This is a genomic window from Kitasatospora sp. NPDC004289, from assembly GCF_053602875.1.
The window spans coordinates 1-55,163 of the sequence record NZ_JBSGEL010000020.1 but is presented as its reverse complement, the minus strand read 5'-3'; the positions used below and the strand labels follow the sequence as shown (position 1 = coordinate 55,163).

The 55,163-nt window shown below is 73.2% G+C and carries 56 protein-coding genes and 1 tRNA gene (1 of these 57 running past the window's edge); 33 read left to right on the top strand and 24 right to left on the bottom strand.

Translation table 11 applies throughout. The features are described from left to right. Positions 1 to 7, top strand: partial view of a hypothetical protein gene (locus tag ACWEPF_RS15890; protein ID WP_452172981.1) — the 3' end only. The gene continues 317 nt to the left of window position 1, outside the view; 7 of the gene's 324 nt are visible here — the last part of the coding sequence; the start codon falls outside the window, past its left edge; it ends in the stop codon at positions 5 to 7. Between the two features lie 3 nt (positions 8 to 10). Here ACWEPF_RS15890 and ACWEPF_RS15885 read toward each other — a convergent pair whose 3' ends face one another. The 4 genes from ACWEPF_RS15885 to ACWEPF_RS15870 all read right to left on the bottom strand — a co-directional run bounded on the left by ACWEPF_RS15885 (position 11) and on the right by ACWEPF_RS15870 (position 1,827). After that, a complete protein-coding gene (locus ACWEPF_RS15885) occupies positions 11 to 697 on the bottom strand; it encodes a SpoIIE family protein phosphatase (protein WP_452172980.1) in 687 nt (228 codons plus the stop codon). 67 nt (positions 698 to 764) lie between these two features. After that, on the bottom strand, positions 765 to 1,067 hold the full coding sequence (locus ACWEPF_RS15880) for a hypothetical protein (protein WP_452172979.1): 303 nt from the start codon (positions 1,065 to 1,067) through the stop codon (positions 765 to 767). A 2-nt stretch (positions 1,068 to 1,069) separates the two neighbouring features. Next, positions 1,070 to 1,231 (bottom strand): hypothetical protein, encoded by a 162-nt coding sequence (locus tag ACWEPF_RS15875; protein ID WP_452172978.1) that lies wholly within the window; start codon positions 1,229 to 1,231, stop codon positions 1,070 to 1,072. A 71-nt stretch (positions 1,232 to 1,302) separates the two neighbouring features. After that, positions 1,303 to 1,827: a flavoprotein gene (locus tag ACWEPF_RS15870; RefSeq protein ID WP_452172977.1), complete on the bottom strand. Its 525-nt coding sequence runs from the start codon at positions 1,825 to 1,827 to the stop codon at positions 1,303 to 1,305. Between the two features lie 80 nt (positions 1,828 to 1,907). Between ACWEPF_RS15870 and ACWEPF_RS15865 the strand changes: the two genes are divergently transcribed. The 4 genes from ACWEPF_RS15865 to ACWEPF_RS15850 all read left to right on the top strand — a co-directional run bounded on the left by ACWEPF_RS15865 (position 1,908) and on the right by ACWEPF_RS15850 (position 4,332). Continuing rightward, positions 1,908 to 3,086 (top strand): helix-turn-helix domain-containing protein, encoded by a 1,179-nt coding sequence (locus ACWEPF_RS15865; protein ID WP_452172976.1) that lies wholly within the window; start codon positions 1,908 to 1,910, stop codon positions 3,084 to 3,086. A gap of 84 nt (positions 3,087 to 3,170) precedes the next feature. After that, the gene (locus ACWEPF_RS15860) at positions 3,171 to 3,794 is read left to right on the top strand and encodes a hypothetical protein (protein WP_452172975.1); all 624 of its coding nucleotides are present in this window, start codon (positions 3,171 to 3,173) and stop codon (positions 3,792 to 3,794) included. Next, on the top strand, positions 3,791 to 4,000 hold the full coding sequence (locus ACWEPF_RS15855) for a hypothetical protein (RefSeq protein ID WP_452172974.1): 210 nt from the start codon (positions 3,791 to 3,793) through the stop codon (positions 3,998 to 4,000). The genes ACWEPF_RS15860 and ACWEPF_RS15855 overlap by 4 nt, the downstream gene beginning before the upstream one ends. After that, on the top strand, positions 3,997 to 4,332 hold the full coding sequence (locus ACWEPF_RS15850) for a DUF7848 domain-containing protein (protein WP_452172973.1): 336 nt from the start codon (positions 3,997 to 3,999) through the stop codon (positions 4,330 to 4,332). The genes ACWEPF_RS15855 and ACWEPF_RS15850 overlap by 4 nt, the downstream gene beginning before the upstream one ends. A 175-nt stretch (positions 4,333 to 4,507) precedes the next feature. On the opposite strand, the gene ACWEPF_RS15845 is transcribed toward ACWEPF_RS15850, so the two are convergent. Next, entirely contained in the window at positions 4,508 to 4,759 is a 252-nt protein-coding gene (locus tag ACWEPF_RS15845) for a helix-turn-helix domain-containing protein (RefSeq protein WP_452172972.1), read from the bottom strand. A 122-nt stretch (positions 4,760 to 4,881) separates the two neighbouring features. Here ACWEPF_RS15845 and ACWEPF_RS15840 point away from each other — a divergent pair, with 122 nt between their 5' ends. Next, positions 4,882 to 5,097, top strand: coding sequence for a hypothetical protein (locus ACWEPF_RS15840; RefSeq protein ID WP_452172971.1), 216 nt, complete (start codon positions 4,882 to 4,884; stop codon positions 5,095 to 5,097). A gap of 6 nt (positions 5,098 to 5,103) precedes the next feature. Here ACWEPF_RS15840 and ACWEPF_RS15835 read toward each other — a convergent pair whose 3' ends face one another. Further along, the gene (locus ACWEPF_RS15835; RefSeq protein ID WP_452172970.1) at positions 5,104 to 6,072 is read right to left on the bottom strand and encodes a hypothetical protein; all 969 of its coding nucleotides are present in this window, start codon (positions 6,070 to 6,072) and stop codon (positions 5,104 to 5,106) included. A gap of 825 nt (positions 6,073 to 6,897) precedes the next feature. Continuing rightward, a tRNA-Val gene (locus ACWEPF_RS15830) sits at positions 6,898 to 6,969 on the bottom strand. 172 nt (positions 6,970 to 7,141) lie between these two features. Between ACWEPF_RS15830 and ACWEPF_RS15825 the strand changes: the two genes are divergently transcribed. From ACWEPF_RS15825 to ACWEPF_RS15800, 6 genes are all read left to right on the top strand, one after another. Then, positions 7,142 to 8,383, top strand: a complete 1,242-nt coding sequence (locus tag ACWEPF_RS15825) for a hypothetical protein (protein WP_452172969.1) — start codon at positions 7,142 to 7,144, stop codon at positions 8,381 to 8,383. A 63-nt stretch (positions 8,384 to 8,446) separates the two neighbouring features. Further along, entirely contained in the window at positions 8,447 to 8,920 is a 474-nt protein-coding gene (locus tag ACWEPF_RS15820; RefSeq protein WP_345287625.1) for a DUF4442 domain-containing protein, read from the top strand. Positions 8,921 to 9,050: 130 nt separating this feature from the next. Beyond that, the gene (locus ACWEPF_RS15815; protein WP_345287626.1) at positions 9,051 to 9,914 is read left to right on the top strand and encodes a PIG-L family deacetylase; all 864 of its coding nucleotides are present in this window, start codon (positions 9,051 to 9,053) and stop codon (positions 9,912 to 9,914) included. A gap of 200 nt (positions 9,915 to 10,114) precedes the next feature. Beyond that, entirely contained in the window at positions 10,115 to 10,282 is a 168-nt protein-coding gene (locus ACWEPF_RS15810; protein ID WP_345287628.1) for an SflA family class IV lanthipeptide, read from the top strand. Next, on the top strand, positions 10,264 to 12,861 hold the full coding sequence (lanL, locus tag ACWEPF_RS15805) for a class IV lanthionine synthetase LanL (RefSeq protein ID WP_452172968.1): 2,598 nt from the start codon (positions 10,264 to 10,266) through the stop codon (positions 12,859 to 12,861). The genes ACWEPF_RS15810 and lanL overlap by 19 nt, the downstream gene beginning before the upstream one ends. Before the next feature lie 84 nt (positions 12,862 to 12,945). Continuing rightward, complete coding sequence (locus ACWEPF_RS15800; RefSeq protein ID WP_452172967.1) at positions 12,946 to 13,164, top strand: FmdB family zinc ribbon protein; 219 nt, start codon at positions 12,946 to 12,948, stop codon at positions 13,162 to 13,164. 21 nt (positions 13,165 to 13,185) lie between these two features. Here the strand turns inward: ACWEPF_RS15800 and ACWEPF_RS15795 are convergent, their stop codons facing one another. From ACWEPF_RS15795 to ACWEPF_RS15785, 3 genes are read right to left on the bottom strand one after another with little or no spacing between them, the layout of a single operon-like run. Next, positions 13,186 to 14,028, bottom strand: a complete 843-nt coding sequence (locus ACWEPF_RS15795; RefSeq protein ID WP_452172966.1) for an HAD family hydrolase — start codon at positions 14,026 to 14,028, stop codon at positions 13,186 to 13,188. Positions 14,029 to 14,056: 28 nt separating this feature from the next. Further along, a complete protein-coding gene (locus ACWEPF_RS15790) occupies positions 14,057 to 16,558 on the bottom strand; it encodes a phosphoribosyltransferase (RefSeq protein ID WP_452172965.1) in 2,502 nt (833 codons plus the stop codon). A 38-nt stretch (positions 16,559 to 16,596) separates the two neighbouring features. Next, entirely contained in the window at positions 16,597 to 17,769 is a 1,173-nt protein-coding gene (locus ACWEPF_RS15785; protein ID WP_452172964.1) for an HpcH/HpaI aldolase/citrate lyase family protein, read from the bottom strand. Between the two features lie 332 nt (positions 17,770 to 18,101). Here ACWEPF_RS15785 and ACWEPF_RS15780 point away from each other — a divergent pair, with 332 nt between their 5' ends. Then, complete coding sequence (locus tag ACWEPF_RS15780) at positions 18,102 to 18,884, top strand: TerD family protein (protein WP_452172963.1); 783 nt, start codon at positions 18,102 to 18,104, stop codon at positions 18,882 to 18,884. 32 nt (positions 18,885 to 18,916) lie between these two features. On the opposite strand, the gene ACWEPF_RS15775 is transcribed toward ACWEPF_RS15780, so the two are convergent. Further along, on the bottom strand, positions 18,917 to 19,657 hold the full coding sequence (locus tag ACWEPF_RS15775; protein WP_345285081.1) for a TerD family protein: 741 nt from the start codon (positions 19,655 to 19,657) through the stop codon (positions 18,917 to 18,919). Between the two features lie 223 nt (positions 19,658 to 19,880). Here ACWEPF_RS15775 and ACWEPF_RS15770 point away from each other — a divergent pair, with 223 nt between their 5' ends. Further along, positions 19,881 to 20,960 (top strand): DUF2637 domain-containing protein, encoded by a 1,080-nt coding sequence (locus tag ACWEPF_RS15770; RefSeq protein ID WP_452172962.1) that lies wholly within the window; start codon positions 19,881 to 19,883, stop codon positions 20,958 to 20,960. Positions 20,961 to 21,032: 72 nt separating this feature from the next. Here ACWEPF_RS15770 and ACWEPF_RS15765 read toward each other — a convergent pair whose 3' ends face one another. The 5 genes from ACWEPF_RS15765 to ACWEPF_RS15745 form a co-directional block, all read right to left on the bottom strand. Continuing rightward, positions 21,033 to 22,115, bottom strand: coding sequence for a DUF475 domain-containing protein (locus tag ACWEPF_RS15765; RefSeq protein ID WP_452172961.1), 1,083 nt, complete (start codon positions 22,113 to 22,115; stop codon positions 21,033 to 21,035). 43 nt (positions 22,116 to 22,158) lie between these two features. Continuing rightward, a complete protein-coding gene (locus ACWEPF_RS15760; RefSeq protein WP_345285075.1) occupies positions 22,159 to 22,734 on the bottom strand; it encodes a TerD family protein in 576 nt (191 codons plus the stop codon). A 268-nt stretch (positions 22,735 to 23,002) separates the two neighbouring features. Then, a complete protein-coding gene (locus ACWEPF_RS15755; RefSeq protein ID WP_345285073.1) occupies positions 23,003 to 23,578 on the bottom strand; it encodes a TerD family protein in 576 nt (191 codons plus the stop codon). A 141-nt stretch (positions 23,579 to 23,719) separates the two neighbouring features. Next, complete coding sequence (locus ACWEPF_RS15750; protein ID WP_345285071.1) at positions 23,720 to 24,178, bottom strand: peroxiredoxin; 459 nt, start codon at positions 24,176 to 24,178, stop codon at positions 23,720 to 23,722. 236 nt (positions 24,179 to 24,414) lie between these two features. Next, positions 24,415 to 24,852 (bottom strand): DUF3052 domain-containing protein, encoded by a 438-nt coding sequence (locus tag ACWEPF_RS15745; protein WP_345285069.1) that lies wholly within the window; start codon positions 24,850 to 24,852, stop codon positions 24,415 to 24,417. A 528-nt stretch (positions 24,853 to 25,380) separates the two neighbouring features. Between ACWEPF_RS15745 and aceE the strand changes: the two genes are divergently transcribed. Further along, complete coding sequence (gene aceE / locus ACWEPF_RS15740; RefSeq protein ID WP_452172960.1) at positions 25,381 to 28,131, top strand: pyruvate dehydrogenase (acetyl-transferring), homodimeric type; 2,751 nt, start codon at positions 25,381 to 25,383, stop codon at positions 28,129 to 28,131. Between the two features lie 221 nt (positions 28,132 to 28,352). Beyond that, positions 28,353 to 29,825, top strand: a complete 1,473-nt coding sequence (locus ACWEPF_RS15735) for an outer membrane protein assembly factor BamB family protein (protein ID WP_452172959.1) — start codon at positions 28,353 to 28,355, stop codon at positions 29,823 to 29,825. A gap of 90 nt (positions 29,826 to 29,915) precedes the next feature. On the opposite strand, the gene ACWEPF_RS15730 is transcribed toward ACWEPF_RS15735, so the two are convergent. From ACWEPF_RS15730 to ACWEPF_RS15720, 3 genes are all read right to left on the bottom strand, one after another. Beyond that, the gene (locus tag ACWEPF_RS15730; RefSeq protein WP_452172958.1) at positions 29,916 to 30,440 is read right to left on the bottom strand and encodes a hypothetical protein; all 525 of its coding nucleotides are present in this window, start codon (positions 30,438 to 30,440) and stop codon (positions 29,916 to 29,918) included. A gap of 23 nt (positions 30,441 to 30,463) precedes the next feature. After that, positions 30,464 to 33,532 (bottom strand): hypothetical protein, encoded by a 3,069-nt coding sequence (locus tag ACWEPF_RS15725; RefSeq protein ID WP_452172957.1) that lies wholly within the window; start codon positions 33,530 to 33,532, stop codon positions 30,464 to 30,466. A 169-nt stretch (positions 33,533 to 33,701) separates the two neighbouring features. Then, positions 33,702 to 35,321: an MFS transporter gene (locus ACWEPF_RS15720; protein ID WP_452172956.1), complete on the bottom strand. Its 1,620-nt coding sequence runs from the start codon at positions 35,319 to 35,321 to the stop codon at positions 33,702 to 33,704. Between the two features lie 239 nt (positions 35,322 to 35,560). Here ACWEPF_RS15720 and ACWEPF_RS15715 point away from each other — a divergent pair, with 239 nt between their 5' ends. Further along, positions 35,561 to 36,229 (top strand): TetR/AcrR family transcriptional regulator, encoded by a 669-nt coding sequence (locus ACWEPF_RS15715; protein ID WP_449795432.1) that lies wholly within the window; start codon positions 35,561 to 35,563, stop codon positions 36,227 to 36,229. Positions 36,230 to 36,267: 38 nt separating this feature from the next. Here the strand turns inward: ACWEPF_RS15715 and ACWEPF_RS15710 are convergent, their stop codons facing one another. Then, the gene (locus tag ACWEPF_RS15710; protein WP_452172955.1) at positions 36,268 to 36,813 is read right to left on the bottom strand and encodes an Lrp/AsnC family transcriptional regulator; all 546 of its coding nucleotides are present in this window, start codon (positions 36,811 to 36,813) and stop codon (positions 36,268 to 36,270) included. 94 nt (positions 36,814 to 36,907) lie between these two features. Between ACWEPF_RS15710 and ACWEPF_RS15705 the strand changes: the two genes are divergently transcribed. Together ACWEPF_RS15705 and ACWEPF_RS15700 are read left to right on the top strand one after the other, a co-directional pair. Further along, a complete protein-coding gene (locus ACWEPF_RS15705) occupies positions 36,908 to 37,738 on the top strand; it encodes an LLM class flavin-dependent oxidoreductase (RefSeq protein ID WP_452172954.1) in 831 nt (276 codons plus the stop codon). Then, complete coding sequence (locus ACWEPF_RS15700) at positions 37,735 to 38,166, top strand: nucleoside deaminase (RefSeq protein WP_452172953.1); 432 nt, start codon at positions 37,735 to 37,737, stop codon at positions 38,164 to 38,166. The genes ACWEPF_RS15705 and ACWEPF_RS15700 overlap by 4 nt, the downstream gene beginning before the upstream one ends. Positions 38,167 to 38,173: 7 nt before the next feature. Here the strand turns inward: ACWEPF_RS15700 and ACWEPF_RS15695 are convergent, their stop codons facing one another. Continuing rightward, positions 38,174 to 38,467 (bottom strand): hypothetical protein, encoded by a 294-nt coding sequence (locus ACWEPF_RS15695; protein WP_452172952.1) that lies wholly within the window; start codon positions 38,465 to 38,467, stop codon positions 38,174 to 38,176. Continuing rightward, entirely contained in the window at positions 38,464 to 38,661 is a 198-nt protein-coding gene (locus tag ACWEPF_RS15690) for a hypothetical protein (protein WP_452172951.1), read from the bottom strand. The genes ACWEPF_RS15695 and ACWEPF_RS15690 overlap by 4 nt, the downstream gene beginning before the upstream one ends. Positions 38,662 to 38,753: 92 nt before the next feature. On the opposite strand from ACWEPF_RS15690, the gene ACWEPF_RS15685 reads away from it, so the two are divergent. The 8 genes from ACWEPF_RS15685 to ACWEPF_RS15650 all read left to right on the top strand — a co-directional run bounded on the left by ACWEPF_RS15685 (position 38,754) and on the right by ACWEPF_RS15650 (position 48,356). Then, positions 38,754 to 39,590 (top strand): helix-turn-helix domain-containing protein, encoded by an 837-nt coding sequence (locus ACWEPF_RS15685; protein WP_452172950.1) that lies wholly within the window; start codon positions 38,754 to 38,756, stop codon positions 39,588 to 39,590. Then, positions 39,580 to 39,780: a DUF397 domain-containing protein gene (locus ACWEPF_RS15680; protein WP_452172949.1), complete on the top strand. Its 201-nt coding sequence runs from the start codon at positions 39,580 to 39,582 to the stop codon at positions 39,778 to 39,780. Before ACWEPF_RS15685 ends, ACWEPF_RS15680 begins: the two co-directional genes overlap by 11 nt. 55 nt (positions 39,781 to 39,835) lie before the next feature. Beyond that, positions 39,836 to 40,252, top strand: a complete 417-nt coding sequence (locus tag ACWEPF_RS15675; RefSeq protein WP_452172948.1) for a CU044_2847 family protein — start codon at positions 39,836 to 39,838, stop codon at positions 40,250 to 40,252. Between the two features lie 69 nt (positions 40,253 to 40,321). Continuing rightward, complete coding sequence (locus tag ACWEPF_RS15670) at positions 40,322 to 42,457, top strand: VMAP-C domain-containing protein (protein WP_452173087.1); 2,136 nt, start codon at positions 40,322 to 40,324, stop codon at positions 42,455 to 42,457. Positions 42,458 to 42,555: 98 nt separating this feature from the next. Beyond that, a complete protein-coding gene (locus ACWEPF_RS15665; protein ID WP_452173086.1) occupies positions 42,556 to 43,488 on the top strand; it encodes an AAA family ATPase in 933 nt (310 codons plus the stop codon). 35 nt (positions 43,489 to 43,523) lie between these two features. Further along, positions 43,524 to 46,268 carry a TIR-like protein FxsC gene (locus tag ACWEPF_RS15660; protein WP_452172947.1) on the top strand — a complete coding sequence of 915 codons (2,745 nt, stop codon included), beginning with the start codon at positions 43,524 to 43,526 and terminating at the stop codon, positions 46,266 to 46,268. 91 nt (positions 46,269 to 46,359) lie between these two features. Further along, positions 46,360 to 47,655: a sensor histidine kinase gene (locus tag ACWEPF_RS15655; RefSeq protein ID WP_452172946.1), complete on the top strand. Its 1,296-nt coding sequence runs from the start codon at positions 46,360 to 46,362 to the stop codon at positions 47,653 to 47,655. After that, complete coding sequence (locus tag ACWEPF_RS15650; protein ID WP_452172945.1) at positions 47,652 to 48,356, top strand: response regulator; 705 nt, start codon at positions 47,652 to 47,654, stop codon at positions 48,354 to 48,356. The genes ACWEPF_RS15655 and ACWEPF_RS15650 overlap by 4 nt, the downstream gene beginning before the upstream one ends. On the opposite strand, the gene ACWEPF_RS15645 is transcribed toward ACWEPF_RS15650, so the two are convergent. Continuing rightward, on the bottom strand, positions 48,350 to 48,697 hold the full coding sequence (locus ACWEPF_RS15645) for a winged helix-turn-helix transcriptional regulator (protein ID WP_345288078.1): 348 nt from the start codon (positions 48,695 to 48,697) through the stop codon (positions 48,350 to 48,352). The two genes, ACWEPF_RS15650 and ACWEPF_RS15645, sit on opposite strands and share 7 nt — an antisense overlap. Before the next feature lie 98 nt (positions 48,698 to 48,795). Here ACWEPF_RS15645 and ACWEPF_RS15640 point away from each other — a divergent pair, with 98 nt between their 5' ends. The 6 genes from ACWEPF_RS15640 (at position 48,796) to ACWEPF_RS15615 (ending at position 54,300) form a co-directional block, all read left to right on the top strand. Further along, positions 48,796 to 49,437, top strand: coding sequence for an NAD(P)-dependent oxidoreductase (locus tag ACWEPF_RS15640; protein WP_452172944.1), 642 nt, complete (start codon positions 48,796 to 48,798; stop codon positions 49,435 to 49,437). Between the two features lie 202 nt (positions 49,438 to 49,639). Next, positions 49,640 to 50,803, top strand: a complete 1,164-nt coding sequence (locus ACWEPF_RS15635) for an alpha/beta hydrolase (RefSeq protein ID WP_452172943.1) — start codon at positions 49,640 to 49,642, stop codon at positions 50,801 to 50,803. A 37-nt stretch (positions 50,804 to 50,840) separates the two neighbouring features. After that, the gene (locus ACWEPF_RS15630; RefSeq protein ID WP_452172942.1) at positions 50,841 to 52,061 is read left to right on the top strand and encodes an acyltransferase family protein; all 1,221 of its coding nucleotides are present in this window, start codon (positions 50,841 to 50,843) and stop codon (positions 52,059 to 52,061) included. A gap of 58 nt (positions 52,062 to 52,119) precedes the next feature. Further along, positions 52,120 to 52,482: an MmcQ/YjbR family DNA-binding protein gene (locus ACWEPF_RS15625; RefSeq protein WP_345288084.1), complete on the top strand. Its 363-nt coding sequence runs from the start codon at positions 52,120 to 52,122 to the stop codon at positions 52,480 to 52,482. Positions 52,483 to 52,586: 104 nt separating this feature from the next. Further along, entirely contained in the window at positions 52,587 to 53,825 is a 1,239-nt protein-coding gene (locus tag ACWEPF_RS15620; RefSeq protein WP_452172941.1) for an alpha/beta hydrolase, read from the top strand. Between the two features lie 40 nt (positions 53,826 to 53,865). Beyond that, positions 53,866 to 54,300, top strand: coding sequence for an RICIN domain-containing protein (locus tag ACWEPF_RS15615; protein WP_452172940.1), 435 nt, complete (start codon positions 53,866 to 53,868; stop codon positions 54,298 to 54,300). Between the two features lie 32 nt (positions 54,301 to 54,332). On the opposite strand, the gene ACWEPF_RS15610 is transcribed toward ACWEPF_RS15615, so the two are convergent. After that, a partial coding sequence (locus ACWEPF_RS15610) for a DUF4232 domain-containing protein (RefSeq protein WP_452172939.1) occupies positions 54,333 to 55,163 on the bottom strand: 831 nt, incomplete at its 5' end.

Sequence of the window (55,163 nt, the reverse complement as noted above, 5' to 3'; positions counted from 1 at the left end):
CCCCTGACGGTCAGGACTGGAGCAGGAGCACCGTGGCGTCGTCCCGCGCTGGGCTGCCGCCTGGGCGGGCTCGCTGGACCTCGGCGAGGATGGCCTCCGCCGCCGGCGCCGCGCCGAGCGGAAGGTGGGTGGTCAGCGTCTTCTCCAGCTGCTCGGCCGTGAGCACGTCGTGCACGCCGTCGGACGTGATCAGCACAGTGCGCCCGGCCGGGATGGTGACGGTGGGGCAGGTCGCGGCGACGGCGTCGTGCAGGCCGACCCGGAGCCAGTGGTGGTGGCCGTCGGCGGCCGCGCAGGCGGGCCCGCCGGACTGGGCGAGCTGGACGCCGACGGTGTGGTCCGTGGTGACCTGCCGCAGGGCCTGCCCGTCCCAGGACCAGGCGCGGACGTCGCCGACCCAGGTGACCACGGTGTCCTCGCCCGGGGCGGTGACGGCCACGGCGAGCGCGCCCTCGACGTCGGCGGAGCGTGCGAGGTCGCGGGCGGTGAGGATGCCGGCGAGGCCGGTGGTCTCGGCCGTGAGGGCGGCGGTTGCCCAGGCGATGCGGTCGGCGGTGCGGGTGCAGTCGTGGGGGTGGCCGGTGAGGTCGAGGAGGGCGGCCGCGGTGGTGCCGTCGGGGTGGGTGAGGACTGCGGCGCCGTCGGCGTTGGCGGGGTGGGTGCCGGTGAGGGTGGCGGTGGCCGAGGTCAGCGTCATGCCCAACACCGTAGCGGCGGGCGCGCGTTGGCCACTCACGTTCTCCTCACGGTCCACCGCAGGAACGTCAGGACAGCTTGGACCGGGCCCCTGACGGACGCCCACGCCGACCAGTACGTGCGGGGCGGGACGGCCGGACATCGACCGCAGCGGCGCGCTCACGGGACGCGAGGAAGGTGTCGCGGTCGGCACGGGCGGCGGCCAGCGCGACAGCCCGAGCCATCGGGCTCTCGGTGATGCCCCGGTCGGCCATCGCGGCCTGGCAGGCCGAGCACCAGACCGGGCTCGCCTCGGTGCCGTCGCCGTAGGTGAGGTTCTCGGGGGGCAGATAGTGGGTGCTGCACTCCTGGCAGGCGAAGAGGAGGCGCATGGCTACTCCACCACCGTGCCGTTGCCGCCGCAGTAGGTGCAGGCGTTCCAGACGGTGTGTGTCTTGGGGACCATGTTGCCCTGGCTGTCGGTCTCGACGGTGTGCTCCGTCTTGTCCGTGCCGCGCTGGCCCGCGCACCGCGGACAGGTCTTGATCTCGGCCATGTCGCCACCCTCCGTAGTCCGACGGTAACGACCGTACTACGGAAGGGCCTTGATCGGGGATTGACCCTGGACTATTCCACCTGCACGGCGTCGAACGCGGCACCCCACGGGTACGGGCCAGCCTGTCCAGAGCCATGCGGCACGAACCCGCCCGGGCCGAGCAGCACCTGCACCCCCGCAGCCCGCAGGACCTCGACGCTGCGGTCGAACTGCGGATGGGCCGCCATCGTGTCTTTCACGCACGGCATCACCACCAACGGCGCCCGCCGCCCGATCGCCTCCACCGCGTACCCGATCGGCCACGATGGGGTGAGTCCGAGCGCCACCGAGTTGACGGAGTTCAGGGTGGCCGGCGCGAGGAGCGAGACGTCCGCGCGCGGCCAGCCGTCGCTCTCCCCGGGCAACCGGTACTCCGACTTAACCGAGTGCCCAGTGAGCTCGGCCAGCTCGTCCACACTGCTGCCCAGCCAGCGCGCGGCGATCGGGGTGAGGCCGACACACACCTCCCAGCCGCGCGCCTGCGCATCGGCCACCACAGCCGGGAACTCCAGCACCGGCGGCGCGGCGGTGCCCAGCAGGTACAGGACTCTCGACATGCCGCCATCCTCGCAGATCGGCCACCCCCACCGCCCTGACGTCGGTATCGTCAGAACACCTACCAGTCCGGGGAGTTCAGGTGGCCGTCGACCCCGACAGCATCGCGGCACGCGTCAAGACGAGGCGCCTCCTGCGAGGCCTCACTCAACGCGAACTCGCGGACCAGGCCCAGGTCTCCCTCAGCACGGTCCGCCAGATCGAGCAGGGCACCCGGCAGCCCAGCGACTCCGTCCTCGCCGCGCTGGCCCGTGCCCTTCGCGTCCCCGTGGCCGACCTCGCCGTCGGCCCGGGCGGCGACGACCTCGACCGCGACCAGGTCGACGGCCTGATCCGGCCGATCCGCGCCGCGCTCGACCTGCACGACCTCGGCGCCGACCCGGAGATCCACCCTCGACCGGCCACCGAGCTGGTGCAGCACGCTGAGCAGTTGTGCCGCTCGATCCGAGACGGCCACCTCCGCGCGGTCGCAGGGCAGCTACCGGGCCTGCTGGAGGAGCTGACCACCGCGGTGCACCTCACCGGGGCGCCACGGCTGTTCATCGCGCTGTCGACGGCGTACCGCTCGGCCTACGACGTCGCCGCCAAGCTCAGCTACCACGACCTCGCGGCCACCGCGCTCGACCGCATGGCCTGGGCCGCCGAGCGCGGCTCCGACCCGGCCGCAGCCGGCGTCCAGCACTACCTCCGCACCATGATTCACCTCCGCGCGGGCAGCTACCGCACCGGCCTGCGCGTCGCGGACGCTGGCCTGCGGACCGCCGCGCTGACCGACACAGGGAACACCCGAACCGCCGTGACCGGCCAAATCCACCTCAGTGCCGCGCTCCTCAACGGGCGCCAGCAGAAGCCGGATGCTGCCGCCGACCACCTCGCCGAGGCCCGCCGGATCGCCGCCGGGGTGAGCACCTACAGCCAGCAGGCGCTCGTCTTCGGCGCCACCAACACGGCCGTGCACGAGGTGTCCACACTGGTCGACCAGCACCTCTACCGCGAGGCGCTCGACGTGGCCCGCACCGTGGTGGTCCCGTCCGGCTGGCCCGTGTCCCGAACGGCCCGGCACTACACCGACGTCGCCAGGGCCGCCCTGTTCACCGGCAACCCCGACACGGCGTTCCACCACCTCGCCGAGGCCCGCCGCCTCGCCCCGCAGCCCACCCGGTTCAGCCCGGGCGTGCGCGAGGTGCTGTCCGGCGTCATCCGGTCCCGCCGGACGGTCCCAGTCGAGGTCACCCGATACGCGGCGTGGCTCGGCCTGTAGGAGTCCCACAGGACTGTGGGACTTGAGGCACCGTCAGGAACCGATGCTGGTCATGTAGGCCCTCACCTCACCCAGGGACCCCACATGACCCTCGCTCAGCACCTGCTCCTGCCCCCGTGGCTGCCCCCGGCGGGCACTCTCTCGGCCCTGCCCGCTGGTGAGCACTGGGACGCCGTTGCCATACCGCAGACCCCCGGCCTCGCCGTGCTGGCGATGCTCTCCGCGATGCCCGGCACGCCCACCGGCCCGGTCATCTGGAGCACCGGAAGCAACCTGAGGCACCCACGGCTGTACTTCCTTACCACCGCCCGCTCGGGACTCGACCTGCACGGCACCCCGGCTCGGCTCCTCGGGCCGGGCTCGCACGTGGTCGTCCCTGGTGACGGGGTGATCGAGCCGCACGGGGTGTACTGGGCGGTCCCGCCGAACCCGGACCAGCCGGACGAGCTGACCGACCCTGCGGTCCTGGTCGCGCTGCTGCGGCGCATCGAGTCCGCCGTGTGGGTCACCATCAGCACGCCCACCGGCTACCGGCGCCAGGTGCTGGTCAGCCGGGCCCAGGCGGACGGCGATGCGTGCCTGCACTGCCACGCGACGGAGAGCCCGCTGAGCCCCGGCCCGACGGTAACGATCAGCCTGGGCGACGTGGCCCGCGACTCGGCGAGCGCGCTGTGCACCCGGTGCCTGCGGGCCGGGAGCGACCGGTGACCGGCCGCCCGGCATCGCGCTTCGCCGTGGTGACGCTGGAGGCGGACAAGGACGGCCGGCCGCGCTGGGGCCTACGGGACCGGGTCACAGGTGACCTGGCGACGTGCGGCGACAACGAGACCGCGACGTTCTACACACCCGACAGCGCGCGGGCCCACCAGCACACCTACCTCGCCATCGCCCGCCGGGCGGAGGATGTCGCGTGACCCAGCAGCAGCGCTTCTACGCACACTTCACCCTGTGGTCCGCCCGGCTGGACCTCGATCCCGACGCCCCCGTGCCCGTGCACCTGTTCCTGTGCAGCAGCGAGGAGGAGGACGGCACCGTGTGCGGCGCCCAGTCGGTCGCGGCCACGGACTTCCCCTCGATCCGAGCCTGGGTCTACGAGCACATCGCCGAGCACCCGGGCCACCGCTCGCTCCACCACGTCAAGGCCACCCCGTGGCTGATGGTGCCGGAGACCGAGCCGTGGCCCGGCCCTGTGCGCCTGCCCGCGCATACCGCCTGCACGCCGCCGCTGGAGGACACCGATGGCTGACCGCTACGAGGCCAGCGAGCTGCCCAGGCGGGGGCGCGAGCCGCTGGTGTGGGGCGCATGGGACAGTGTGCGCCGCGACTGGGTGCGCCGCCCTGGGACCGGGGTGGCGGCCAGCCACCCCGGGGTGTTCACCTCGGAGGAGCGGGTCAAGACGTGGGCTGCGCGGCAGCCCGGATCAGCCCCAGAAGAGCGCGAGCACCTCGACCCGCAGCGCTCGCGCGATTCGGAACAGGTCGTCTGAGCTGGCCGTGGTCTCGGCCCGCTCGATTCGCCCGATGAACCGGCGGTCGCGCCCGATCTGCTCTCCGAGTGCCTGCTGGCTGAGGCCTCGCTGTTCGCGCAGGCGGAAGAGTCGTCCGCCGAGGGCCTTCTGCTGTTCGCGAAGCCAGTCGTCATCGTCGCTGGTGGGGGCGGTGTCGGAGCGCACGGTCTTGACCGTGACCCGATCATGATCAAAAGTATGTACCCCGCCGACGCCAAGTTATCGAACACGTTCGACCAGCACCAGGAGCCACCCTGAGCGCGTACACCCTCACCGTGCCGGGCCTCATGGAGCCCGCCAGGTACGACACCCTGGCCCAGGCCGTCGAGTCCCTGAGCAACCTGCTAGCCGACCTGCCCGCAGCAGACGAGCGGGTGGACGCCTACCGATTCTTCCTCGCCGACCCGGCCCGGCCGGCCGACTACCTCGACCGCGATGGCCAACTCATCCTGCCCTTCACCGTGAACGGCCGGGTCTACAAGGCCACCCTCGCCAAGGCCTGACCGCTGTCAGACCTGGAACTCCTGCCGCCCCCACCAGTAGAGGAGCTGAGCCTGATTCGTCGCACCCGCCATGACCCGGAGCTCCGCGAGCCGAGTGGCCGCCGTCCTCGGCGAGATCCCCAGCTTCTCGGCAGCAGCCTGCACCTCAAGGCCCTTGACCAGCAGGGCCAGCAGCTCACGGTGGCGCGCCGTGGGGCCCGGCGCATTCACGGTCCCGTCCCACGGTTCGGCGCGCTGCCAGTCTCGTTCGAAGGAGGCGGCAAGCGTGCGGACCAGCAGCTCGTCGGTGACGAAGAGCGCCTGCGGGGCCGTCCCAGCCTCCTCCACCCCGGATGGCGGCAAGACGCTGGTCACCGCCGCGCGCCGGTCGACGATGATGACCCGGCCGAACGAGTTCGAGGTGCGGATCTGGGCGCCGTACTGCGTCATGGTCGCCGCCCACCGGCCCGTCGGCACATCCTGGCGGACCGACGGCAGGTAGAGGGTCCGGATCTTCGCGCCCCTGTCGAGGACACCGAGGTCGCGCTTATAGGAGACGGCAAGGACGTGCGCGGGCCGAGGGCCGGTGGGATGCGCGGTGATCAGCTCCTTCTCGCAGGAGTTGACGAGCACCTCCAACCGCTCGTTGATCTCGGGGAACCCTTCGACCATTTCCACCCCCCCTCCACTGCGGGTGGGGTGCGCAAGCTGATAGGCGGCTGCGAGTTCTTGGAACTGACTGGGAATCAGCTGCGCCTCGGACAGGCTGCGGGTTGCGGAGAGTTGGAGTGCAGTCTGACGGCTCCGCGCCGCCACGTCGGGACTGAGGGCGTCGTACTCACCATCAGCCGACAGCCTCTGGGCGATCAGGTCAGCTTCGATCAGAAGGGCAAGAGCCGCGTGGTCACGGCGAGTTGGCCGTTCGCCGGCGAGGATGCGGAGGTAGAGCGACTTGGCTGCAGGCGTAAGCAACGACCGCGTGCCCCGAATGTCCACTTTGCATCCCCTTGCCCCGTAATTGACTTGCAGTCAGACGCAAGTCTACCGAGCAATTCGCTGCAAGGCTTGCTTCAAGGGTGATCGAAGCGAACACTGGTGCGTGCGGAGATCACCGCTGATTTCGGCCACTTAAGCAGTGAAAGAAAGGGGACACCCATGCCCGTACGCCCCCGCCTCCGTGCCGCGGTCGCCATCGCGTCCGCTGGCCTCGCCCTCACGGCAGCCACGCTCCTCGCCAACGGCACCGAGGCCACCACCCCGAGCCCGACGGTCGCCGACTCCGTCTGGGGAGTGGCGCCGCCCGCTCCATCGCCGAGCCCGTCACAGGACCCGGTTACGCTGAAGGACTCTGTCTGGGGCTAGCCCCGGCAATTCAGCCCGGCCGGTCGGGTCGACCGGCCGGGCCTTCTTACTCCCGCTTCAGTGCCCGCTTACACCGGGCGCTGGAGCGGGGCCCTGGGCCTGAGGGCGCACTCACCAGCAGGTGGATCGCATCTTAGTGACCCAAGCGCCGCAGCGGACCCGCCACTTGGCGGAGATGCACACGGCCGGCATCAGGGAAGGCGACCTGCCCCCCTCCGCCCCTGGTGCCGAAGAGCCCCCGAGCGCCCACCCGCGCCCGGGGGCTCTCGCACGTCTGCAGGCCGACTGACCTGCGCATTCATCTGGATCGCTTAGGGGGAATTTAGGGGGTCGAGTGGTGTAGTAGTCCTGTAGTCAGACCGAGCGAGCCTGTAGACGGAGCGAGAGGCAAACAGAAAACCCAGGCCGGAACACACGTCCTGACCTGGGCCTTTCACCTGTTCTCGCAGGTGCCGGGTGTGGGCGCAGACGGTTTCGAACCGCCGACATCCGCCTTGTAAGGGCGGCGCTCTACCGCTGAGCTATGCGCCCGTGTCGCGTGCTGCCACCGTGGGGCGGCGTACGACGAGGGACAAGAGTACCTGGTCCGGGGCGTGGTCCGCCGCAGGGTTCCGGGGTATGGGACCGGAGGGGGTGCCTGGATCGTGGGGTGATCGGCGAGAATGGGGCGGAGTGCAGTGGACGGGGTAGCAGGGAGCGTGGCGTGAGCGTGGCCGGTGGCGGCTGGTGGCGGCGGGGAGACGGCCGGCGGGACGCCGCCCGGGCGGCTCGGGACGCGGCGCAGCAGGCGTTCTACGAGCTGGACTCGACCCAGCGGGAGGCCGAGCTGGCGGTGGAGACGGTGAAGGCCGCAGGGGGCGAGCAGACGGCCCGTCAGGCGGTCGCGGACTTCCAGCAGCTCGGCGCCCGAGTGAACGAGGTCACCGTCGCCTACCTGGGGGCGCTGGACGCGCAGGACCTGGACGACGAGGAGTTGGACGGCGGCGTCGCCGAGCAGGCGCGGCAGCGGCTGGGCGAGGCCGAGCGTCGGCTGACGGCGACGAAGAGCGAGCTCATCGGGTTCATGGCGCGTCTGCAGCCCGTGATCGACCAGGCCGAGAGCCGGCTGATGCGGGTGACGCCAGCGGTGGCGCAGGCGAAGCAGGCGCTGCTGGGGGCGACCACCGCGTTGGAGGAGGTGCGGGCGGCGGGGTTGAAGGCGGACGACCTGGCGGCCCGACTGGCGCAGTTGGCACCGGAGTTGACGAAGCTGAACGAGGGCGCGGGCCGGCACGGCGTGGAGCCGACGCTCCAGCGGGCCGAGGACGTGCGGCTGCGGGCGGACGCGGTGCGGATCGCGGCGGAGCAGCTGCCGGAGAAGGCGCGGGAGATCGACCGCCGGGTGGGCAGCCTGCGGACCAGGATCCAGGCGCTGGAGACCAAGGCCGACACCGTCGCGCCCGCGCTGAGCGAGCTGCGGCGCGGGTTCAGCGCGGCGTGCTGGCAGGACCTGCAGCAGGTGCCGGAGCAGGCGTCGGAGGCGGTGCGCACCGCGCGGACCAAGCTCACCGAGGCGACGACCGCGCGGGACGAGCAGCGCTGGCCGGACGCGACGGCGGCGATCGGTACGGTCCGGGCGGTGCTGGACGAGGCGGACGGGCGGATCGCGGCGGTGCACGGGCGGGTGCGGCAGTTGAAGGAGGTCGCGCACGACCCGCACCGGGAGATCGAGCAGGCCCGGTTCGCGATCCGGGACGCGCAGCGGCTGGCGATGGCGGGGCGGCAGACGCCGGACCCGCGGCACGCGGCGCCGTTGGACGCGGCGGTGGCACGGCTGGACCGGGCGGTGGCGGAGCTGGAGGAGTCCGGGCGGCACCCGGACTACTGGCACTTCCTGACCGAGCTGGCCGCGGTGAAGGAGAGCGCCGCCGGGGTGGTGGCGATGATCCGGGGCACCCACGCGTAGCCCCAAACCAATGGTGACGCCCGTCACATTACTGGCAAGTAACTTCCTTGCTAGAGTCGCCCCATGGCACGTAAGCGCGGCAACGTCACCGCCACCACCTTCCGACGCGGCATCAACTTCTGGCCGCCGTTCCTGTTCGCCGGCATCCGGGTCCTGGCGGTCTCCGACGACTACCGCTCCGCCAAGGTCCGCCTGCGCCTGCGCTGGTTCAACCGGAACTGGGTCGGCACCCACTTCGGCGGCTCGATCTTCGCGATGACCGACCCGTTCTGGATGCTGCTGGTGATGCAGAACCTGGGCCGCGAGTACGTGGTCTGGGACGCGGCCGCCACCATCGACTTCGTCTCGCCGGGGCGCGGCGACGTCTTCGCCGAGTTCGTCCTCACCGAGGACCGGATCGCCGAGATCAAGGAGCTGACGGCGGAGGGGAAGAAGGCCCTGGTCTGGTTCGACACCGAGGTGCTGGCGGCCGACGGCACGGTGGTGGCCCGGGTGCGCAAGCAGGTGTACGTCCGGGAGAAGCGCCGCGAGGCCTGAGCCGGCGCGGAGCCCGACTTCGACGACCACGTCCGCCCTGGCGATATTGCGCGCGAACCGACAGGGGGATGACGCAGACTCGGACGCAGAGATCTTGTGATCGCGGACCGAGCATCGAAGGACGTTTCCCATGACCAACCGGCCGTTGACCCTGATGGCTGTGCACGCCCACCCCGACGACGAGGCCACCGGGACGGGTGGTGTGCTGGCGCGGTACGCGGCGGAGGGCATCCGCACCGTGCTCGTCACCTGCACCGACGGCGGCTGCGGCGACGGCCCCGGCGGTGTGAAGCCGGGCGAGCCCGGGCACGACCCGGCGGCGGTGGCGGCCATCCGGGAGGAGGAACTCCGGGCCAGCTGCGAGGTGTTGAACATCAGCCACCTGGAGCTGCTGCGCTACGCCGACTCCGGAATGATGGGCTGGCCGAACAACGAGGCCCCCGGCGCGTTCTGGCAGACGCCGGTGGCGGAGGCCGCGGGCCGGCTCGCGGAGCTGATGGAGAAGTACCGCCCGGACGTGGTGGTGACGTACGACGAGAACGGCTTCTACGGCCACCCCGACCACATCCAGGCGCACCGGATCACCATGGCGGCGGTGGAGCTGACCGGGATCCCGGCGAAGGTGTACTGGACCACCATGCCTCGCTCCGGGATGCAGAAGTTCGGCGAGGTGATGCGCGAGCTCGGCTCGGACTGGGAGGAGCCGACCCTGGACGAGGCGGTGGAGGAGGGCGCGGTGCAGTCCGACTCCCCCGAGATGCCGGAGATCGGGCTGCCCGACGAGGAGATCAAGACCTGGGTGGACACCCGGGAGTACGGCGGCCAGAAGTTCGACTCGCTGGCCGCCCACGCCAGCCAGGGCGAGAACATCTTCTTCCTCAAGATGGGTAAGGAGCGGTTCACCGAGCTGATGGGCATCGAGACCTTCGTCCGCGTGCAGGACACCACCGGGGCGCCCCTTCCCGAGGACGACCTCTTCGCCGGCCTGCGCTGACGCGGCCCTCGGACACCCAAGCGGACCTCACCGTTCCTTCATCAACGTGACGCTTCCGTGAGGCAGTTGTGACCTGACCCCTTGTCAGGTGCACCATTCGTACCTACCTTCGTGGATCAGGAGCCGGCCCCACCCGGCCGGCCGCCGCGACGGTCGCGACCAGCGCCGTCGCCGGACGCGCGACAAGACCTGGAGGCGTCATGTCCACTGCCGTGATCACCGAAATCCGCGACGCGGGCCCGCTGTCGGTCGACGACGAGTTCCTCGCCTTCGAGGACGACGACCGCAGCGACCACGAGGCCACCGCCTGCCTCGCAGAGCCGTGGGTGACTGCCACCACGCGCGTGGCGTGCGACTGGAACTCCTGATCGTGGCCGGGTCCACCGCCGGCCGCCGCAGGTCCTCGGACGACACCTGGTCGTATCTGACGGACCGGCGGATGCCGGCGGTGGACCACGGCTGGAAACTGCACGTCTCGGCCCGGCCCGGCGAGCTCGACCTCGTCACCGGGCTGATCCTGCCGGTGCTGCTGCGCCACGTCTGCCACGCGAAGTGGGCAAAGGACCAGGAGACCCTGCGCAGCCTCAACTCCGGGGTTCTGAGCGCGGGTTCGGTCGGCAAGGCGGTCACCGTCTACCCCGCACCGGGGACGGTGCTCCAGCTGGCGGACGAGCTCGTCGCCGTACTGCGCGGCCGGGAGGGCCCGCAGATCGTCAGCGACCGGCGGGTCGACCCGTACTCCCCCGTCTACTACCGCTACGGCCCCTTCACCGGCGAGTACCGCACCGGCCGCAACGGCCGGCTGGAGTCCGTGATGACCGGCCCCGACGGACGGGTCTTCGACGGGCTGGCCACCGCGGCCTACCGCTGCCCGCCCTGGGCCGAGGACCCCTTCGAGCAGCGGGCCGGGCGACGTCAACCGGCCGAGGGGAACGGCGGGTTCGGCGGCGGACGGTACCGCGTCACCGGCGGGATCGCGCGCAGGCCGCAGGGGAACGTCTACCGCGCCGAGGACCTCACCACCGGGCAGGCCGTGGTGGTCAAACAGGCGCGGGCGTACGTGGCCGAGGAGGAGTCCGGCGCGGACGCCCGGGACCGGCTGCGGAACGAGCACGCGGTGCTCACCGCCCTCGACGGCGTGGCGGGCGTGCCCCGCGCGCTCGACTACTTCCGGCACCGCACCGACGAGTACCTGGTGACCACCAGTTGCGGCGACCGCGACCTGCGGCGGGAGGTGCTGCGGCACGGGCCCCGGCACGGGCGCGGGGTGGCCGACTTGGCGGCGGAGCTGCTGCGGATCCTGGACGAGGTGCACCGGCGGGGTGTGGTGGTCCGCGACCTCAAGCCGGACAACGTGGTGCTCGACGCCGAAGGCCGGTGCCACGTGGTCGACTTCGGGATCAGCAGCCGGGACGGCGCGGGACCGGAGGGTGGCACGCCCGGCTACGGCGCGCCCACCGGGCCCGGCCAGGGGCCGGACGACGACTACTACGCACTGGGCATGACCGTCGGCTTCGCCGCCACCGGACTGGATCCGGTGATCGTCGACCCGGCCCCTGCCGTGCGGCGGGAGCGGACGCTCGAAGGGCTGGCCTGGGCGCTGCCCGAGGCCGAGCATCGCTGGATCCGTTCGGTGATCGGCGAGTTGACGAGCCCCGACCCGGCGGAGCGCGCCGCAGGGGCCGCACGGCTGCGGAAGGGGCCGCACCGCACGACCGGGCCGCTGCGGACGGTGGCCCGGCGGCGGGTCGAGGGCGGGCTGCTGGAGGAGATCGTCGAGCACACCGCCGCCTACTGCACCGAGGAGGCCCTGCGGATCGCGGACCCGGTGCTCTCCGCCCGCGCGAGCGTCCCGACTCCGGTCGACGTCTACGGCGGGAGTGCGGGGCTGGGGCTGGAACTGCTCCGGCACCTGCACCGGCCGGGTGTGCCCGAGGCGGTGGGCGCCTTGGCCGAGTGGACGGCGCGTCAGGCCGAGCGGCGGGAGCTGTCGCCGTCCTTCTACTCCGGCCGGGCCGGCGTCGAGCTCTTCCTCGCCGAAGCGCGCCAGGGGCGCGGGGAGCTGCGCGCGGGGGAACGGCAGCACCTGCGACTGGCTGACGGGGCCTCGGTTGCAGGTGAGCCGCCTTCCGATTCGCGTCCCCGGCACGACCGGTCGGTCCTGCCGGCCCACGGGGTGGACGGCGGGCCGCCGGAGGCCGATCTGATCGAGGGCGTCGCCGGCATCGGCCTCGCCCACCTGCTGCTCGACCGCCTCTCCCCCGCCACCGGCCACCGGGCCGTGGCCGCCGCCTGTGTGCGGATGCTCGCCACCGGCGAGGCCCGGCTGACGCCGGCGGCCAAGCCCCGCCCCGGGGACGCCGCGCTGCGCCAGGGCCTGGCCCACGGGGACGCGGGCGTCGCGCTCCTCCTCCTGGAGTTCGCGCACGCGACCGGCGACGAGGAGGCCACCGTGCTCGCCCGCCGGGCCTGCGCGGAGCTTTCCGCCGTCACGCCCGCCGTGATCGCGGCGGCGACGGCCCCGGGGGCGACCCGCCGCTACGGCTCCTGGTGCCGGGGGCTGGCCGGGATCGGGACGGTGCTCCTCCGGGCCGCCGACCGCCTCGGCGAACCGGAGCACCTGACACCCGCCCGCCGGGCCGCCCGCACCGCCGCCGCCCTGGCACCGCGCATGCCGCTGGTCAACCAGTGCTGCGGGCTGGCCGGGGTGGGCGAACTCTTGGTGGACGTCGCCGTTGCCACCGGGGAGGAAGAGCACTGGGACGCGGCCGAGACCGTCGCCGCGATTATCCTGAGCCGCAGCGGGGGGCCCGCGGAGCGCCCGGTCTTCCCGGACGCCGGGCTGACGCGGCCGAGCGCCACCTGGGCCGGCGGCTCCGCCGGGGTGCTCGGCTTCTTCCGGCGCCTGCACGAGCGGGGCGGCCTCCGCCTCGGCCTGCCCGGTTGATGCCGGGACAACGGAACTGATGCCGGGGCAACGGAACGGAGAGACGGGCGCGGCCGTGCGGCAGCGAGTGGGTACGCTGCCGTCATGCCTCGTTACGACTTCCGCTGCCGCTCCTGCGGCGACACCTTCGAACTCAGCCGCCCGATGGCGCAGGCCAGCGACCCGGCGGTCTGCCCGCAGGGTCACCAGGACACCGTGAAGCTGCTCTCCGCCGTCGCCGTCACCGGCGCTTCGGGCGGCGGCTCCCCGCAGCAGTCCGCCGGCGGTGGCGGAGGCTGCTGCGGGGGTGGCTGCTGCGGCTGACCGGAGGTCGGCCCGCGGGGCTCAGGCGAGCGCCTGGGCCCCGGCCCGCACCTTGGCCAGGAACTGACGGACGATCTCCTCGCCCGCCGCCACGCCGATCTGGGTGAGCGCCGTGACGCCCGGCGCGGTCCAGCCGCTGTCGGCCAGTTCGCCGTGGCCGGGCCGCCAGCTGTGCTCGGCGGCCAGCAGCAGGTCGGCGTCGAGCAGGGAGTCGCCGGCGGAGAGCACGGTGGCGGCGCCGACCCGGCGCTCCACCTCCGCCAGGGCGGCGCTCTTGCTCAGCGGGGCCGGCACCGCGTAGACCTTGCGGCCCTGGAGCGAGACCGACCAGCCGCGCTCGGCGCACCAGCCGGTGAGCTCGGCCAGCCAGCCCTCCGGCAGCTGGGCCCGCTCGACCACCAGGTAGGCGAACAGGCCGTCGGCGACCCGCCGCTTGTGGGTCCACTCCGGATCGGCCACCAGCGCGAGGTGCTCGACCACCTCGTCCAGCGGCGAACTCCCCTCCACCAGACGGGACTTCACCTCGGCCTGCCAGTCCTTGTCCGGTACGCCGCCCACCAGCAGCTGCCCGCCGTTGGCGCAGATCGCGTACGGGGGGACCCACCCGGGCGTCGGGCCGGGCAGGTTGACCCGCTCGTACTGGGCCCGGGTGCGGGTGGTGGCGGGCACGAAGACCGCCTCCTGCACCAGCTCGACCAGCAGCCCGGCGGCCTGCTCGGTCATGAAGGAGAGCGCCTTGCCGTCGTGCACCTCCACCGAGAGCAGACGGGGGGCGAGCCGGTCCGGCACGTCCAGGGCCAGGGCCCGGTTGGAGTAGATCAGGGTGCGGTCCAGGTCGCTGGCGACCAGGAACGGACGGTTCATCAGTGCTCCAGTCATCGGTGCGCGGCCCTTACCGCGCTGCCTGGACGGCCGTCGGGCCGTCCGTCCGTACTGCCGTGCCGTCGGCGCCGGTCGCGCCTCGGGTGTACCGGGGGTGGATCAGGCCCACGCAGGAGTACGGCAGGTCGTCCACCTCGTCGACGGGGACGCCCCGCTGCTCCGCCAGCAGGCGGACGTGCTCCAGGTCGGCGCCGGCGCCCTTGCGGGCGAGGATCCGCCAGGGCACCCGGCGCAGCAGGACCCGGGTGGTCTCGCCGACGCCGGGCTTGACCAGGTTGACGCTGCCGATGCCGTACTCCTCGCTGATCCGCTCCATCCCGGCCCAGCCGGCCCAGTCCGGGGTGCGGTCCGCCGCCCCGGGCCCGGCGACCAGGTCGAGGGCGGCCGCCTCGGCGGCGGGGCGGACGGCGTCGAAGCGGGCGGCGACCGCGTCCACGAACTCGGCCGAGACGTCGGCTCCGGCCAGCTCGCGGTAGTACTTGGCGCCGTGGAAGTCGTCCGGGCCGATCAGGTCGTCCCGCAGCACGGTGCGCGAGATCAGGCCGGAGACGGTGGAGTTGAGGCAGGCGGAGGGGATCAGGAAGTCGTCCCGGGTGCCGTAGGTGCGCACGCAGCGGCCGGGGTCGGCGAGCACCGCGAGCTCGGGGTTGAAGCCGCTCCCGGCCACGGCGGCGGCGAGTTCGCGGGTGATCGCGCCCTTGCCCGTCCAGCCGTCCACGAAGACCACCTGCGCCGGGTCGTGGTGGGCGGCCAGATAGCGCAGGGCGGTCCGGTCGATCCCCTTGCCCCGGACGATCGAGACCGCGTAGTGCGGGGTGTCCAGCCCGTGCGAGGCGGCGAACCAGCGGCGCAGCAGGATGCCCACCGGCGTGCCGGCCCTGGCCAGCGAGGCGAAGACCAACTCGCGCCCGTCACCGAGCCGTTCGGCCCGCAGCAGCTCGGCGACGGTGCCGACGGCCAGGGCCATCCGGTCCACCGAGGCGGCCAGCGCCTGCCGGTAGAGCTCCTGGTACTCGGCGCTCGGCTGGTACTCGACCGGCAGCGATTCGGCGTAGTGCGCGCCGCCGGACTGCACCGCCTCCTCGCGCTCCTCGGTGGGGGCCTCCAGGGCCACCTCGGAGAGGTCCTTGAGCAGCCAGCGGACGTCCGAGGCGGGGTAGGAGGAGAAGCCGGGGCCGTGCAGCGGGGCGGGGAGGTGCATGGGAGAGCCTTCGGAGGACGGAGCGTTGACCGGCAGGACGGCGAGCACCACCCGGTCGGTGACCAGGCGGAGTTGGGGCAGCAGGCCCCGGTGCAGCTCGGCGGTGTCGGCGGGGCCGTCCACCACCAGGACGATGGCGTCGAAGCGGCCCGAACCGTCCGCGCCCGGCGCCACGTTGTAGGCGTAGCGCTCGCCGGGGCCGTCGGCCGGGTCGTCGTGGGCGGGGAAGGCCAGCCGGGTGCGGATCGCGTAGCCGGGGTGGTCCACGGCCAGCACCGGGGAGCGGGTGGTGGTGGAGAACCGGACCTCGGCCTCCAGCAGGTCGTCCAGCGCACCGGCGATCCGCAGCGGCGCGTACATCAGCTCCTCGAAGCCGAGCACCAGAACCCGCTCGGCCCCCTCCAGCGAGGGCGCCAGCGCGGCGGCCAACTCGGGGAGGGCGGTGGAGAGTCGACCGGCGTGAGCCGGCGTGAAGCCGTGTCGGCCACCCTCCGGCAGCCCGGCCGGCCAGGGCAGCGCGACCCGGCTCACGGGCGCGGGGGAGCCGGCCGGCGGCGCGGCCGGGGCGGCGGCCGCGATCAGCTCCGCCGCCCGCCCCAGCACGTCGTCCGGCAGCTCGACACCGCCCGAGGCGGTGGCCACCACGTCCAGCCGGGCGCCCAGTTCGGCCGCGGCGGCGGCCAGCACGGCGCGGTCCGCCTCGGTGCGCAGGTCCACCAGCGCGACCACCACGTAGTGGCTCCGCGGGTGCCGGGCGTGCAGGGCGCGGACGGTGTTGAGGACCGTGCGCCCGGTGGAGAACTCGTCGTCCACCAGGACCAGCGGACCGTCCCCGCGCAGGAAGTCCGGGTCGGCCGGGAGCAGCAGGTGGGAGGTGGCGTGCGAGTGCTCCTCCTCGAAGCCGCCGACCGGGGCGACGCCCGCCACCGGCCGCCGGGTGGAGTGCAGGTACGGGGCGCCGAGGCCGTCGGCCACGCTGTGGCCGAGCGCCGTCGCGGTCTCCGCGTAGCCGAGCACCACCGCCCGCGAGGCGGCCTCCTCCCCCAGCAACTCCCGTACCCGCAGGCCGAGTTCGAGCCCGGCTCCGTGTACCACGGCGGGCCGCTGCGGCACGTGCTTGCCGAGCACCCGGGAGACCAGCAGGTGGGCCCGCTTGGGGTTCTCCCGCAGCGCCAGGCCGATCAGCCCCGGCAGCTCGGGCGAGCCGGTGAGCCGCAGCCCGAGCCGCTCGGTGACCCACTCGCCGGACCACACGGCCGCCTCACCGGACCACGCGCCGGCCTGTGCCTGATTTCCCTGCTGAACTGCCAAGACTCCTGCTTCCGTTGTGCATGTACTCGAGCGCGCGATCAGGTGCAGAGGCTCGCCCCGAGCAGCTCGGCGAAGCTGACCTCCGGCCGGGCCACCCCGAAGACCTGGGCCCGCAGCAGCACCCGCTCGGCCCAGGCCCGGTGCGGCTTGGCCTCGTTCATCTTGTTGGTGTACGCCGAGCGCAGCACCCCTCCCCCACCCAGGCTCTGCTGGAGGATGTCCTGTGCGTCGGAGTACTCCTCGTGGGTGACCACCGAGAGCGCGTGCACCGCCGGGACATGGCTGGGGTGGATGCAGGTCTTGCCCAACAGGCCGTTGGCGCGGTCGAGTTCGATCTCGCGGAGCAGCCCGTCCAGGTCGTGCTCGATGATCCGCTGCCGCAGCGCCTCGGCCGGCGGCTGGGCCTCCACGAAGGGGGTGCGGCGCAGCTGCGGCTTGAACATCCGCTCCTGCACCGGGAAGTACTCCCAGACCGGCCCGGTGACGGTGTACCCGGTGCCGTCGGCGCGGCCGAGCACGTTCACCACGTCCCCGATCACCCCGGCCACCAGGGCGACGTCGTAGGCGGTCAGGTCGGGCGAGCGGCGCAGCCCGTACGCCGAGCAGAGGTCGGTGACGCCGAGCCGGACGGCCAGCACCCGCTCGCGGTGCTTCTCCAGCAGCCGGGATATGCCGAACAGCTGGTCCCGGCGGCTCTCCAGGTGGGCCAGCTCGGGGGACTCCAGCACGGGCATCGCGAAGAGCCGCTGCCCCGAGCTCTCCGAGGCGGCCGCCAGCGCCTCCAGGAAGGGCCCGCCGCTCTCCTCGGTGAACTTGGGCAGCACGTACCCGGAGACCAGCGCGGCGGCCGGGCCGAGGCGCGCGGTGAGGTCGGTGACCTGCTCGGGGGTGCGGACCCGGACGAACAGCAGCGGCAGACCGGCCCCGCCGTCGGCGTGCAGCTGCGCCAACTGGGTGACGAGGTTGGCCTCCGCCGCGACCACCTCGTGGTCGGCTATCGCGTCCTCCAGGCAGAGCACCATCGAGACCACGCCCTTGGCCGCCTGCTTGCGCACGTCGGCCGCCAGCGCGGGCCGGGTGGCGGGGCTGTAGAGGGTCGCGCCGAGCGCGGTGGAGAGCAGCTCGGCGGGACTGTCGCGGTGGAACTCCCCGGGCTGTTCCAGGAAGAGCCGGCCGCGGTCGGCTGCGGCGAGATGGCCGAAGTGGCGCATGGTGCTCTCCCGTGGGGCGCTGAGGTGGGTGGCGTGGGCTTCTCTGGATAGACGGACGGGCCGTCCCGATGGTTCGCAGGACGGCTCGGGGCCGCCCGTGGGAGGGCGGACCGGAACGGTGGGAGGTCGGGGAAGGCCGGGCGCCGATGCGACGGTGGGTCGGCGTGCCGTAGGCGGCCCATGGTACGGGTGATTCCGATCTTCCTGACCACCTGAAACGTCGAATTCTCGGAAGATTACCGTCCGCGTCACATCTCGCCACCGTCCCGGAACGGGCCCGGGTTGACAGCCGCGTTGTCCACAACGGTCGGGAAGCGGCAGGATGGTCCGTCATGACGCACCTGATGGCCAAGGGGGCCAACATCTCACTGGCGGCCGCCGGCGTCCGCGCGGTGCTCCGCTGGACCACCGGTCCGGGCGCGCCGGACGTGGACGCCTCGGCGCTGCTGGTCGGCGCGGACGGGCTCGTCCGCACCGACGCCGACTTCGTCTTCTACAACCAGCCCCGGCATCCCAGCGGTCTGGTCCGCCACCTGCGCAAGCAGAGCAGCGGGGAGGAGGTGGCCGACACGGTCGAGGTCGAGCTGGCCCAACTCCCGGCGGACGTCCACCGGGTGGTGCTGGCCGGCTCCGCCGAGGGCGGCCCGGTCTCGGTCCTCGACGACCTCCGGATCCAGCTGCACGACATGGAGGCGCCGGCCGGCACCCCGCCGATCGCCGAGTTCGTGCTCACCGACGTCGAGGAGGTCACCGCCCTGGTGGCCGCCGAGCTCTACCGCCGCGGCGGCGGCTGGAAGTTCCGCGCGATCGGCCAGGGCTACGCCAGCGGCCTGGTCGGGCTGGCCACCGACTACGGCATCACCGTGGAGGACGGGGCCGCCCACGCCCCCGCGGTGCCGCCGACCGTGCACACCCTGGAGACGCCCGCCACCGCCCCGGAGCCGGGCACCTACACCCTGATCCCGGCGGCGCCCCAGCAGCCCCAGCAGCAGGTCGCGCAGCAGCCGCAGCAGCCCGTGACCCCGCCCCCGCCGCCGTCCTACCGCCCGGACTACGGCTACCCGCCGCCGTTCGCGCTCCCGCCGCAGGGGCCGCAGTTCCAGCCCCGGCCCTGAGGCCCCGCCCCTGAAGCCCCGCGCCTGAAGCCTCAGCCCTGCGGGGTGTCCGCCTTGTAGCCGCGCTGCCACTGCATCCCGAACCCGTACAGCCGGTCCAGGTCGGACTGGAACCCGTGCACGTACCGGACCTCCCGACGGACCGTCAACTGGCCGTCCCCGGTGTTCTCGATCAGCACCACCGCGCACGAACGGGCCGCCGCCGCCCGCTCGTCCAGCTTGATCTCCAGCCGGGGACCGGTCTGCGGCACGATCGTCACGGTCGCGTGCGTCCGGTCGAAGGCCGGGGTGTCGTCGTAGATGTAGACGAAGATGAGCAGCCGCCGGAACTGGTCCTTCTTCTCCAGGTTGATGTACATCGTCTCGCCGGACGGCGCCCCGTAGACGTCGTCCCCGCTGAGCTTGATGAACGGCGGCTTCTGCAGGTCGCCGAAGTACTTGCCGAGCGGCTGCACCACTCCCCGCGTCCCGTCGGTGAGTTCGTACATGCAGGCCAGGTCGAGGTCGACGTTCAGCTGCGGCCGGGAGTGGCTGTCCGGCTCCATCGGGCGCAGGATGCTGGGGCTGAACAGCCGCCGCAGGGTGGAGCCGCCCGCGCCGGCCGCCTCCGCGGTCCGGGTGGTCCAGTGCAGGTTGACGTACAGGTACCCCGTGGTCGCGGCCGGGCCGGTGAGGGCGTGCTGCGGCTGCGCCTTGGTCAGGGTGATCTTGTACTGGTTCCCGGTGTCGAAGCCGGTACGGTCCTTGCGCAGGTAATCCCAGAACGAGACCATCCGTGTGTCCCTCCCCCAAGCGGCCAGCCAAACCTACCGGACCAGTACCCCGATCGGGGGCGGAAGACCCCGCGTGTCACTGTCGCCGACGGATAGTCACCTCCCGTACCATGCACGACTTCTGGGCACGGTATCGTTCCCCCGCACACGTGTACCTGCCGTCCGTACCCCTCCGTACCCGGACGGCTGACCCGACCTGCGGAAGCCGAGGCCCACGCCCCCGATGAACCTCTCCTCCATACAACTGGTCTGGGCCGTAGTCGGCGGCGCGGCCCTGCTGTTCACCGCGCTGCTGGTCGCAGCGCTGCGGTTCAAGAACAACACCGTCAAGACCGACGAGACCTCCGACTCCTGGGAGCGCAGCGAGGAGCGCCGGCGCCGCAAGGAGATGGTCTACGGGATCTCCTCCTACGTGCTGCTGTTCTGCTGCGCGGGCGTGGCGGCGGCCCTCTCCTTCCACGGCCTGGTCGGCTTCGGCAAGGAGAACCTCGGCCTCTCCGGCGGCTGGGAGTACCTGGTGCCGTTCGGTCTGGACGGCGCCGCGATGTTCTGCTCGGTGCTCGCCGTCCGCGAGGCCAGCCACGGTGACGCCGCGCTCGGCTCCCGCCTGCTGGTCTGGGTCTTCGCCATCGCCTCCGCCTGGTTCAACTGGGTGCACGCGCCGCGCGGCGGCGGCCACGACGGCGCCCCGGAGTTCTTCTCCGGCATGTCGATCTCGGCCGCGATCCTCTTCGACCGCGCGCTGAAGCAGACCCGCAAGGCCGCCCTGCGCGAGCAGGGCCTGGTGCCCCGCCCGCTGCCGCAGATCCGCATCGTGCGCTGGCTGCGCGCCCCCCGCGAGACCTACGCCGCCTGGTCGCTGATGCTGCTGGAGAACGTCCGCAGCCTGGACGAGGCGGTCGACGAGGTGCGCGAGGAGCGCCAGGCCAAGATGGACGCCAAGCTGCGCGCCCGCAGCGCGGACCGGCGCGAGCGCGCCGAGCTGAAGGCGATCTCCCGCTCCTCCGGCGGCGTGCTGGGCCGCGGCCGGGGCGGCCGCCAGGTGCCCGCGCTCACCTCGGGGGCCGGCGACGGCCAGGCCGCTACGGAGCCTGCGCTAGACGATGACCCCATGACGAAGGTCGGCCCCTCCGCCCTGGAGCCGGCCGCGCTGAACCCGGGCCGCCGCCCGCGCGCCGCGGTGGAGTCCTACTCCTCCTCCGTCGACCTGACCACCGAGGACGACACCCTGTCGATGCCGAAGCTGGACACCTTCGACACCCTGGAGCGCAAGCTCCGGGCGATCGAGCAGCGCCTCGGCTGACGCACCACCAGCAGGTACGCCGAAGGCCCCCGGTCCGTACGGACCGGGGGCCTTCGGCGTACTGACGGCGGATCAGGAGGACGGGGCGCCCTCGAGCTCCGCCTCCTTCTTGTTCCGGTACACCGAGGAGGCGAACGCCGCCGCGATGAAGGCGACGCCGATCAGGCCGGTGACGATCTCCGGGATGTGGTACTCGATCCCGACCAGCAGGATCACCGCCAGCACGCCGATCGCGTAGTGCGCGCCGTGCTCCAGGTAGACGTAGTCGTCCAGGGTGCCCTTGCGGACCAGGTAGACGGTGAGCGAGCGGATGTACATCGCGCCGATGCCCAGGCCCAGCATGATCATGAAGATGTTCTGGGTGATGGCGAAGGCGCCGACCACGCCGTCGAAGGAGAACGACGCGTCGAGGACCTCGAGGTAGAGGAAGAGGAAGAACGCGGCCCGGCCGCCGACCTGGACGATCGACTTGCCGGACTTCTCGGCCTCCTCCTCGGCCTCGGCGTCCTCCTCCAGGCGGTTCTCGAAGACGCTGGAGAGGCCGTTCACGGCCAGGTAGGTGGCCAGGCCCAGGATGCCCGCGAGCAGCACCGTCTCGGCGTTGTCACCGGCGAACAGGTTGGCCGCCACCGCGATGGTGATCAGGGCGATCAGCGAGGAGAACGCGTCCAGCTTGCCGATCTTCTCCAGCGGGCGCTCCAGCCAGCCCAGCCAGTTGAAGTCCTTCTCCTCCAGGATGAAGTCGAGGAAGATCATCAGCAGGAAGATGCCACCGAAGGCGGCGATGGCCGGGTTGGCCATCTCCAGGTACTCGCCGTAGGTGTGACCGTCGTAGGTCTTGCCCTCGTTGAGCGCGAGGTCGATCACGGTCATCGGGCCGAGGTGGGCGGTCAGGCCGACCACCAGCAGCGGGAAGACCAGCCGCATGCCGAAGACCGCGATCAGGATGCCGACCGTCAGGAAGATCTTCTGCCAGTACGGGTTCATCCGCTTCAACACGGTGGCGTTGACCACCGCGTTGTCGAAGGAGAGGGAGATCTCCAGGATCGAGAGGATCAGCACGATGCCGAAGCCCTCCCACCCCCAGAGCAGGCCGGCGGCGACCAGGCCGGCGGCGGTGATGCCGAACGACCAGCCGAATGTACGGAGGACCACGGAAGTTGACTGCCTTTCGAAACGGGTTGGGTGCGGGCTGCCGCTACTGGACGTTGACGCCGAAGTCGAGCGCGATGCCCCGCAGGCCGGAGGCGTACCCCTGGCCGACGGCGCGGAACTTCCACTCGCCCTGGTAGCGGTAGAGCTCACCGAAGATCATCGCCGTCTCGGTGGAGGCGTCCTCGGAGAGGTCGTAGCGGGCGATCTCCTGACCGTCCGCGGTGTTCACCACCCGGATGTAGGCGTTGGAGACCTGGCCGAAGTTCTGCAGCCGGGTCTCGGCGTCGTAGATCGAGACCGCGAAGACGACCTTGTCGATGGTGGCGGGCACCAGCTCCAGGTTGACCACCACGACCTCGTCGTCACCGTCGCCGTCACCGGTCAGGTTGTCGCCCTGGTGCTCGACCGAGCCGTCCGGGCTGCGCAGGTTGTTGTAGAAGACGAAGTGCGCGTCGTCCGGCACCCGGCCGCCGGCGCAGAGCAGCGCACTGGCGTCGAGGTCGAAGGCGGCACCCGTGGTCGAGCGCGCGTCCCAGCCCAGGCCGATGTGGACCTGCGTCAGGTTCGGCGCGGCCTTGGTCAGCGAGACGTTGCCGCCCTTGGCCAGCGAGACACTCATGTACTTCCTCCCAGTCCCCCGTCACCGGGGCTACTGCCACGGCCGGCGCCCCACCTCAGGGGTCGTGAACCCCCCAGGTGTACGCCCCCGCAGCCCGTTCCGGGCCGTTGCGGCCCGCTGAACTTGCTGAACTCTCGTCAGCCCCCGCCGCCCACAACGGCGAAGGCCGGGGTCGGACGGAGCAGTGCAGCTCCGTCCGACCCCGGCCTCCCAGCCTATTCACCCCGGCGGGGCGTCACACAGGCACCCCGAGAACCCGGGCGGAGCGTCAGACGTTGACCCCGAAGTCCTGGGCGATGCCGCGCAGGCCCGAGGCGTAGCCCTGGCCCACGGCGCGGAACTTCCACTCCGCGCCGTTGCGGTACAGCTCGCCGAAGACCATGGCGGTCTCGGTCGAGGCGTCCTCGGAGAGGTCGTAGCGGGCGATCTCGGCGCCGCCGGCCTGGTTCACCACGCGGATGAAGGCGTTGCGGACCTGGCCGAAGTTCTGCTGGCGGTTCTCGGCGTCGTAGATCGAGACCGGGAAGTTGATCCGCTGCACGTCGGCCGGGACGCCGGCCAGGTTGACCTTGATCTGCTCGTCGTCGCCCTCGCCCTCGCCGGTGGTGTTGTCACCGGTGTGCTCGACGGAGCCGTCGGCGCTCTTGAGGTTGTTGAAGAAGACGAAGTTGCCGTCCGAACCGACCTTGCCCTGGTCGTTCAGGAGCAGCGCGCTGGCGTCCAGGTCGAAGTCCGTGCCGGTGGTGGTGCGGACGTCCCAGCCGAGGCCGATGATGACGGCGGTCAGACCGGGCGCCTCCTTGGTGAGCGAGACGTTGCCGCCCTTGCTGAGGCTGACACCCACGAGGTCCTCCAAATGCGCTGATGGTGTTTCACTTCTCCCAACGGCCCGATCGTAGTGCCGGGTTCCCCTCGTCGGGCAGTGACGGGACCGGCCCGGCCGACTTTCGTCGGACCGGGCCGGTGCCTCAGCGCTGGCGGGGCGTCAGAGCGCGTCCACCGCGGCCAGGTACGCCTGCTCGTCGCGGGCGTCCGGGAGGCCGTTGACGACCGACCAGCGGACCACGCCCTCCTTGTCGATGACGAAGGTGCCGCGCACCGCGCAGCCCTTCTCCTCGTCGAAGACGCCGTAGGCGCGGGAGACCTCGCCGTGCGGCCAGAAGTCCGAGAGCAGCGGGTACTCCAGGTTCTCCTGCTCGGCGAAGACCCGGAGGGTGAACGGCGAGTCGTTGGAGACCGCGAGCACCTGGACCGCGTCGTTCTGCAGGCGCGGCAGCTCCTTCTGGATCGCGCAGACCTCGCCGGTGCAGACACCGGTGAACGCGAACGGGTAGAAGACCAGGACCACGTTCTTCTCGCCGCGGAAGTCGGAGAGCTTCACGAGCTCGCCGTGCTGGTTCTTCAGCTCGAAGTCCGGAGCCTGGGTGCCTACCTCGATGGCCATCCGGCCCTCCCTCTGGTTCGAAATCCACGGCCGCCGCACCGACCGGGGCGGCCACACCGGCATCCTCGCATCCGATCGGGCCGGTTCCGCCGTACGAGTGAGCCGAGTTCGCCGAACCCACCCCGATTTCGCCCTGGGTGAACACGGGGCTGGACGGCCGGCACAAGCCGGGACGGGAAACGGACGGGCCCCGCTGGAGCTTCCTCCAGCGGGGCCCGTCACGGGTGCTTCCCGGGTCAGCGCTTGCCCTGCTTCGCGGCCTTCGGGGTGGCCAGGCGGGTGCCCGCCCAGTCCTTGGCGATCGCCACCGAGCTGGTCTGCGAGAGGCCGGCGGTCCGCGCCGCGTCGGCGATCTCGTCCGGCTTCACGTAGCCGTCGCGGCCGGTCTTGGGCGTCAGCAGCCAGATCAGGCCGCCCTCGGCCAGGTACTCCAAGGCGTCGACGAGGGCGTCCGTCAGGTCCCCGTCCTCCTCGCGGTGCCACAGCAGGATGCCGTCGGCGACATCGTCGTAGTCCTCGTCGACGAGCTCCGTACCGGTGATGTCCTCGATGCCCTCGCGGAGATCCTGGTCAGTGTCTTCGTCGTACCCGAGCTCCTGGACGATCTGGCCCTCTTCGAAGCCGAGTCGCTGCGCCGGGTTGGACTTGTCCGCGGGGTCCGCGGTCGCGCTCACGGGAATAACCTCCAGTATTCGGCTCGGCGTCCATGCCGAGGCTTGGCCGTAGTCCACACGGGAGTGGCGGTTAGCGCAAGTACCCGCTCGCCCATCCCACCCAAAGGTTGACGCCTACGAGCGGAACACGCCCGGCGAGAGTGTCAGGAATCACACCGATTTGCCCTTTTCTGCAGCGGTCGAGGATGCTGCGGGGCGACAGGCGCGCGAACCGCGAAGATGACCGAGATACGAACGTCATTCGGGGTACGCACCCGTGCGGGCGTAAAGTCTCCTGTTGGCCCTCACCCCGGACGGCCGCCATCGGTCGACCGGGTGCCTGGAAGAGATTTCAGGACAAGGTCGGACCACCTCTTCGTACCACTCGATGGCGCGCACCAGGGGCAAGGAAGCCTCGCGAGCCATCCGGCCGGCCCGCTGACCAGGCGGAACGGTTACCCATCGGTAGATATGACGGATCTCCCGGACGCGGTACACGATGGAGGCGGCGCGACACACCTCAGTTTCGACCGACAGTGAAGGAACAGCGTGGCTTCCGGATCAGATCGCAACCCGATCATCATTGGCGGCCTTCCGAGTCAGGTCCCGGACTTCGACCCCGAGGAGACCTCGGAGTGGCTCGAGTCCCTTGACGCGGCCATCGACGAGCGGGGACGCGAGCGCGCCCGCTACCTGATGCTCCGTCTGATCGAGCGCGCCCGCGAGAAGCGTGTCGCCGTGCCCGAGATGCGCAGCACGGACTACGTCAACACCATCGCCACCAAGGACGAGCCGTTCTTCCCCGGCAACGAGGAGATCGAGCGCAAGGTCCTGAACGCGACCCGTTGGAACGCGGCGGTGATGGTCTCCCGGGCCCAGCGCCCGGGCATCGGGGTCGGTGGCCACATCGCCACCTTCGCCTCCTCCGCGTCGCTCTACGACGTCGGCTTCAACTACTTCTTCCGGGGCAAGGACGCGGACGGCGAGTCCGGCGACCAGATCTTCTTCCAGGGTCACGCCTCCCCCGGCATCTACGCCCGGGCCTTCCTGCTGGACCGACTGTCCGAGCAGCAGCTGGACTCCTTCCGCCAGGAGAAGTCCAAGGCCCCCTACGGCCTCTCCAGCTACCCGCACCCGCGGCTGATGCCGGACTTCTGGGAGTTCCCCACCGTCTCGATGGGCCTCGGCCCGCTCGGTGCGATCTACCAGGCCCGGATGAACCGCTACCTGGAGCACCGCGGCATCAAGGACACCTCCTCCTCGCACGTCTACGCCTTCCTCGGCGACGGCGAGATGGACGAGCCCGAGTCGCTCGGCCAGCTCTCGCTGGCCGCCCGCGAGGGCCTGGACAACCTGACCTTCGTGGTCAACTGCAACCTGCAGCGCCTGGACGGCCCGGTCCGCGGCAACGGCAAGATCATCCAGGAGCTGGAGTCGCAGTTCCGCGGCGCCGGCTGGAACGTCATCAAGCTGATCTGGGACCGCAGCTGGGACCCGCTGCTGGCCCAGGACCGCGACGGCGTCCTGGTGAACAAGCTGAACACCACGGTGGACGGCCAGTTCCAGACCTACGCCACCGAGACCGGTGCGTACATCCGCGAGCACTTCTTCGGCGGTGACCTGCGGCTGCGCCAGATGGTCGAGAACATGTCCGACCAGCAGATCCAGCACCTGGGTCGCGGCGGCCACGACCACGCCAAGGTCTACGCGGCGTTCAAGGCGGCCCGCGAGCACGTCGGCCAGCCGACCGTGATCCTGGCCCAGACCGTCAAGGGCTGGACCCTCGGTCCGAACTTCGAGGGCCGCAACGCGACCCACCAGATGAAGAAGCTGACGGTCGAGGACCTCAAGCGCTTCCGTGACCGCCTGCACATCCCGATCACGGACAAGCAGCTCGAGGAGGGCTACCCGCCCTACTACCACCCGGGCAAGGACTCCGAAGAGATCCAGTACATGCACGACCGGCGCAAGGAGCTGGGCGGCTACGTGCCGACCCGCAAGGTGCGCCCGCGTCAGCTGGAGCTCCCGGGCGACGACGCCTACAAGGCGGTCAAGAAGGGCTCGGGCAACCAGACCATCGCGACCACGATGGCCTTCGTCCGCGTCCTCAAGGACCTGATGCGGGACAAGGGCATCGGCAACCGCTTCGTGCCGATCGCGCCGGACGAGTACCGCACCTTCGGCATGGACTCGCTCTTCCCGTCCGCCAAGATCTACAACCCGCTCGGCCAGACCTACGAGTCGGTCGACCGCGAGCTGCTGCTGGCGTACAAGGAGTCCCCGACCGGCCAGATGCTGCACGACGGCATCTCCGAGGCCGGCTGCACCGCCTCGCTGATCGCCGCCGGTTCGTCCTACGCGACGCACGGCGAGCCGCTGATCCCGGTCTACGTCTTCTACTCGATGTTCGGGTTCCAGCGCACGGGTGACCAGTTCTGGCAGATGGCCGACCAGCTGTCCCGCGGCTTCGTGATCGGCGCCACCGCGGGCCGGACCACGCTGACCGGTGAGGGCCTCCAGCACGCGGACGGCCACTCGCACCTGCTGGCCTCGACCAACCCCGGCGTGGTGGCCTACGACCCGGCCTACGGGTACGAGATCGCGCACATCATGCAGGACGGCATCAAGCGGATGTACGGCTCCTCGGCCGAGCACCCGCACGGCGAGGACGTGTTCTACTACGTCACCGTCTACAACGAGCCGATCAAGATGCCGGCCGAGCCCGAGAACGTCGACGTCGACGGCATCCTCAAGGGCATCTACAAGCTCAACGAGGGCGAGGCCGGCCAGATCCCGGCGCAGATCCTCGCCTCCGGCGTGGCCGTGCCGTGGGCCCTGGAGGCCCAGCGGATCCTCGCCGAGCAGTGGAACGTCAAGGCCTCGGTGTGGTCGGCGACCTCCTGGAACGAGCTGCGCCGCGACGCGGTGGAGACCGAGGAGTTCAACCTGCTGCACCCGGAGGAGCCGCAGCGCGTCCCGTACGTGACGCAGAAGCTCCAGGGCGCCGAGGGCCCGTTCGTCGCCGTCTCCGACTGGATGCGCGCGGTGCCGGACCAGATCTCGCGCTGGGTCCCGGGCGTCTACCAGTCGCTGGGTGCCGACGGCTTCGGCTTCGCCGACACCCGTGGTGCGGCCCGCCGCTTCTTCCACATCGACGCCGAGTCGATCGTGCTGGGCGTGCTGACCGAGCTGGCCAAGCAGGGCAAGATCGACCGCTCCGCCCTGAAGGACGCGATCGACCGCTACCAGCTGCTCGACGTCACCGCGGCCGACCCGGGCCACGCGGGCGGCGACGCCTGACCGCTCCGGTGAGCTGAAGCGAACGAAGGGCCGGACACTCCTGACGGAGCGTCCGGCCCTTCGGCCTTCCCGAGGTCTCCGCCGGCCGGGCACGTGCGAAGGGTCCGCTCCTCCGCCCGGGCCGACGAGCAGCACGGGGTCACCGTCGGACGGCCGGTCACCCCGCGGGCGGATCCCGGTAGAGTGCGCTGAATTTCGCACGTACGCACGGGGGACCCACCTTGCCGAGATACGTATCCGCACACGACGTCACGCTGTACTGGGCCGGGCTGACCGGCTGCTGCACCGCGATGGCCACGGTCTACTTCTGGCGGGGCAGCGCCGCCGAGCCCTGGACCGAGGGGATCGGGTGGGTGCTCGGGCTGGGGTGGCTGATGGTCGTGATGGCCCTGGTCGCCCTGGTCGTGACGCTTGCCCGCGGCCTGCACGGGGACGGGCCCAAGGGTTGGTTGGTGGCGGCGGTCTGCGCCGTGCTGGGCGTCGTCCCGGCGTACTTCATCGCCGGGTGGATGCTCACCCCGCCCCCGCCGGGCGACCCGGCCAGCCCGGAGCTGCGGCCGGCCTGGACCGCCTCCGACCCGACCGGCGGGGGCAAGGCGGTGGCGATCTGGCAGCAGGGCGAGACGGTGGTCCGGGTCCGCGAGGACGGGCTGACCGCCTACCGGGCCGGCGACGGCACCCCGCTCTGGACCCTGGCCACGCCCGCCCGGGAGACGGTCTGCGCCGCGGGCACCGACCCGGCCGGGACGGTGGCGGCGGTCGCGCTGAGCCGCTCGCTGGGCGAGTGCGAGAGCGTCCGGGCGGTGGACCTGGGCTCCGGCACCTGGGCCTGGGGCGAGCGGGTCGTCAAGATCACCGATGCGGTGGACCGCGAGCGGCGCGGGCACCAACTGGCCGTCACCGGCGGCACGGTGCTGATCGCCGAGGAGGAGCGGCTGCGCGCCGTGAAGGCCTCCGACGGCACCGAGCTGTGGAGCGGCCCGGCCGCCAAGAACTGCGACAACCTGGCGGTGGCCGCCACCGGGGCGAAGGTCGCGCTGGTCGAGTACTGCCCGGGCACCTACCCGCAGGGCACCGCCACGCTGCGGATGCTCGGCGCGGCCGACGGCAAGGAGGCGTGGCGGACCTCGCTGGGCACCGAGACCCGGCTCACCGCGCTGCAGCTGCTGAGCGTCCAGCCGCCGGTGGTCCGGGTCCAGGAGCAGGACGGCGCCGGGGTGCACGGCGTGCTCTCCCTCAGCGAGCGGGGTGCGGTGCGGGCCGTGGTCAAGGACGGGGCCGGACCGGACCTGCGCCTGGTCCTGGAGGCCAACAACCAGTCCATCAGCGCACCGGGCCTGCGGGCGGTGGTGACGGGCGATCAGCTGGTCGCCGCCGTCAAGGTCCGGGGCCTCGGCGAGGCGGTCGCCGCCTTCTCGCTGGCCGACGGCGCACAGCGCTGGCTGGTCGACGCGGGCAGCGGGGCGTACGGCCTGGCGGCCGGGACGGACGGGGTGCTGGCGCTGACCGACTACGGGTACGACAACCAGCTGCTGCGGATCGACCCGAAGGACGGGTCAGTGCGCTCGCGGCAGGTCCTGCCGACCGGGCAGAGCACCGCCACGGCCTGGCTCGGCGGGACGGCGACCCGGACCCTGATCGGCTACGGGCTGTACGACCCGTCCGTCCCGGTGCTGCGCGGCCTGCCGCGCTGAGGCCGGAGGAAGCCGGCTCAGGCCGGAGGAGGCACCGTGCGGGGCGCCCGACGGCACCTGACGGGTGCCTGACGGGTCTCTGACGGTGCCTCAGCCGGCCGGGACGCCGAGGTCGGACGGCTCGATCTTCGGCTCGACCACCACGAAGCGGCGCTCGCGCTCGTCGTAGTACGTCCGACCGGTCGGCTCCAGCAGGCTGCGGGCCAGCACCCGGGTGACCACCCCGTCCCGCTCCCCGGTGGCGGGCGCCTCCAGCGCGGCCGCCACCGTCCGGTGCATGGCCGCGAGTTCGGCCGGCGGGCTCGCCGGGTCGTAGCTGTCGGTGGACGCGTGGTAGACCGGGTGCGGCCGGGCGACGAAGTCGGTGCCCACCTCGAGCGGGAGGAGCACCCGGACGTCGGCGGCCACCGACGGGCGGGCGGCCACCCAGTCCGCGCAGGCGGTGATCAGCCCGGCGTAGGGGGCGGCCAGGGCGGGCGGGAGCAGCCCGTCGAAGCGGCGCACCATGACGCGCGGGGAGCCGGGCGCGGACGGCACGAAGTAGAGCGTCCCGAGCGGGCTGAACAGGAACTTCCGCAGGCCGAGGGCGTCGCTCAGTTCGGAGAAGGTGCGCATCGTCCCGTCCTTGGGCCAGGCTCTCACTGCATGTCGATGACCAGGATCCTGCCACTGTTGGGGGACCAGTGGAGGTTGGCGGAGTTGTCGCGCAGCTTGTCGGCGAGCAGGCGCATGGTCGGGTCGGTGGCCCCTTCCAGGGCCGCGACGGCCTGCTGCCGGGCGGCGGCCACCTCGGGGTCGGCCAGGGCGTTGCGCAGCGGTACCGAGTCCGGGTCGAAGCCGCGCAGCGCCCAGTCGTCGGCGACCCGGGTCACCTCGACCACCTCCAGCACCGTGCGCAGCCGGGGGTCGGCCTCGACGCCGGCCCGGGCCCCGCGGAGCAGCCGGACGGACTCGGCCATGTCGCCGAGCCTGACCCGGAACCAGCGCTTGAGGGCCTGGAACCGCTCGGCGCCCAGGAAGAGTTGGCCCTCACCGCCCCGCAGACCGGGGTTCGGCTCCAGGTCCTCGGTGCCCCGGAACCTGCGCAGCTCGGCCTCGAACCCCTCGTGGAAGCGGTCGTCGAACTCCGCCCAGGAGGAGGGGAACCGGGGCACGGCCGCCCGGACGTCCGCGTTCAGCCGCTGCAACTCCCCCTGCGCCACGTCCCGTTCGGCCTTCAGCCGGAGCACCTCGGCCGGGTCGGCGGTCCGCTCGGCCGCCCCGTTCAGCCGCTCCAGGGTCTCCTCCAGCGCTCTCAGCCTGGCTTCCAGCCGCGGTCGTGCGCCCGGCCGTTGGACGTCGGCGAGCAGGGCGCGAATCCGGGCAGCGAACTTACGGGACCCGGCGATGTCCGCCAACAGCCTTGCCTTGCCGGGCACTTCGGCGGGCACCGTGCGGTTCTCGTCCGGCTCCGGTACCGGCTCACCTTCCCGGGCCCGGCGGACTCCCCGGGCGAAGCGGTCGAGCACCTCGGCCACCGAGTCGGGCACCAGCCGGCGGAGCACTCCGGCGGCCGCCGAGGCCAGCCGGCCGCCGAGCCAGCCGACCGCCACCAGGACCAGCGTGATGCCCAGCGCCAGCGAGCTGTCCGCCATGGCGCCGAAGTCCCGGAGCTTCTCCGCACGGGTCTGACGTGTGGTCAGCAGATCCCCCAGGGCCTTGACGAAGGCGACCGCCTCACCGGCCGCGAAGGAGGCCAGGAAGGCCTCCCCGAGGCCGATCGCCACACCGAACCCGATCCCGGCGCCCGCCGCACCGCCCACCCCGAAGCCCCCTGCGGCGCCGGGGGCGGCACCGATGCCGAGCCCCGCCAGCGCGCCTCCGATCGCCCCCAGTACCGTGCCGGCCACCGAGCCGCCGCAGGCTCCGACCACGGTGAGCGCGATGGTCACCGGGCCCATCAGGAGCAGCGCGATGTTGTTCAACCGCCGCCACAGGGCGAGCGGGACGTCCAGCAGGTGGTTCTGGTCGGTCCACAGGTCGTGCAGCGCGCCGAGCGGATCGGCCAGGAGGTTCCGGGGGGCGAACAGCGAGGACACCGCCGTCCGGACGTCGCCGCCGATCCCGGTGAGCTCCTCGCCGATCTTCGGCCAGGGCCACACGATGCCGATCAGCGTGTCCAACGCCAAGCGGCGCAGGTCGAGTTGGTCCCACTTCTCGGCCCAGGCCGCGCGCAGACCGGCCCAGACCTCGGCGAGCCCGGTGGTGCTCCGCGGGTCACCGTGCGCGCCGGCGGCGGCCTGCCGCTGTACGGCCGGCCCGGGCCCGGCCGACGGAGCGTCAGCGGCCTGCACCTGTTCCCGTGACTGCTGCGGTGCCTGTGCCAGGTGCTCGGCCGCCGCCCGCTCGGCGGCGGGCATGCCCTGGCCCACGGTGCCGGCCAGCCGGTCGGCGTACGGCTCCACCGTCGCGGTGGGATCCGCGACCGCCTCCCGGACGGACGCGAGCGGGGCGGCGTACCGGCGCAGGCCGCCGGCCAGGCCGCCGATCGGGAACCCCCGGATCCGACGGGTCAGCGAGCGGACGCCGCCGCCGAGCCGGTCGATGCCCTGGACGGCCGCCGTCCGCGCCCCGTCCCAGGCGCCCCGGACCCCCTCGTACGCCGAGACCGCCAGGCGGCGGGCCCCGTTCCAGGCCGCCTCGGCGCGGGCGGTCACCGCCTCGGCCAGACCGTCTGCCCTGGACCGGAGTTCGTCCCACCGGCCGGCCAGTCCGTTCCACAGGCCCTGCCCGGCCGAGAGCACCCGGCCGACGACGCCCCCGAGCAGGCCTCCGCCGCCACTGGTCAGCCCCTCCGCCGTGCGGGTCAGGTCCTGCCACGTCCCGGTGAGCCGCCCGAGCACCGCACCGGCCGCGCCGCGCACCTCACCCACCAGCGCACCGGCCCGGCCGCCCGCCGCGGCGAGGCCCGCCTCGAAACGGCCGCACAGCCCGGCCCAGACCCCGGCGATCCGCCCGGTCGCCGCCTGCCCGGCGTCCCTGGCCCCCTGCCCGGCCGTCTCCGCGGCGGTGGTGACGGCGCCCCAGGCGGCCTGGGTGCCGTCCGGATCCAGCTCCAGGACGGAGCCCCGCAGACGGGCGGCGGCGGTGTGTACGCCGCCGACCAGCTGTCCGATCCGTCGGCGGGCGGCGGCCGCCAGCTCGGCGAGTGCGCCGCGCCCGCTGTCCCAGGCCGTGTCGAGACCCCCGGCCAGGGCCGTGCCGGCGGCGGCGAGCGTCTCCCCCGCCGTGCCCGCGCGGGCGCGCACGGCGGTGAAGGCCTCGCCGGCCGTGGCACTCAGCGCGCTCCACCCGGACCGCAGCCGGTCGACCACGCCCGCGACGCGGCGACGGACGGAGGCGAGCAACCCGCCCTCGTCCTCGGCGCGTTGGACCGGAACCCGGGCCCGGGTCAGTGGCTCGGCCAGGGGCAGTGGCTCGGCCCGGGCCACTGGAGCGAGAGGGGCCGCAGGGGTGGTGGTGGCGGCACCGGGCCGGGCGCTCAGCCAGGCTGCGGCCGCGCGGTTTCCGGCGGCCTTCTGCAGGGCGAGCAGCGCGTGCGGCCCGGCCGGGGATCCACCGGGCACGGGGGCCGGCGGGGCGGCGGCGGGCGCCTGGGCGAGCGGTCTGCGGGCGGGTGACCGCTCGGGGTCGGCGGGCCCGGGGCCACGGGGCGCTGGTGTCGGCATCCGCCCTCCCGTGTCCGCAGACCCTCACGGACAGGGTCGCGTCCGCCCGGCCCCCGACCAACGCGGTCGGGGGCAGCCGGACGGGAAGGCCGCGTCGCCCGATCGGGCAGCGGAGGGGGGAACGGGAGCGGCTCCGTTCCCCCCTGACCGTGGGTCGGACGACCGTGCGTCAGATGTGCACGGCCGGACCGGCGTCGTTCGCGCCCTTCTTGGTGAGCAGGCCGAGCAGGGCCGCCGCGAAGGCGACCGCCGCGGCGGCGGCGAAGGCCAGCGACATGCCGCTGACGAAGGACTCGTGGACGGCGGTGGCCATGCCCTGGACCACCTGGTCCGGGGTGCCGGCCGGGGACGGCGGGACGATGCCGAGCTGAGCGGCCTGGTCGAGGCCGGCCTGCTGCTCGGGGCCGAGCGGCGGCAGGCCCGCCTTCGCCCAGTTGCCCGGCAGCACGTCGGTGACCTTCGCGGCCATCACCGCGCCGAGCACGGCGGTGCCCAGGCTGCCGCCGACCTGCATGGCGGCCTGCTGGAGTCCGCCCGCGACGCCGGAGAGCTCCAGCGGGGCGTTGCCGACGATCACCTCGGTGGCACCGACCATGACGGGGCTGATGCCAAGGCCCATCAGCACGAACCAGAGCGACATCACGCCGTTGCCCGAGTCGGTGGTGAGGGTGGACATCCCGTACATGGCCACGGTGGTGAGCGTCATGCCGACCACGATCGGGATCCGCGGGCCGACCTTGCCGATCGCGGCACCGGCCGCCGGAGCACCGATGATCATCATGCCGGTCATCGGCAGCAGGTGGACCCCCGCGTCGACCGGGGCCATCCCGTGGACGTTCTGCAGGTAGAAGGTCACGAAGAAGATGGCGCCGAAGAAGGCGAAGGCCATCAGGACCATCAGCAGCACACCGGCCGAGAGCGGCACCGAACGGAACAGGCTGAGCGGGATCAGCGGCTCCTTCGCCCGGGTCTGCCAGAGCGCGAAGAGCACCAGGGCGAGCACCGCGCCGCCGAGGAAGAGCAGGGTGGAGACGTCGCCCCAGCCCCAGCTCGGGGCCTTGATGATGCCCCAGACCAGGGCGAACATGGCCACCGAGAGCAGGGCGATGCCGGGCAGGTCGAAGGACTTCACCGCGTTCTCGGAGCGGACGTCGCGCAGGATCAGCAGGCCGAGCAGGACGGCCGCGATGCCGACGGGCACGTTGATCCAGAACACCGACTGCCAGCTCACGTGCTCGACCAGCAGGCCGCCGACGATCGGGCCGGCCGCGGTGGAGGCGCCGATGACGCCGGCCCAGATGCCGATCGCCATGTTGAGCTTCTCGGCCGGGAAGGCGCCGCGCAGCAGGCCGAGCGCGGCCGGCTGAAGCAGCGCGCCGAACAGGCCCTGCAACACCCGGAAGGCGATGACCAGTTGGATGTTGGTGGCGAAGCCGATGGCGGCCGAGGTGACCGCGAAGCCGGCCGCGCCGACCAGGAAGGTGCCCTTGTGGCCGAACCGGTCACCGATCTTGCCCGCGGTGATCAGGAAGACCGCGAGCGCCAGCAGGTAGCCGCTGGTCACCCACTGGATGTCGGCCGGTGAGGCCCCCAGGTCGGTCTGGATGGCCGGGTTGGCGATCGCCACCACGGTGCCGTCGAGGGCCACCATCATCACGCCGACGGCGACGGTGAGCAGGGTCAGCCAGGGATGGCCCTGGAAGCGGGCGAGGCCGCCACCGCCGCCCGGGGCGCTGCTCGGCCGGGACGGACCGGCCGCCTCGGCGCTCTTGGTCAGGGACTGGCTCATGTCTGACGGACCCTCCGGGCTCGCTGCGGGATGACTCTGCCGATGGCGGTGACGCCCCGGCCCACCCGTCCCCACGAGTCGTCCGGCCTGGCGGGCGTCACCGCCGTGCGAGATTATGTCAGCCTCTGACATTCGGCAAACACTGCCTTGTGCTGATGCCTGACTTGTGCAGGGAGCTGCCATTTGTCAGCGCGCTATCGTTGTCAGCACCGATCCACCAGTCCCGGAGGCCCCGCCGCATGGCCGTGCAGCCCACCTCGCCCGCCACCGCCACGGACGGTTGCCGGATCCTCGGCCTGCGCGAGCGGAAGAAGCAGCGCACCCGGGACGCCCTGGTCTCCGCCGCCCACCGGCTCTTCCTGGAGCACGGCTACGCCCGCACCACCATCGACGAGATCGCCACCGCGGTGGACGTCTCGCAGCGCACCTTCTTCCGCTACTTCGCCAACAAGGAGGAGGTCGCCCTCGCCGTCTTGGCCGACGCCGAGGACCACTTCATCACGACCCTCAGGGCCCGCCCCGCCGAGGAGAACCCCCTTCAGGCGCTGCGCAGTTCGATCGTCCTGACCTGGCGCGATCTCTCCACCTCCGACGGCGACCAGGGCATCACCGCCGCCCTCGAACTCATCCAGCTGATCGAGGAGACCCCGACCCTGCTCGCCGCCCACCTGCGTCGGATCACCGACCAGGAGCGGCTGGTGGCCCAGCTGATCGCCACCCGCGAGGGCCTCGACCCGGCTGTCGACCTGCGGCCGCGGGTGCTCGCCGCCGTCTTCGGCGGGGTGCTGCGCAGCGCCCATCTGGCCTGGAGCGGGGGCGAGTCCGGGCCCGGCCCCGAGGGCATGATCGCCGTCATCGAGTCCCACTTCGACCAGCTCGGCCCGGCCCTGGCCGGCGACTGGCGCTGACCCTCACCGACGGCGCGTCACCGTCGGTCGCACGCCCCTCAGCGGGCGGTGGCGCGGGTGGCTGCCTCCGTGCGCGGTGGGACCGGACTCGGCACGGCCGCGCTCGGTGCGGCCGGGTTCGGTGCGGCCGGGTTCGGCGCCGCCGGGCCGCGGAGCGGGAGGGGGTGGCTGAGCACCAGGCTGGTGGTGGTGCTGCCGAGTCGGGCCAGCTCGTCCACCAGCTCCTCCAGGTGCGCCGTCGAGGTGGCCGCGACCTTGAGGACGTAGCAGTCGTCGCCGGTGGTGCGCAGGCACTCCAGGATCTCCGGACGCTCCGCCAGCAGGCGCCGCAGCGGCTCGTGCCGGCTCCCCGGCCCCGGGTACTTGAGCCGCACCACGGCGGGCACCGGGTACCCCGCGCGCGCCAGGTCCACCTCGGCCCGGTAGCCGGTCACCACCCCGGACGCCTCCAGCCTCCGCACCCGCTCGGTGGTCGCCGAGGCGCTCAGGTTCACCCGCCGGGCCAGCTCGGTGAAGGCGATCCGGCCGTCCCGCTGGAGCTCGGTGAGGATCGCCCAGTCGGTCGGGTCGAGGATCTCGGTCATCCGGTGAATCTACCGGGGAATCCCCGGCCGATCGGCGATCATGCCGGGAGGAAGCCCTTCTGACGGACCGTCCGGACTGCGTAGTTTTGACGGTGTGAAGATCGGTGTGAACGTCCCCAACTTCGGCCCGGGCACCGACCCGGGCATGCTCCGCGCCTGGGCCTCGACCGTGGAGGACCTCGGCTTCGACCTGCTGATGGTCTCCGACCACGTCGCCGTCACCCCCGACGTGGCCGAGCGCTACCCCGACCCCTTCTACGAGCCCTTCACCACCCTCGCCTGGCTGGCCGGACTGACCGGCCGGGTGCGGTTGGGCACGACCGTGCTGGTCGCCCCGTACCGGCACCCGCTGCTCACCGCCCGGATGGCCACGAATCTGCGCGACCTGAGCGGCGGGCGGCTGGTGCTGGGGGTGGGGGTGGGCTGGGCCCGGCAGGAGTTCGAGGCGCTGGGCGTCCCGTTCGAGCGGCGGGGGCGGCTGACGGACGAGGTCCTGCGGGGGTTGCGCTCCGAGGCGCCGGACGTCCCCCTGTGGGTCGGCGGCAACAGCGAGGCGGGGGCGCGGCGGGCGGTGCGGTACGGCGACGCCTGGCACCCGATGCGCTGCACCCTGCCGTGGCTGCGCGAGGCCGCCGGGCGGCTGGCGGCCACGGCCGCCGAACAGGGCCGGCCGCGGCCCGCACTGGCACCCCGGATCAAGCTGAAGATCACTACCGCCCCCGACCCGGCCCCGGAGCGCCTGGCCGGGGTCGGCAGCCTCGACCAGGTGCTCGAGGATCTCACCCAACTCCGGCTGCTGGGCTGCGAGTCCGTCCTCCTCGACACCTACGGGGGCGACCCCGCGGAGACCCGCTCCCCCGAGAGCGCCTGGCGCGACCTGGCCACCGTGGCCGCCCACCTGCTCCCCCGATCGGAGACCCCGTGACCACCCCCGATGACCTCCCCCTGCTGCGCCGCGCGATCGCCCTCGCCGCCGAGGCCTCCGACGGCGGGAACCCGCCGTTCGGCTCCCTGCTGGCCTCGCCGGAGGGCGTGGTGCTGGCCGAGGAGCGGAACACCACGCTGACGGACCGGGACATCACCGCCCACCCCGAGCTCAAGCTGGCCCGTTGGGCCGCACGGGAGTTGGCGCCGGAGGCGGCGGCCGGGACGACGATGTACACCAGCTGCGAACCGTGCGGCATGTGCGCGGCCGCCATCCAGGTGGCCGGGCTGCGGCGGGTCGTCTTCGCCCTCTCCGGCGAGCAGCTCCTCACCATCCGCCCCGGCAGCGGACGGCAGCCCGTCCCGCAGGACGGCCCCGCCCTGTGGGAGGAGGTCCGGGCGGCGGTCGAGCCGTACTACCACCGCTGACCGGGCGTCAGTCGCCGCGCTCCCGGAAGACCCGGGGCGGCAGCGGCTCGACGGGTACGCGGCGGACACCGTCGACGTGGTCGTAACGGTAGAAGCGGGCCGTCTCGGTGGAGACGCCGGCCCGTTCGGCGATCTCGTGCCAGAACGCTCCGGTGGCGTAGGCGGCGCGGGCCGCGAGGCGTAACTCGTGGTCGACGGCGACGAGTCGGCTCCTGGCCTCGGCCTTGCGGACCGCGACCGCCGCCACCTCGGCGAGGGCCTCCTCACGGCGGGCGCGTTCGCGCTGCTGACGGGAATTCAACCGGCTTCCTCCTCGGTGTCCGGAACGGCCACGAGGCAGTCCGGATCGGTCTCCCACTCGCAACCGCCACCCACGGGGCGGAGGTAGGCGGCCTTCCCGAGGGTGTCGCGGTACTCCCCCACCCGCCCCGACCTGGTGTCGGTCACCAGTTCGCCGACGTGCGGGCGGCCGTCGGCCCTGCTGCTCTTGGTCACGGGATGACTCCTCTGTGTGGTCGTTCAGCCTCCACGATGGCGGTCCGCTGGCTACGCTCGGAAGGATTTCAACTGGACAGTGGGGGCTGTTGATGAATCTCCGCGACCTGGACCCGTCGGCGTCGCCCTTGGCCGCGTTCGGCATGCAGCTACGGCGCAGCCGGAAGGCGAGGGGCCTGTCACAGGCCGAGTTGGGTCGCAGGCTCAGCTGCTCCGACTCGTACGTCTCGTACATCGAGCGGGCGGAGCGGCAGCCCCCGCCGTGGTTCGCCCCGAGGGCGGACGAGGTCCTGGAGACCGGCGGGACGCTGGAGTTGATGTGGTGGCAGCTCCAGCACTCGATGCTGATCGAGGGCTTCCCGGAGTACGCCGCACTGGAGTCGAAGGCGACGGAGATCCGCGTCTTCGAGATCGGGATCGTTCCGGGGCTGCTCCAGACAGCGGACTACGCAGCCGCCCAGGAAGACGGGTTCGTGAGCCGAGGTGACGCCACGCCGCAACAGGCCGACGAGCGGGTCGCGTTCCTCCTGGCCCGCCAGAGCAGACTGGACCGGCTGATGGCACCGGTGATTTACGCAGTCCTCGAGGAGAGTTGCCTGCGCCGCTCCATGGGCGGACCGGCCGTGATGGCGCGTCAGCTGGCCCACCTGGAGAACATGGCGACGCGACCGGACATCATCATTCAGATCGCGCCCGGCTCGATGGCTGATCGCTGCCCGTTCCGCTCACCGTTGTGGCTGCTTACCATGGCGGACCGCTCACTGCTGGGCTATACCGAAACCTTCCAACGCGGTTACGTCGAAAGGGAGGCAGCGACGCTGACCTCCTGGGAGCGTCACTATGCTCGGCTCCAGGTTGACGCCCTGTCGCAGGACGCCTCGCTGAGGCTGATCCGCGACGTACGGAAGGAAATGGAAGATGCCTGTTGACCTGAACACCGCCACGTGGCGCAAGAGTTCCCACAGCGGCGGCGGCGGTGCGTGCGTCGAGGTGGCCGACCACGTCCCCGGGCTCGTCCCCGTCCGGGACTCCAAGGATCCCGACGGGCCCGCCCTGCTGTTTCCCGCCGTCTCGTTCTCCGCCTTCGTGCGAGCCGTGAAGGCCGGGCAGTTCGGCTGACCCAGTTCGGTGGATTCGGCTCCGGCGGTGGGGTCGCGTCGGCACAATCGTCTGCGTGTCCGACTATCTCGAGTTCACCTTTGACGATGGTTCAGCCGTGCTGTTGCGGACCTTCCCGGTCAAGTCCGCCGCGCCCGCCGAGCCCTCCCCCGCCAACCTGCCGCCCGGCCTGGGTGGTGGGACGCCCGTGGGGCGGCGGGCGGAGGAGCTGGGCGAGCGGCTGACCGCGCTCGGGGAGGGGGCGCTGCGGACGGCGTTGAGTCCGCTGGTGCCGCTGCTGCAGCAGGTGCACGACACGGTGGCGTCGGTGCCGAGCCGGCCGCACGAGGTGTCGGTGGAGTTCGGGGTGCAGCTCGGGGCGGACCTGAAGCTGGGCGTGGTGGGCGGCAGCGCCGAGGCCAGTCTGACGGTCTCGGCGACCTGGCAGCTCGCGCCGCGTGCTGCCGCTTCGGAGCCCGGCGCGGCCGGCTGACCGGGCGTGGGGTGGTTCGACGGATCCGATGCGGCCGAGACGGGGATCCGTGCGGCGTTCGTGTCGGTGATGGGCCCCGACGGGCAGCCGGTGGGCGGTGGGGTGTACCTGCACGGCCGGCTGCTGCTGACCTGTGCCCACGTGGTGAACGCCGCGCTGGGAAGGGGTCTGTTCGAGGTCTCCGACCCCACCGCGACGGCGGCGCTACGGGTCGCCTTCCGCGCAGGGGCCGCGGCCGCGGCCCCGCCCGGGAGTGCCCGTGTCGAGGCCTGGCTCGCTCCCCGCTCGGCCGACGGCGGCCCCGCGCCCGAGGGTGCCGTGGAGTGGCTGGGCGACCTGGCAGTGCTGCGGCTGGACGCGGACCCGCCCCCGGACGCCTTCCCGCAGTCCTGGGCCGCGATGACGGTGGGTCAGCAGCTCCGTGCCTGGTACGGCACCGGCCAGGCGGTCTCGGCGACCTCGACCACCGTCCAGGTCTGCGAACCGGACCGCAGCTACGTGGACGCGGCGGCCTCCGGCCCGGCCATCGGCCCCGGGTACAGCGGCGGGCCGCTCTGGTCGGCGGCGGACCAGGCGGTGGTCGGGCTGGTGGCGGGGCAGCTGCGCGGTACCGGTGGCTTCGAGGACCGCAGCCTGGTGGTCTCCTGGCAGACCGTCAGGGCCGAGCTGGAGCGGGCCCTCGGCCCCGCCCGGGCCGTCGCCCTGCTGCTGCCCGCACACCCCGCGCCCGCCCTCCAGAGTGGTCTTCCCGAACTCTCGGACCTCCTCGGCGAGTTGTTCCCGGGAACCACCGAACGGGCCGACGGTGCCGGCCACCTGGCCGCGCTTTTCGACCTCGGCCGGGGCCCGGTCGGCACCGCCCCGTCCGTCGAACGGTTGGCGGCCCTGCTGCTCGCCGAACCCCGTGCACTGGCCGCCCTGGCGGAGTACCACCGCCAGAGCCGCCCCGACCAGGCGTCCCGACTGCTGGACCTGGGGCACGAGTTGGCGGTGCCGGGCCTGCTGTCACCGGAGCAGTACGGCCGACTGGTGGGCATGTTGGAGAAGGCCCTGGAGCCGCCCGTGCCCGGGCTGCCGTCGTTGACCAAGCTGCTGGCCGCCGCCCTGCCCTGGGTGGACCTCCCGCCCGCACTGCTCGGTGGCCCCGTGCCGGAGGAGTGCAGCAGCCGGACGGCCGCCCTGGTCCAGCACCTGGAGGGCTACCGGCCCGGGAAGCTGCTGCGCTTCGTGGAGTACGTGGCCGCCGCGCTCGGTGCCCGGGGCGAGACCGCCTTGGCACGCCGGCTCCGCACCTGGAACGAGAACACCGCCGACCGCCTCGGCGTGGCCCTGGAGGCGCTGCGGGACTACCGGGCCGACGCCGAGGACTGGCCGGGCGCCGCGGCCGAGGAGGACACGGGGCACGGCACGTCCCGGCTGGTGGTCCGGCTGACCAGGTACCAGCACTCCGGTGCCGAACGGTTCCGCTGCGCGCTCTGGGCGGACCACGGCGACGGGGAGCTGCACCCGGTGGACGGCCCGGGCGGGCGTCCGGGCACTCCGGAGGAGGTGGCCCGGGACCTCCGGGCGGTGATGGCGGGGTGGGAGGACGGGGACGACGACCCGTACCCGACCGTCGAGTTCGTGCTGGACAAGGAGGAGCTCGGGCTGGCGGTCGAGGAGTGGGACACCGCCCACCCGGAGGAGCTGGCCGACGGGGACGGACCCCGCCCACTCGGCACCGTCCACCCGGTGGTGGTCCGGTTGGCGCTCGACCTCGACCCGGTCCGCAGCCGGGAACGGGACAAGGCCCTCGCCTTCCGGTGGCGTTGGCGGACGGTCAGCCCGCCGCTGCACCTGGACGGCGACCACCAGGAGCCCCGGCAGGTGGCCAGCGCGCTGCTCAGTCACCGGGCGGCCACCTGCGTGGTGCTGGGCGGGCCGGACCCGGGGCGCCGGCTGCTGCTCGCGGTGAAGTGCCTGCGGATGGGGGTGCCGGTGGTGATCTGGGACCGCGCCGCCGTCGGTGCGCTCCCGGCCGGGCACTTCGCACCGATCGACCCCGGCGGCCCCGAACACTCGCTGCCCGAACGGGTCCGGAGCTACCGGGCCGGTGCCTTCGGGTACGCGGAACGCTTCCCGCTGCGCCCGGTGCTGGCCCGCGAGGACCCGACCAGGCCACTGCCGCAGACCCTCGCCCTGACCGACCCGGAGGAGAGACCGTGAACGCTGGACCGCCCGAGCCGGCCGACCCCGCCGACGCGGCCGACCCCGCCGACGCGGCCGGCCCCGCCCCCGACGAGGACGCGGCCGACGCCTGGAGGATCTTCCGCGGGGACGGGCGTCCGCGCTCCCCCGCCCTACCGCCGGTACCGCCCTGGCGCCGGCTCGGCGGCCCGGCCGCCGCAGGCGGCGGGCCGCGCCCGTACCGGATCGACCCGGCGCACGTGGACGTGGTCAACGCCGCGTTGCAGCTGCGCCGTCCGCTGCTGGTCACCGGCCGCCCCGGCACCGGGAAGACCTCCCTGGCACACGCCCTGGCCCACGAGCTGAGCCTGGGTCAGGTGCTGCACTGGCCGGTCAACAGCCGCTCCAACCTGCCCGAGGCGCTCTACCGGTACGACGCCATCGGCCGGCTGCGGGAGGCCACCCTGGCCCGGGAAACCGGCCGGGCCCGGTCCGAGCCGGACATCGGCGCGTTCCTGCGGCTCGGGCCGGTCGGCACCGCGCTGGTCGCGGCCGGGCGTCCCCGGGTGCTGCTGGTGGACGAGATGGACAAGGGCGACGTCGACCTGCCCAACGACCTGCTGACGGTCTTCGAGGAGGGCAGCTTCGAGATCCCGGAGCTGGCCCGGCTGCCCGAGGACCAGTCCGAGGTCCGGGTGCTGACCGCCGATCCGGGCCGGGCGACGGTGCCGGTGACCCGGGGCCAGGTGCACTGCACCGAGTTCCCGGTCGTGGTGATCACCAGCAACGGCGAGCGGGACTTCCCGCCCGCCTTCCTGCGCCGCTGCCTCCGGCTCGAACTGCCGGACCCCGACGCGGCGGCCCTGCGCGAGATCGTCGAGGCCCATCTGGGCGCCGGGGCGATGGCGGGGGCGGAGGACGTGCTGGCCGAGTTCCTGGAGCGGCGCACGCACCGGGAGTTGGCCACCGACCAACTGCTGAACGCGGTCTTCCTCCGCAAGGGCGGGGTGGACCTGGACGCGCACCGGCTGCTGGAGGCGGTCCTGCACAACCTGGGCGGCACGGTCTGATCCGTCGGGGATCCGTCCGAGGAGAGGGGAGGGACATGAGCTCGGCACTGGACCGGGCCCGCGAGGTGCTTCGCGCCTCCGGGGCCGATCTCGACCTGCCCGAACTGCTGGACGTGCTCTGGCTGGCCCGCGCCCTGCCGCCGGGCCACGCCCTGCCGCCGGGCCGCGCGCTCCCGCTGGGGCGCCACCCGCTGCCCGGGGGCCGGGCCGCCGGCGGCCCGGCCGCCGCCGGCACCGAGCCCCTCCCCGAGGAGGAGGCCGGGCCGGACGGCGCCCGCCGCACGGTCCGTCGGCTCTACGCGGGAACGGTGCCCGGCTCCGGGCACGGCGGGACCCGCGAGACCGGGCTGCCGGAGCCCCGGGCCCTGCCGGACGCCCACGTCCTGGCCCGGGCGCTGCGTTCGCTGAACCGTCGTCGGACCGTGCCGCGCGGCGGGGAGTTGGACGAGTCCGCGACCGCGACCCGGTGGGCCGAGACCGGCCTTCCGGAGCTGGTGCTGCGGCCCGGCCGGGAGCCCTGGCTGCGCTGCGTGCTGGTGGTGGACGACGGCGTGCCGATGCTGATCTGGCGGAAGCTGGTCTCGGAACTGGACGCGCTGCTGGGACGGTTGGGCGGATTCCGGCAGACCACCGTGGTCGGCCTGCGCAACCGCGGCCCCGGGCCGGTGCGCCTGCGGGCCCGCCCGTTCGGCGTGGACGGGCCGGACCGCTCCCCCGCCACCGTCACCGACACCACCGGGCGGACCCTGGTCCTGGTGGTCACCGACGGTGCCGGGGCCGCCTGGCGGGACGGCCGGATGCGGGCGGTGCTGGACCACTGGGGCCGGCGTGGCCCGACCGCCGTGCTGCACACCCTGCCCAGCCGGATGTGGCCCGGCTCCGGGGTGGCCGGGGACCCGTACCCGGCGACCTCCCCCGCCGCCGGGGTCCCCAACTCCCGCTGGCAGCTGCCTCCGTGGGCTCCCGGAGGAATCAGGGGCGCGGCGGAGGAACACGTACCGGTGCCGGTCCTGGAGCTCTCCCCCGCCTCCCTCCAGGCCTGGGCCGGACTGGTCGCCGCCGGGGGCACCACGTGGCTGAGACTGTGGGAGGAGGGTCCGGCGCCTCAGGGGGCGGCCCGGCCGGGGCTCCGACCGCCGACGGCGGAACGGGAGTTGGAGCACTTCCTGCGCGCAGCCTCACCGGGCGCCCGCCGGCTGGCCGCGTACATCGCCCACCTGGCGCCGTTGAGCGTGCCCGCGATGCGGCTGGTCGGGCTGGCCGCTCCGGCCGCAGCCGGCCGGCCGGAGCCCGGCAGCGTGGAGCTGGCCGAGGTCCTGCTGGGCGGACTGCTCCGGCCGGTACCGCCCCCGGTCGACGCCGGTCCGGCCGACGTCCCGCCCCAGTACCGGCAGTTCGACTTCCTGCCCGAGGCCAAGGAACACCTCGCCGGGCTGGTGCCCGTCGTCGAACTGCGGACCCTTCGACAAGAGGTCTCCGGCCGGCTGGAGGGGCTGGCCGGTGCCGCGCCCGACTTCCCGGCCTGGCTGTCCGCCGATGGCCCGGGCCCGGCCGGCCGGGGTGAGCTCGGGCTGGCCACCGGCCGCCTGTTGCGCCGCCTGGAGCCGGGCGAGTCGGCAGCCGCCGTCGGCGACACGGTCGAGGCGCAGGTCTCACGGCCCGCCGCCGAGGGGCGGAGCTCCGCCGTGCCACCGACCGAACCGCCGCGCACCACCGCCCGCCCACGGCCGGAGACGGCGCGGGGTGCCTACTTCTTCCTCAGTTACGCGCACACCCCACAGCTGCGCAGTGGCGGTGACCCGAACCACTGGGTCACCAAGCTCTTCGAGGACCTCAGCGAATCCGTCATGTCGCTCACCGACCACCCGGCCGACCGGCCCGTCGGCTTCATGGACCGGAGCATGCACCAGGGCGACCGGTGGCGCGAGCGGATCTCCCACGAACTCGCCGACTGCCGGGTCTTCGTCCCGCTCTACTCGCCCCGCTACTTCGCCAGCAGGGCGTGCGGCCAGGAGTGGTACACCTTCTCGCAGCGGCTCGCGCACTCCCTCGACGACGCGCAGTCCGCCAGTGGCATCGTGCCCGTGCTGTGGGTGCCGACCCCGGACCGCCAACTCCCCGAGGTGGCTCGTCAACTCCCCTCCGAGCACCGGAGGTTCGGCCAGGAGTACGCCGACGAAGGCATGTACGCCCTGCTGAAGCTCAGCTACTTCCGGCACCAGTACGAACTGGCCGTCCACCGACTGGCCCAACGGATCGTCGAGGTGGCGGAGAGCACGGTGGTCCGGGGCGGTGAGCCGCTCGTGGACTTCACCACCCAGCCGAGCGCCTTCGCCGCACCGCGCGGCCTCCCGATGCGGATCTCCGTCGTGGCCTACCGCACGGGCGACCGGCCGAGCGACACGGACCCGCGGAACTACGGCGCGCGGAGCCTGGACTGGGTCCCCTTCCCGGCCGACTCCCCGCACAGCGTGGCGGAGCACGCCGCGAGGATCGCGCAGGAGCTCGGGTTCGCACCGAGCGTGCACGGGGTCGACGAGGAACTGGAGGTGATCGCCTCCGGCTCGCGGCCGACGGCGCCCGCCGTCGTCCTGGTGGACCGTCAGGCGCGGCTGCGCGGCCACCGACGGGACGTGTTCGAGCGGCTCGACCGGCTCGCCCTGGAAGCCGCACCGTGGCTGCGCGTGGTGATGGTCGACCACCAGGCCCGGTTCGAGGAGGCGCTGCGCTCGGCGATGACGGAGGCGAGCCGAGGCTTCGGGACCTCCGAACAGCCGTAGCCGACGGCCCCGGGTCATACCCGGGTACTACGACGAAGACCGGCCCTGGGTACGAGCCGTTCCGCGGGGTGCGGCGCCTAGGCTGACGGGGATGAAGCTCCAGGTTCCTTCTCCGGTGAACGAGGCCGCCCAGTGGGTCGGCGATCAGCTCGGCGATCTCGGGCGGGCGCTGCTGACGCCCGCCGAGGGCCATGTGCCGCTGTTGGCGGGGGCGCAGCGGGCGTGGGTGCGGGCGTTGCCGTACCTGCTGGCGCTGGCGGCGACGATCACGCTGCTGTCGACCGGCACGGTGGTGCTGGCCAACGACTACGGGCTGCCGGTGGCGGTGGCCGGGGCGCTGGCGCTGGCGCAGTCGGTGCCGTTGATCGTCGCGGTGACCAGGCCGTTGGCGGCGTGGTGGGTGATGTCCGCCGGTGTGGTGCTGGGGGCCATGGCGACGGCGTGGACGCCGAAGAGCGCCGGGCCTTGGCCGTGGCCGGTGCCGACCCTGCTCGGGTACGTGTTCCTGATGGCGGCCCTGGCGCTGCGCGAGCGCGGGCGGACGCTGCTGGCGGTGTGGCTGGTGACGCTGGCGGCCAGTGTGGTGGCCAGTGACCTGCACCAGCCCCGGGCCGGGCAGACCGCGACCATCACCGTGGCGATCTCGGGCGCGGTGCTGCTGCTGGGCTGGACGGTGCGGGGCCGCGGGGAGGCGCAGCGCAAGCTGGCGGAGCAGGAGCGGATCAGCGAGGCCGAGCGGGAGCGTTCGACCCTGCTGGAGGAACGGGCGCGGATCGCGCGGGAGTTGCACGACGTGGTGGCCCACCACATGTCGGTGATCACGGTGCAGGCCGACTCCGCGCCGTACCGGATCAGCGGGCTCCCGCCGGAGGCGGTGGAGGAGTTCGGGACCATCGCGGCGGCGGCGCGCGGTTCGCTGGCGGAGATGCGGCGGCTGCTGGGGGTGCTGCGCAGTGACGGCAGTGCGCCGGACCGGGCGCCGCAGCCGGGGGTGGAGCAGTTGGAGCGGCTGGTGGAGACGGTCCGTCAGGCGGGGGTGCGGGCCTCGCTGCGCGGCGAGCACCTCGGTGAACTCCCGCAGGGCGTCAGCCTGTCGGCGTACCGGATCGTGCAGGAGGCGCTGGCCAACGTGGTGCGGCACGCGCCCGGGGCGGTCACGGAGGTGGAGCTCTCGGCGAGCGCCGGCACGCTCCGGGTGACGGTGGTGAACGGCCCGGGCGGGACGCCGGGGGTGGAGGCCGGGGAGGGCACCGGGCACGGGCTGGTGGGAATGCGCGAGCGGGTCCGGCTACTGTCGGGCAGGCTGGAGACCGGCCCGACCGCCGAGGGCGGCTTCCGGGTCGCCGCCGAACTGCCCGTCACCACCGCTGGAGAGAGCCCCCGATGACCATCCGCGTAATCATCGTCGACGACCAGGCGATGGTCCGGGCCGGCTTCGCCGCGCTGCTCAACGCGCAGAGCGACATCGACGTGGTCGGTGACGCCGCCGACGGGAAGCAGGCGCTGGAGGTCAGCGGGCGGACCCATCCGGACGTGGTGCTGATGGACGTCCGGATGCCGGAGATGGACGGGCTGGAGGCGGCCCGCCGGCTGCTGGACCCGCCCTCCTCGCCCCCTTCGGCGAGGAGGGGCCCTGCGGGGGTGGTGCACCGGCCGAAGGTGCTGATGCTGACCACCTTCGACGTGGACGACTACGTCTACGAGGCGCTGCGCGCCGGGGCCTCCGGCTTCCTGCTCAAGGACGCCCCGCCGGCCGACCTGATCGCCGCCGTCCGGGTGGTGGCGGCCGGGGAGGCGCTGCTGGCGCCCTCGGTGACGCGCCGTCTGATCGAGGACTTCGCGCGGAACAGGCCCGCCCCGCGGAGGGACCGCAAGCTCCAGCTGAACGGGCTGACCCCGCGCGAGACCGAGGTGCTGGAGCTGATCGCCCGGGGCCTGTCCAACCAGGAGATCGCCGAGCGGCTGGTGGTCGCCGAGCAGACCGTGAAGACCCACATCGGCCGGATCCTGGCCAAGCTGGACCTGCGCGACCGGGCCCAGGCGGTGGTGCTGGCGTACGAGTCCGGTCTGGTGACGCCGGGTCAGTAGGACCTGGGGGGCAGTTGGTCGAGGTGCTCGCGCGCCCAGGCGCAGGCGACGTCCAGCTGGCCGAGCAGGGAGCGCCCGAAGTCGGTGAGGGCGTACTCGACCCTGGGCGGGTTCTCCTCGTACGCGGTGCGGCTGATCCAGCCGTCGCGCTCCATCGCCCGCAGCGTCTCGGTCAGCACCTTCGGGGTGACGGTGCCCAGCGGCACCCTCAACTCGCCGAACCGGCGCGGGCCCCCCTCCAGGCAGCGCAGCACCATCCCGCTCCACTTGTCACCGACCCGGATGGGCATCCGGCGGCTGCAGTCCGGGTCGAACCTGTCGGCTTCCAGGGGCGTGGTCATACCGAGACCATAGGGCCGGTTCCGTTGAAGTAACCGGGGCCCCTCCTCCTACGGTCGTCCCGCATCCGGCCCGGACGGGCCGTCGAGAGGGGAGCGGCATGAAGAGGATCGTGGTTTTCGGGGCGGGCGGACGCGTGGGCGGCGCGGCCGTGGCCGAGGCGGTGCGGCGCGGGCACGCCGTGACGGCGGTGGTGCGGGAGCCGGGGAGGCACCCGGGGCTGGGCGCCTCGGGCGCGGTGACGGTGGTGCGCGGCGACGCCACGGACACCGGGTCGGTGGCGTCGGCCGCGGCGGGGCACGACGCGGCGGTGAACGCCTCGGTGCGGCTGGACCTGCCGGCCGAGGAGTACTTCACGGCGGCTGCCCGGGCGATGGCCGAGGGGCTCGGCCGGGCCGGGGTGGGGCGGCTCCTGACGCTGGGCATCGCCACCACCCTGGAGGTCTCGCCGGGGGTGCGGGTGATGGACGACCCGCGGTTCCCGGAGGAGTACCGCCTGTTCTCCCAGGGGCACGTCGCGGAGTTCGAGCTGCTGACGGACAGCGCCGGGGCGCTCGACTGGCTGATGGTGGTCCCGCCGATGGACCTGGACGCGGAGGCCGCGGTGACCGGGAGCTACCGGAGCGCGGTCGGCGCGGTGGTGGGAGAGGGCCGGATCTCGCACGCCGACCTGGCGGTGGCCCTGCTGGACGAGATCGAGGAGCCCCGGCACCACCGGGTGCAGCTGGCCGTCTCGCACTGATCCCCCTGCACGGCAAGCACCTTGGAGCCCGTTCCGGACAGCCGTCCGGGGCGGGCTCCGTCGTGCCGGGGGCACCGTCCCCCGTGGTCCCCGTAGTACCCCGGTATGACCTCCGGGTTGGCGCTGCGGGGTGACGCCCCGTCAGGCGTCCGCTTCCTACCTTCCTCTCCGTCGAGATCGGTACGAGGAGAGGCGGAGCGGGATGAAGGCGCGATTCCGGCGGGCACTGGCCGCGGGGCTGCTGACGGTGCTGGCGGTCGGCGGGGCCGGCGGCTGGGCGGCGGCGGACGGGCAGCGGGCGGTCACCGGGCCGCCGCCGGGGACGGCCGCCTGGGTGGCCGACACCACCCTCGGGGTGCGGCTGCCGGAGCCGGGCCGCGCCTCGGCCGCCGAGGTGGCGGGGTTCTTCGACGGGCTGCCCCCGGCGCAGCAGCGGGCGCTGGCGGTGCGCCACCCGCTGGTGGTGGGGAACCTGGACGGCGCCCCGTACCGGCTGCGCTACCTCGCCAACTCCCTGGCACTGCAGGAGGAGCGGAAGCACGAGCTGGCCCGGGCCGCCGATCCGGCGCTGCCCGAGCGGGACCGGAAGGCGGCCGCCGCCCGGGCCGCGCGGTACGCGGAGCTGGGCAGCGGGCGGCAGATCCTCGCCTTCGACCCGCGCGGGCGGGGCCAGTACGCCCAGGTGTTCGGCGAGTTGGAGCAGGCCGAGCGGACGGTCGTGGTGGTGCCGGGCTCGGACATCGACCTGATGACCGGCGACCGGGCCTCCGCGCACTACGGCACCCCGGGCGGCGCGGCCGAGGCGCTGCGCGCGGCCTCCGGCGAGCGCCTCGCGGTGGTCGCCTGGACCGGCTACACCACGCCCGTCAAGGTCGGCCTGGACGCGGCGGGTTCACGCCTGGCGGAGGCCGGCGCGGCGCGGCTGTCGGCCTTCCTGGACGGGCTGACGCCGGTGACCGGGCCGGTCACCCTGGTCTGCCACAGCTACGGCACGGCGGTCTGCGGGCTCGTCGACCCGAAGCCCGAGCAGGTGCGCGGGGTGGTCGCGCTCGGCTCGCCCGGGATGGACGTGGCCGGGGCGGACGCGCTGCGGGTGCCGCTCTGGGTGGTCAAGCGCAACGCCGAGGACTGGATCGACAAGGTCCCGAACGTCTCGCTGTTCGGCCTCGGCCACGGCGCCGACCCCGACCAACCCTCGTACGGGGCAAGGCTGGTGAGCTCCACCGGCTCGCACGGCCACAGCGGCTACCTGGTGCCCGGCACCGCCTCGCTCGCCAACACCACCGCCATCGCGCTGGGCGAGGACGCCCGCGTCGACTGCGCCGCCGACAGCCCGGCCTGCCGCTCCGCCGCCACCACCGCCTGAACCACCGCCCGAACCCCCCGAAGGGACCCGTGACCCCGTGAACGCCCTCGCCCGCCTCCGCCGCAGCGCCGTCGCCGTGGACGCCAGGACCCCCGCCACCCGCGACCGCGCCCTGGACGGGCTGCGCGCCCTCGCGCTGCTCGCCGTGCCGCTCGGCCACTGGATGCTCGGCGGCTTCACCACCACGCCGGACGGCGTGCTGCACAACGAGAGCCCGCTCTCCACGTTGGGCTTCTTCGCCCCGCTCAGCTGGGTGCTGCAGATGCTCGGCGTCTTCTTCCTGGTCGGCGGGTACTCCTCGGCGAAGTCGCTGGCCCGGGCCCAGGCCCGCGGGGCCTCCACGGTGGACTGGTTCCGGCAGCGGGCGGTGCGGCTGCTGCGGCCGGTGCTGGGGGTCGCGGCCGTCTGGGCGCTGCTGGTCCCGCTGCTCGGCGCGCTCGGGGTGCCGCAGGGCACGGTGCGGACCGGCACCGTGCTGGTGGTCCAACCGCTCTGGTACATCGGCATCTACCTGGCGCTCACCGCGCTCACCCCGCTCTGCCTGCGGCTCGGCCGCCGGCTCGGCGGCTGGGCCGCCGCCCCGCTGCTGGCCGCGGTGGCCGTGGTGGACGCACTCCGGTACGGACCGTGGGCGGACTCGGTGCCCTCCTGGCTCTCGCTGGTGAACCTGCTGCCCGGCTGGCTGTTCGGCTACCAGCTCGGCGTCTCCTGGGCGCAGGGGCGGATCAGGCGGGCGGGCGCCTGGCTGCTCGCGCTGGGCGGCGCCGCGCTGTTCACCGTGCTGCTCACGGTCTTCCACTACCCGGCCAGCATGGTCGGCGTCCCCGGTGCGGCCCGCACCAACTCGCACCCGCCGTCCCTGCTGGTGCTGGCGCTGGCCTCGGCGCAGTGCGGCGCGGCGATGCTGCTGCGGGAGCGGATCGGGCGGGCCCTGCGGCGGCCGCTGCTCTGGCTGCCGGTCGTGGTGGTCAACCTCTCGGCGATGACGATCTTCTGCTGGCACCAGACCGCGATGTTCTCGGTCGGCGCCCTCGCCTCCGCGCTCGACACCGCCGTCCCCGGCCTCACCACCGCCCCCGACTCCCTCGCCTGGGTCCTCGCCCGGCTGGCCTGGCTCCCCGTCTTCGCCCTGGTCCTGGCCGGCGTCGCCAAGTACGCCCGCCGCTTCGACGCCCCGTGGCAGCTCCCCCGGCTCTGGAAGGCCGCCCTGGCCACCGCCGCCGCCCTCTTCGCCGTCCAGGCCCTCGGGGCCCTCTGACGCTCCGTCGGCCGCCGACACGCCGGGGGCCGGAGCGCGAAAGGCTTAGGGTGGCCCGATGGTGACGTTCGATCAGTTCCTGGCGATGGGGCTGGCCTTGCCGGAGGCGGGCGAGCGGGTGACGTGGGAGACCACGGTGACCCTGCGGGTCGCGGAGAAGATCTTCGCGATGGGGACGCCGGGGTCGGGGGAGGTGACGGTGAAGGCGTCGAAGGAGGACCAGGCGGAGCTGCTGGCGGCGGAGCCGGAGGTGTTCTCCTCGGCGCCGTACGTGGGGCGGCACGGATGGGTGCTGGTGCGGCTGGCCGGGGTGGACGGCGGGGAGCTGCGGGAACTGATGGCGGAGGCCTGGCGGAGCGTCGCACCGAAGCGGCTGGTCAGGGAGTTCGACGCGAGCGGCGGAACCGGGGGAACCCTGTGAGCCATCCCACAGTTTAGCCGGGCACGGTGTCCGGTCGGAGCACCTTACGCTGGCTGACGAAGAGCCGGCGGTGGTACCACCACGAGCCCGAGGATGGTGACCAGTTGCCGCAGCGCACCCCGCGTGAGCGCACCCCCCGTGAGGTGCAGCGCAGGCGCCGGATGAAGCGCGCCGCCATGGGCCTGTTCGCCACCGTCGCGGTGCTCGCGGACACCGGTGCGGCGGCCGCCCAGGCCGCGGCGGGCAGCGAGCAGATCGCGATCACCACGCCTCCGGCCGGCAGCGCCCAGTGGGTGGCGGACCGTTCGCTGGGCCGGGTGCTGCCGGATCCGGCGACCGCCGCCCCGCGCGACGTGGCCGCGTTCTTCGCCTCCCTCACCGCCGCGGAGACCGACCGGCTGATCGGCGAGTACCCGCTGGTGGTCGGCAACCTGGACGGCGCCCCGCCCGCCCTGCGCTACCGGGCCAACCGGCTGGCCATCGCGGCCGAGCGCGACCGTGCCCGCGGCCAGGCCGCCGACCCGAAGCTCTCCGAGGGCGCCCGCGCGCTCGCCGAGGCCCGGGCCAACGACAGCGAGCACCTGCTGGAGCCGGGCCGTCAGGTGCTGGCCTTCGACCCGCGCGGCCGCGGCCTGGTCAGCGAGGTGTACGGGGACCTGGCGAGCGCCCAGCGGGTCTCGGTGCTGGTGCCCGGCTCGGAGTCGGACCTCGGCCACTTCGACCAGGCGGCGGAGCCGCTGCGCTCCCCGGCCGGGATGGGCCGGGCGCTGTTCGAGGAGGAGAAGCGCCGCGCCTCCGGCACCCGCACGGCGGTGATCGCCTGGACGGGGTACGTCAGCCCGGTCGGCCTGGGCCCGGACGCCGTCACCTCCCGGCTGGCCGACGCCGCCGCACCCCGGCTGGAGCGGCTGCTGGACGGCCTCGCGGTGACCGGACGGACGGACGCGCCGCCCACCCTGTTCTGCCACTCCTACGGCTCGGTGGTCTGCGGCACGGCCGCGCCGGCCATCCACGACGGCACCGACCTGGTGGTCTTCGGCAGCCCCGGGATGGGGGTGTCGGACGCGGCCGCGCTCGGCACCGGCGTCCGGGTCTGGGCCACCCGCAACCCCAGCGACTGGATCGGCAACGTGCCCTACCTGGAGGTCGGCGGCCTCGGCCACGGCGCCGACCCGACCTCCCCCGACTTCGGCTCCGTGGTCATCTCCTCCACCGGGGCGTCCGGGCACAACGGCTACCTCGCCCCCGACACGGCCAGTCTGCGCAACTTCGCCGAGCTCGGCCTCGGCCACTACGACGAGGTCCGCACCGCCGCCCGCCGCGGCGCGGCGGACCCGAGCTGACGCCTCCTCGGCTGACGGACCCCCGCCGTACGGTGGGGCCATGACGGTGATCCGGGAAGGCCTCCACCACCTGCGCAGCGCGGCCGACGGCCGCCTGCTGACGGTGGCCGACGAACGGCGGCGCAGCGGCGCCAAGTTGTGCACGGCCGAGCCGGACGGCTCCCCCGGCCAGCTCTGGCGGATCTCCGCCGTGCACCCGGGCGGCGGGCTGTACCACCTCACCAGCGAGGGCAGCGGCCGCCGCCTGGACGTCGCGGGCGCCCGCACCGAGGACGGCGTCCCCGTCCAGCTCTGGACCCCGAACGGCTTCGGCGCCCAGGACTGGCTGCTGGAGCGGCACGTCGACGCCCCCGACACCTTCAACCTGGTCGCCCTGATCAGCGGCCGCACCCTGGAGATCGGCCCCGACGGCACCGCCCGCCAGTGGGAGGACCGCGACGACCCCTCCCAGTGGTGGCACCTGGACCGGGTCTGACGTCCCGCCAGGAGATGGCCCGGCCCTGAAGCCTAGGCCTTCGTCCAGGCGCCGATGCCGAGGCGGCCGGTGGTGCCGAGGTCGAGTTCCGGAGTGACCGTCACGGGGGCCGTGCCGGGGACGGCGCGGACGCGCAGGTAGGGGGCGAGGACCGGGGTGGATTCGGTGCCGGTGGTGTTGCGCCAGGTGATCACGGAGCGGGCGGACTCGCCTGGGGCGAGGTCGAACTCCCGGGCGGTGTCCTCGGCTCCGGTGCCGGTGGCGATGGCGGAGCCGCCCCGCAGCACCGCGATCCCGTCGACGGGGCGGTGGTCGAGGCCCAGCGGTTCGGCCGCCGGGAAGCCGTTCAGGCGCAGCGGTGCGGCCCCGCAGTTCTCCAGCAGCAGGCCGACCGCCCGCAGGCCCATCGCGGCGCTGCCCTGATCGGCCGTCAGCCGGAGCCCGGAGGGCGGGCAGATCCCCGGGACGGGCGGGGCCTCGGAGGCCGGGACGCTGCGCACCAGGAGCACCTTGGGGGCCTTGGGCGGTGCCGGGTTCCCGGGCCCGGTGGTGGCGCCGGACCGCCGGAACGCGTCGTGCACCGTCCGGCCGCCGCCGACGTGCGGCAGGGTGCGGACCAGGTTGCCCGCCATCGGGGTGCCCGGGTCGAGGGTGACGGTGTAGACGTACGCCTCGGCCTCGGGGTTGGTGACCTCGAACTCGACGCAGGTGGGGTCGGCGGCGGTGATCCGCACCCCGTCCCGGGCCGAGGCGGTGGGGCTCGGGGTGGCCCGACCGCTCGCGGCGACCGCGCACTCGGCGCCGTCGGGCCGTAGCGAAAGCGAGTCCGAATAGGGCGGTTGAGTTGCATGCCCAAGACCCGA

What these genes read in the sequence shown, in the direction of transcription:
- ACWEPF_RS15770 (WP_452172962.1), top strand. Translation starts at nt 19,881, where the DNA reads ATGAACCTCTCCTCCATACAACTGGTCTGGGCCGTAGTCGGCGGCGCG.
- ACWEPF_RS15680 (WP_452172949.1), top strand. Translation starts at nt 39,580, where the DNA reads ATGCCTGTTGACCTGAACACCGCCACGTGGCGCAAGAGTTCCCACAGC.
- ACWEPF_RS15615 (WP_452172940.1), top strand. Translation starts at nt 53,866, where the DNA reads ATGACGGTGATCCGGGAAGGCCTCCACCACCTGCGCAGCGCGGCCGAC.
- ACWEPF_RS15655 (WP_452172946.1), top strand. Translation starts at nt 46,360, where the DNA reads ATGAAGCTCCAGGTTCCTTCTCCGGTGAACGAGGCCGCCCAGTGGGTC.
- ACWEPF_RS15725 (WP_452172957.1), bottom strand. Translation starts at nt 33,532, where the DNA reads ATGCCGACACCAGCGCCCCGTGGCCCCGGGCCCGCCGACCCCGAGCGG.
- ACWEPF_RS15840 (WP_452172971.1), top strand. Translation starts at nt 4,882, where the DNA reads ATGGAGCCCGCCAGGTACGACACCCTGGCCCAGGCCGTCGAGTCCCTG.
- ACWEPF_RS15880 (WP_452172979.1), bottom strand. Translation starts at nt 1,067, where the DNA reads ATGCGCCTCCTCTTCGCCTGCCAGGAGTGCAGCACCCACTATCTGCCC.
- ACWEPF_RS15775 (WP_345285081.1), bottom strand. Translation starts at nt 19,657, where the DNA reads ATGGTCTCGTTCTGGGATTACCTGCGCAAGGACCGTACCGGCTTCGAC.
- ACWEPF_RS15635 (WP_452172943.1), top strand. Translation starts at nt 49,640, where the DNA reads ATGAAGGCGCGATTCCGGCGGGCACTGGCCGCGGGGCTGCTGACGGTG.
- ACWEPF_RS15860 (WP_452172975.1), top strand. Translation starts at nt 3,171, where the DNA reads ATGACCCTCGCTCAGCACCTGCTCCTGCCCCCGTGGCTGCCCCCGGCG.
- ACWEPF_RS15820 (WP_345287625.1), top strand. Translation starts at nt 8,447, where the DNA reads ATGGCACGTAAGCGCGGCAACGTCACCGCCACCACCTTCCGACGCGGC.
- ACWEPF_RS15785 (WP_452172964.1), bottom strand. Translation starts at nt 17,769, where the DNA reads ATGCGCCACTTCGGCCATCTCGCCGCAGCCGACCGCGGCCGGCTCTTC.
- ACWEPF_RS15795 (WP_452172966.1), bottom strand. Translation starts at nt 14,028, where the DNA reads ATGAACCGTCCGTTCCTGGTCGCCAGCGACCTGGACCGCACCCTGATC.
- ACWEPF_RS15760 (WP_345285075.1), bottom strand. Translation starts at nt 22,734, where the DNA reads ATGAGTGTCTCGCTGGCCAAGGGCGGCAACGTCTCGCTGACCAAGGCC.
- ACWEPF_RS15870 (WP_452172977.1), bottom strand. Translation starts at nt 1,827, where the DNA reads ATGTCGAGAGTCCTGTACCTGCTGGGCACCGCCGCGCCGCCGGTGCTG.
- ACWEPF_RS15685 (WP_452172950.1), top strand. Translation starts at nt 38,754, where the DNA reads ATGAATCTCCGCGACCTGGACCCGTCGGCGTCGCCCTTGGCCGCGTTC.
- ACWEPF_RS15885 (WP_452172980.1), bottom strand. Translation starts at nt 697, where the DNA reads ATGACGCTGACCTCGGCCACCGCCACCCTCACCGGCACCCACCCCGCC.
- ACWEPF_RS15780 (WP_452172963.1), top strand. Translation starts at nt 18,102, where the DNA reads ATGACGCACCTGATGGCCAAGGGGGCCAACATCTCACTGGCGGCCGCC.
- ACWEPF_RS15625 (WP_345288084.1), top strand. Translation starts at nt 52,120, where the DNA reads ATGGTGACGTTCGATCAGTTCCTGGCGATGGGGCTGGCCTTGCCGGAG.
- ACWEPF_RS15730 (WP_452172958.1), bottom strand. Translation starts at nt 30,440, where the DNA reads ATGCGCACCTTCTCCGAACTGAGCGACGCCCTCGGCCTGCGGAAGTTC.
- ACWEPF_RS15875 (WP_452172978.1), bottom strand. Translation starts at nt 1,231, where the DNA reads ATGGCCGAGATCAAGACCTGTCCGCGGTGCGCGGGCCAGCGCGGCACG.
- ACWEPF_RS15750 (WP_345285071.1), bottom strand. Translation starts at nt 24,178, where the DNA reads ATGGCCATCGAGGTAGGCACCCAGGCTCCGGACTTCGAGCTGAAGAAC.
- ACWEPF_RS15670 (WP_452173087.1), top strand. Translation starts at nt 40,322, where the DNA reads ATGGGCCCCGACGGGCAGCCGGTGGGCGGTGGGGTGTACCTGCACGGC.
- ACWEPF_RS15650 (WP_452172945.1), top strand. Translation starts at nt 47,652, where the DNA reads ATGACCATCCGCGTAATCATCGTCGACGACCAGGCGATGGTCCGGGCC.
- ACWEPF_RS15710 (WP_452172955.1), bottom strand. Translation starts at nt 36,813, where the DNA reads ATGACCGAGATCCTCGACCCGACCGACTGGGCGATCCTCACCGAGCTC.
- ACWEPF_RS15660 (WP_452172947.1), top strand. Translation starts at nt 43,524, where the DNA reads ATGAGCTCGGCACTGGACCGGGCCCGCGAGGTGCTTCGCGCCTCCGGG.
- ACWEPF_RS15800 (WP_452172967.1), top strand. Translation starts at nt 12,946, where the DNA reads ATGCCTCGTTACGACTTCCGCTGCCGCTCCTGCGGCGACACCTTCGAA.
- ACWEPF_RS15640 (WP_452172944.1), top strand. Translation starts at nt 48,796, where the DNA reads ATGAAGAGGATCGTGGTTTTCGGGGCGGGCGGACGCGTGGGCGGCGCG.
- ACWEPF_RS15715 (WP_449795432.1), top strand. Translation starts at nt 35,561, where the DNA reads ATGGCCGTGCAGCCCACCTCGCCCGCCACCGCCACGGACGGTTGCCGG.
- ACWEPF_RS15815 (WP_345287626.1), top strand. Translation starts at nt 9,051, where the DNA reads ATGACCAACCGGCCGTTGACCCTGATGGCTGTGCACGCCCACCCCGAC.
- ACWEPF_RS15810 (WP_345287628.1), top strand. Translation starts at nt 10,115, where the DNA reads ATGTCCACTGCCGTGATCACCGAAATCCGCGACGCGGGCCCGCTGTCG.
- ACWEPF_RS15720 (WP_452172956.1), bottom strand. Translation starts at nt 35,321, where the DNA reads ATGAGCCAGTCCCTGACCAAGAGCGCCGAGGCGGCCGGTCCGTCCCGG.
- ACWEPF_RS15645 (WP_345288078.1), bottom strand. Translation starts at nt 48,697, where the DNA reads ATGACCACGCCCCTGGAAGCCGACAGGTTCGACCCGGACTGCAGCCGC.